The organism is Streptomyces tamarix (genome assembly GCF_032423885.1).
GTDB lineage: Bacteria > Actinomycetota > Actinomycetes > Streptomycetales > Streptomycetaceae > Streptomyces > Streptomyces tamarix.
The window spans coordinates 1-57,671 of sequence record NZ_JAWCTQ010000009.1; the positions used below are offsets into that span (position 1 = coordinate 1).

Below are 57,671 nucleotides of genomic sequence, written 5' to 3' on the forward strand. Positions count from 1 at the left end.
GAAGGTGCGCGTCGACGTCACCGCAGCCGTCGTCGCGCTCACGGCCAGCTACCGGCCCGGGCAACTGCGCCCATGGCAGCACCTGGGCGGCCGATCAGGCCCGCCACGCCGGGACGTGGGCCCAGGGCAGCACCGGCCGCCAGGCCGTCGTCATCCCGGGCCCACACCCTCACCACGCCACGCGCCAGCCGGCGCATCATGCGCGCCCCGGCCACCGACGCCCCGGTGCCCGTGCCCGTACGGGACCCGGACTGGGTCGCCCACCGCACCCGCAGCACCCGGCCAGACAAGGGAGGCACCGCCTGAGCACCGAGCAGCCGGACGCCAACGCGTACGGCCAGGAACTGGCCCGCATCAGCCACCAGTCGACGCGACACGGGGGGGGAACAGGACAGCGCGGCGCGGCAGCGGAGGCACCGCAGCAGGACGCGGAGACAGCGGAACGGCGCGGCAGCGGCGGCGTTGCGACGGGGCGGCAGCGGACGGCGCGGCGCCGCGGCCGAGGCAGCGCCACGACGGGACTGCGGCAGCAGGACCGCGAAGCGGCAGAACGCCGGCGCCGCGCCGAGCTGGCCGAGCTGGACAGCGGGGGGCGGGCGGCACGGCGGGCGGCGGCGTCGCAACGGGACCGCGAAGGCGACGGGACGGGGCGGGCGGCCGCGGGCGCGGGATGACGGCGCCGCGGGCAAGCCAGCGGCGGCGGCGGGACGGCGGCACCGCGGGCGGCACGGCGGCGCACCGGGGAATCGGACAGCGGCGGCACAGCTGCGGGCGTCCGCAGCGGCCCGGCGGTGCCACGGGCTCCAGCGGCACCGCGGCGACGACCCGGACGGGCCGAGCGACGGGGGCGGCCCGGCAGCGCGCCGGCGCCGGCGCCGCCGGGGCGGCACGTCGAGACGCCGGGCGCGGCAGGGGGCGGGGCCGCGGCGGCACAGCAGGGGCACGGGGCGGACCGAGCGGCGGACGGGGCCGGTGCCGCGCAGGCCCGGCAGCCCGAGCGGCCCGGCGGCGGGGCGGCCGCGGCGACGGGACGGCGGTGCCGCGGGCTCCAGCGGCACGGCGGCGGCAGCCCGACGGCGGACATCGCGGTGCTGCGGCCGGGGCGGCGGCGCGACGAGACAGCGGCAGCAGGGACGCCTCGGACGGCGGGACGGTGCCCCGGCGGCCCGGCGGCGCCACGGACGACTTGGGGCGGCACGCCGGGCGCGGCGGGACGCCGACCACCCGGCAGGACCGCGAAGCGGCGGCACAATGGCGCCGCACCGGCGCCGCGGGCGGCACGGGGCAGCAAGGGCGGCACGGCCACAGCGGCGGCACAACGCGGCACGGCGGCGGGCCGGGCGACACGGCCGAAGCCCGGGCGGCGGCAGGGTGCCGGCGCGGCGCCGAGCGGGCCGAACTAGAACAGCGGCGGACGGCGGCACGACGACCCGGCCAGGCGCGGCGCGCAGAACGCCGAGACGGCAAGGGCGGTGCGGCGACGGCGGCGGCCCGGCAGCGCGCCGGCGCCGCAGGGCGGCACGCCGGGACGCCAGGACGCCAGGACGCCAGGACGCCGGGACGCCAGGCGCGGCACCGCGACGCGGCCGGGGCAGCGCGGGTGGGCGGGGCGGCAGCACGGCGACCCGACGGCGGCAGGGTGTCGACGCGGCCCGGCAAGAGCAGGACAGCGGCGGCGCGGCGCCACAGCGGGGGCACCGCAGCAGGACACGGAGACAGCGGAACGGAGGCGGCGGGGACGGGACACGACGGGCGGCGGCGCCGCGGCCGGGCGGCGGCAGGCCCGCGAAGGCGGAGGCCTGGCCGTGGCCAGGACAGCGGCGGGCGCGCGGCGGCAGGACGACGGCGCCGCGGGCAGGCGGGTCCGCGGCGGCAGGACGGGACGGCCGAGGCCGGAGCGGCGGGCGCCCGCAGCGGCGGGCGCCCGCAGCGGCCCGACGGTGCCGCGGACTCCAGCGGCACTGCGGCGGCGGCCCGGGCGGGCCGAGCGGCGGCAGCCCGGCGGCGGACGGCGCGGCGCCACAATCGGGGCGGCGCCGCGACGGGACCACGGCAGCAGGACCGCGAAGCGGCAGGACGCCGACGCCGCGGGGCGAGCGACCGCGGCGACGGTCAGGCCCGCGGCGGGACGGTGGCAGGCGGCCGGACGGGCGCCAGCGGCACGACGGCCGGCGCAGCAGCACAGCGGCGCCGCCGCGGGGCAGGCGCGGCGCGCAGGACATCGAGGCTGCAGGGTGCCAACACGGCAGCAGCAGGAGCGCTACGGACAGCGGGACGACCTCAGCCGGTGAACAGCCGGAAACAGCCAGCGGGGCCGGACAGGGTGACCTTATCCGGCCCCGCAGCCGTCGGGTCAGCCGAAGTCGAGCGTCTCCTGGGCGAAGTCGGCCGAGACCGGGGCCGGGTTGGGCGGAGGCGGCGGTGCGCCGTCCTGGCGTGCGGTCTTCCAGCGTTCGGTCAGGTCGTCCTTCCACCCCTTGGGCGGTGGCCACGGGACGCCCCAAGCGGCGAGCTGGTCGCGCTTCCAGCCGCCAGCGGGCGTGCGGGCGGCTTCGATTTCTTCGGGTGACGGCAGTTCAGGCGTGCGTGGTGAACGAGCGGCACGCAATAGTTGTTCCCCAAATCCGGTACGGAAGCGCGAGAGGTCGGCTGTCTTCCCCAGTCGAGCCCAATCCTTGGGCAGCTGAGTACTCGCCGTTGTCGGGGCTTCCGTTCCGGCAGGAGCGAAGAACACCTCGCCCCTGTGTTCCCATGTGGTTGACTTCAGCGCGACCCGCTCGTCAAGAATCTCCTGCCGCAACTGTAGGACACCGTCTATGCGCAGCGCACGAATGTAGTTCAGGAGCTCGATCGTTCCGACCATGGTCCAAGCGACGAGTGGCACTGCGCCCCGGAACCTCTCGAACAGTCCGAAAGCGTCGCCTTCCTGCCGCCGTTGCACGTCGTGATGCACCACGTCTCCGTAGATCCAGGCCATAGCCAACTTGTGACGATCGAGACCATGGTCCTCACCGGTGACCGTGTTGCTGATCATGACCTGGTAACCAGCTTCCTCTGGTGTGGATGGATCCACTCGCAGCCGCCATTCAGCACGTGTGGCCTTCACCCACTCCTTATCGATCGGCAATTCTCGGCAGAAGTAACCCAGCGCTGCCAGCGCCTTCTGGTAGAAGCACGCGTCACCGTTCAGCAGAATCGGCCTGATTCGCGCAGCAGCAGACTCGACTACCTCTTCGTCCGGAAATTCCTGCCGGATCCGCGTCTCGCCATTTTCGAGCTGGACTATGCTTATTTGCATCGTGGTCAGGGCAACCAGCGCATCCCAGTCCGTCGCGAGCGAGTGCTCTTCCACTCGGCGAGCACGCAGCACAAACGCCTCAAGACAACTCTGGTGCCTCGCCTCAACGGTTTCCCGCTCGCCACTTCTCACTGTTGCTCCCCTCGCAGTCAGCCGCCAAATGTCGGCTGAGGAACAGCATGACGCGGCCCTTCTGAACCATCCACCCGGTTGATCCTACGAATCACCCGCTCCACCACGCGTCTGCGGTCGCTTGGAGAGCTCTAGGAACAGCGAAACCCATGACAGCCAGCAATCAGACCTGCTAACCGCCCCACAACAGCCGCTTGGTCACCCCATGACGGCGACCACGGCCCCGACCCGCGCCCACTATCAGGACATCTGCATCGCGATTCTGCTGACGCCCACCCACTGCCACCCCACCACCCACTCACACTGGCGGTGCCGCGAGGCGCAGCGGCGGGGGCGCCGCAGCAGGACCGCGAAGCGGCGGGATGGCGCCGTGCCCGGGGCGGCGGGACGGCGGCGGCGCCGCAGGGGGCTGCGGAAGGGCCAGAGCGCATATCCGAGAAGTGGCCGGTCTGGCGCTCGATGGCCTTGCGTACGCTTCCGCAGCAGCGCTGCGCCCGGACGCGCTGGGCGGTTCGGGCAAGAGCCTGGTATCGCGGCGCGGCGCCGGCGGCGGGAGCGGCCCGGTGGTACTGCCCCCAGAGCGCTGGGCACCGGGCCTGACCCGCACACTCCCTACCGGCACGGACTGCCCGCGATCCTAGCCCGGCGGCACACCCCGGGTATCGGGACCGGCCGGGCCGGCGCCCAGCCGGCGGCGCCCCGCGCGCGGCGGCGGCGTCGGGCGGGGCGGGACCGGTTCGGTGGTCCGCTCGGCGGCGGTCGCGCGCTCGGCGGCGGTACGGGCCCGCGGGTCACGCACCGGCGCCTCGGAAGGGGCCTCGGGGCCGGGGCCGGGCCCGAGCTCCCGGCGACCTACAGCGCTGCTCACGACGGCAGACTTCCCCGCCGCCGGCCCGTACGTCCGGTCACGGGACGTCGCCCTCCCAGTGCCACACCAGCAGCTCGGTAGGGTCCGCGGGTCCGTACAGGGCTCGCCCTCCCGGCCCGTAGGCGCCCGCTTCCGTGATCAGCGCCGCGCCCTCCGCCAACTCGGCCGGTGGGCAGCCGGTCACGTTCACCAAGAGCCCGTCCAAAGGGCCACCGTGCAAGGTGGCGTAGGTGCGGCCGGGCTTCGGCCAAGGATGCGGGTCGTCGTGATCGACCCCGTAGACCCGGGGCCGCAAGCTCTCCGTCATACCCGCCAGCATCCCGCACAACAGCCCCCGGGCAGGGGCGATTTGACAGCCCAGCCCAAGACCACTCGACCCGCCGCCCGAACGGCCGCCGCAACACCCCGCACGACCGGCCCGGAACGGGAGAAGCCGGCGCCGAGGGCAAGGAGACCCGGCGCCGGCCGTTACGCCTGGGCGTGCCGATCGTCGCGCGACCGGACGGCGACCCGGGACAGGCCGACCGGGGCGATGGCAGCCGGGCGGCGGCGGTGGCGGGGCGCCGGGCGGTGACGGCCGGGTGGGTGATTTTCCCTTCGCGTACGCGGGCGCAGTCCTAGCGGCACGCGTCCAACTTGCCCTTTTTAAGGGGGCTTGACAGCTTTTCATGTGTTCTGTCATGTTCTGTCCGCTGCTTCCGGTGAACGAGTGAGAGGTGTTCTTATGCGACGGGCTGAGTACGACGCGGGACAGGCCGCCAAGCGCCTGAAAGTGCCCGTGACGGCCTTCCGGTGGGCCCGCCACACCGGCCTCGTCCCCGAGCCGGACGCCTCGTCCTACCAGTGGTCCCGGGCCGCCGTGGAGGCACTGGACGCCGACGCCATCGGCGCCGCGATGCCCGCCGGTCCCATCTCCGGCAGTGCGGCGGCCGACCGGATCGCCGACGCGCTCGGCACCCCGAACCTGATCGGCGAGAAGGCGAACGTGACGGCGTTCGTGGTACGCCGGTTCGCCGACCGCAGCCTCCTGGCCGACCTCAGCGCCACCCCGGACGGAACGCTGCACCACCCCGACCAAGTCGACCAGGTCTGCCGACGCGAGGACCTGGCCGAGCTCGTCGCCGCCGACACCCCGCTCGGACCCGAGCAGGCCGCAACCCGCCTCCGGGTGCGCCGTGCCGACTTCGACCACATGGTCCGGCTCGGCTGGATCCGCTCCCCGCAGTCGATCGAGGTTCGCTTCGGCACCAGCCGGGCCGGAGCCGTCGACGTCGCCCTCTACACCACCGCCTCCGTCGACGCCCTTGTCCCCGCCCACCCCGAGGTCGACTGGGAGCAGCTGCGCGCGGTGGAGAAGGGCCGGCGCTCGCCGCTTGCGGCGCTGCGTCCGGAGTCGGCGCCCGTTCCGGCGTAAGCCCCGGAGGTCCTTGCGCCCGCCCGTACCCGGCGCCGTCCAGGAGGACGGCGCCGGGCGCGGGTGTTCTTCTTGCGTGTCGCTCACGTCTGCCCGGCAGCCGGCTCCCACAGGGGTCGGGCGTGCCCGGTCCCGCCGCAGTGGAAGCACCGGCCTCCCCCGGGCGTGCTGCGGGCGCCGATGGTGCCGGCGGCGTGGCGGAAGAGCCGGGTGAGGCCCACAGTGTGGGCCTCGTGGATCGGGAGTTCCTGTCGTCTGCCGAGGGTGACTTCCAGTGCGACGCCGGGGCCGGTGAAGTGGGCGTGCATGCCGCCGGTGATCGCACGGAGCGTCTCGTTCAGCTCGTGCATCGTCTCCGCGCCGGACAGCTGCACGCGGGCCGCGAGGACGGTGTCGGCGGCCGCGGCGAAGGACAGCAGTGCGACCGGGCGGGCGAGGGGTCCTGCGCGGCCCACGGGGTCGGGATGGGTGTGCTGGAGCTGGGACAGGGCGTGCCACAACTCGCCCGGCAGATCTTGGGGTGCGGTCTCTTCTCGGCTGCGTCTCATACAGCCTTGTGTAGGGCCTTGAGTGGGCTGATGCCGTTGGATGGGCCCGTCCGTCCCGCCCGGTGGCGCGGTGACTTCGAGACCGGTCCCGCCGTACGGCCTGGCGGCTGCCGACCGCACAGCGGGCTTGCCCGGGTCAGGTCCGCCGGCGGAACCAGCCGCGGCCCCGGCCCGGCTCGGGGCCGTCCTGCGGCTCCGGCGGAGCGACGGCCTCAAGGCGGGCGGCTTCGACGGCAGTTTCCTTGCGGGCGACGTCGTGGGCGTGGCAGATGCCGCACACCGACAGGTCCCCGGCCCGTACGGCGGTCCGGTGCACGGTGGTCTCCTCTCAGCGCTCGTCGGTGAACTTCCGCCCGCAGCGCTTGCACACCGGCCGCCGTGCCTCCCGCTCGGCGGCGCGGCGCCGCTGGTCCTCCGCTTCGGCGCCGGCGTACTGGCGACGGTAGAGGGCGTCGCCGTCGGGGTTGTCGAGCGCGGCCGTCAGCGTCTGCCCCCGGTCCGTCCCAGCCGCCGCCACACCGCCGCGCCGGCGCCGTGCTGTTGGAGCTGCTCCAGGGTGGTGACGACGACGGGGACCGCCTGGCGGTAGTCCCGCGCGGTGACCGCCTTCTCGTAGAGGGTGTTGTACCGGCGCGGCGCCCAGTAGCGGTGGCCGGCCTCCTCCAGTACGGCGAGTGTGTTGGCGACCTTCGTCTCGGTGGTGTCGGCGAACACGAACGCGAGGGGGACCAGTCCCTCCCGGCCGGTGGGCGGGTAGACCCGGCGCCACAGCCGCTTGTCGTGGTCGACGAGCTTGTCGATCGCGTCCGGCCTCGAGCGGACCAGGTCCACGGTGTGCTTGTCCGAGTCCCGGGGCAGCAGCCGGCCCCACTGCCAGTACCGGCGCAGCTTGGCGACCAGGTCGTGCACGTCCTCGGTGCGGCGGTCGATCTCCAACAGCAGCACCGGTACCCCGGCCGCCGGCGCCCGCACGACCAGGTCCGCCCGCTGGACGTACCCGTCCCCGCGAGCCGGTGCCCGATCTGGGTCTGGAAGCCGAGCCGGGGGCCGATCCCGGCACGGTGGAGTTCGGCGGCCGTCGAGGTGACCGCCGCGACATGGTCGTCACAGCCGGTGCCAAGCAGTTCCCCGGTGTCCGGGTCGTACTTCTCCTCGCGCAGCGCCGAAATGCGTATGCCCTTCGGCTCCAGCAGCTTCTTCGCCTCGCCATGTCCTCACCGGGTCAGCACCCATACCTGCCGCTGATCCTCCTGCACCGTCTCGATCCTCACCAGGTGGTGGTTCTGAAGATCCAGGAGGGTGTCCCGTACGAGCTTGTCGTGCCGGTTGTCCGGCCGGGTCAGCTTCCACAACTGATCGGGCGTAGTCCTCTGGAAGATCCCCAGTGCTTGCAGCAGCTCCCTCCGCCGGGGCCCTGTCGGGTTCTTCCTGTGAAGAGGACGCCTTGAGGCAAGAGGGTTGTCGGACCTACAGCGCCCCCCCTGTCCACCGGGCCTGACCTGCGGAAACTCCCGACCCTTGGCGACGGGGAGCGGAGGGGGTGATGGAGGGGGCCACGGAAGGGGCGTCTCCGGCCTGGTCAAGAGGCTGCTCGGGCTCGTCTGCGGTGCTCGCCACAGGGCGCTCCTGGAAGGTGGGGCGGGCCGATCCCGCCATTCACCTTCTACAGGTGTGGCTTTCGGCTCTCGTGTGACGCCGGTCGTGAAGAACCCCTCCACCGTGACCGCATCGTGATCAGCCGGGATGTCCTCTGAAAGAGTTACTGGATCGTTTGCCATCGAAGTTGGACCGCTGGTGCCAGGCGACGAGGGGTCGGGGGCTATGCGCGGTGCCCGGTGGCGAAGCGGACGAAGCCGGCGATGCGCGGGCTGAACGTCAGCGCGCACTGCTCGCCGAGAGCCGAGCGTACGCCCGCTACCACGTCGGCGTCCGGCGCGCCGAACACCTCGAAGCGCTCCACCTGACAGTGCTTCATCACCTCTTGGATGTACGGATCCGCCAGCTTCCAGTGGAGGCGGACCGCGTCGGAGTCCCGGTAGAGCTGGAAGCTGTGGGCGAGCATCCGCTCCTCGTCCACGAAGGTCTCCACCATCAGCTGAGGACCGTGCTGCTGTGCGAACGCGACTGCCCTGGTGATGGCGTCACGGAAGCCCTCCAGGTGACCTTCGGTGATGCGCATGGTGTTCCGGAAGATGAGACTCGTCGAATCGTGAGTGGTCATGACTCGACACTCGCCCCTCAACCATGGTTGAGGTCAAGCATGGATTTTCCCAGCACACTCCTCGACCTCATGGGCATCGCTCAGGTCAGGCGAGGTGCCAGCGGTAACACCACGGCTGTGGCCTCTCGGCTCCCGGTCCAGCTTTGCTGTCACGCACCGAGTGGCGGTCCAACTTCGATGGCAATCGGTCCAAGTTCCCTGTCACGGGACACGGGAGGAGGGAGGGTTCTCCCCCTCTCGGCCGGACTCTGTTCACAGGGTCGCACCCCGAGCATCGGGGTCGAGGCCGTCACGATCAGCGGGGCGGCCCGTACGTTCAGGAGCCGACATGCCCACCACCAGCATGCCGCTCGCCCCGATGACGCCTCACGCGGCCATCAGCGCCTTCAACCACCTCCGTGCCGTCCAGGCCGACGACATCGAAGCCGCCCGCGAGTTCGCCGGCGCCGAACCGCAGATGCCCGAGCTGCTCGTCGACGCCGCGACGCGGATCGTCGTCCCGGTCACCGCGCTGCCCGACGCCGGCGCGGGCGAGCCGTCCAAGGACACCTTCGCCCTGGAGGCCCTCGGGCGCGTCTTCATAACCTCGCTGCGGATCTGGGCGCAGACCGGGCCGAACACGGCACAGGGCATCACCCGCGCGGTCATCGACTTCGCCGCGCAGTTCCTCACCGAGGACTACGAGAACGTCACCGACACCCTGCGCCAACTGGAAGCCGTCGGCGTGGGCCAGGCCCTCGACGCGCACCCCGCATCGGCCGGCTCGCCTCCGGTGCGCCTGACCATCGCGTAGGGCGCCGCTGGAAACGCGGTGGTGCGGTGCGGCGCGCCTCGGGCCCGCGCCACTGCCGCGCGCCGCACCGCACCGCCGTCGGGCGCTCGGCGGTGCGGTCCGCCGACATCGCCGCACCGCCCCGGGGCGCGCCACGGCCGGGCGGGCTCCTCTATCACACACCCCCTTGACCGCGACCTGATCGCCAGCCGAAACAGCCGATGTCAAGGGAAAACGTCGCGGTAGCAGAGCTGGACCCTCCCCGTGCCGACCGGGGACGGGCACCACCGCTCGTGTAGGACGTCCCGTCGGTTCCCGTGGTTCTTGCCGGAATCCTGAGCCCCTGGCCTGGGGCTTCTCTCTCGTTCTCGTGATCGGCCGGTCAGTGACGTGGCTTCGGGATTCCTGAAGCTTTCTCGTCCGATCTGATCGGTCTGCAGTCTGGTCGAAGGCGGGGAGGCGCATGCTGTCGGCGTTGGCGGTGGTGAGAAAACTCGGCAGAGTTCTGGAGAATTCACGGGATGTCGCACTGAGCGCTTGAGTCTCCAGCCGCCGGAGGGTTCAGGATCTTGCTCATGGACGACGAACGCCCCGAAGTGCTCACCATTGGTCGGCTCGCGCACCGCACTGGACTTCCGGTACGTACCCTGCGCTTCTGGTCGGACGAGGGGGCGGTGCCGCCTGTGGGTCGTTCCGCGGGCGGCTACCGGTTGTACGACGCTGAGTCCGTGGCCCGCGTCGAGTTGGTCCGCACCCTACGGGAGCTGGGCCTTGGGCTCGACGACGTGTGCCGTGTCCTGAGTGGCCGCACCACGGTCGCCGGGGTCGCCGCCGTGCATGTGGCCGCGCTCGACGCGCAGATCCGCTCCCTCAAGGTGAGTCGGGCCGTCCTGTCCACCGTGGCGAAACGGGGTTCGACCGTTGAGGAGACAGCAATGATGAACCGGTTGGCGCGGCTTTCCGCCGCCGAGCGCAAGCAGGTCATCGACGAGTTCAAGGAGGAGGTGTTCGGCGGCCTCGACGACCCGCGCCTGCGCGACCGCATGCGCGCCTTCAGCATCGAATTGCCCGACGATCCCACACCTGAGCAGGTCGACGCCTGGATCGACTTGGCCGAATTGGTTGCGGACCCCGGGTTTCGCGCCCGGTTGCGCACATGGATGGAGCTCAACACGCCCGTACCGGGGCAGGGCCGTCCCCCCGGAGCGTCCATCTGGTGGGCCAGGCAGATCGTGCAGACCGTCGCGGAGATCAGAAGAGGCGGGGTCGCTCCCGAGGGACCGGCAGCGGCCGAGGTGCTGTCCGAGCTGTTCGGTGACGCCGATCGGGCCGCCGTGCTGCGCAGCCTGGAGGCCGGAATCGAGGCAGGAGCAGAGCACTACCGCAGGCTCGTCGCCCGTGTGCGCGGGCAGAATTCGTCGCCCGACGCGACCGAGGAGCTGGAATGGCTGGCGCGGGCCCTGCGCGCCGCGGATCAGACCTGAACTGGTGCTCGACCTCGGCGGCCTCGACCCGGCCGCGCGGGTCATGGTGCTCAACCTGCAGCGTCCGGGCGCGTGGTGACGGCGCGGAGCTGCTCGGCGGTGACGTCCGCGCTGCTGTTCAACCTCTTCGCGATCAAGGGGGTGTAGCGGAGCCGGACAAGGGGTCGCGCACCTCCAGCCGCACCTGACCCAGGAGTCGGTCGGCGGTGAGCGCACCGGTGCGGTGCGGAACATCGAGTGCGGCGCACCGGTGCGCGCGAGTGCCGGGCATCGGCCGGGCAGCACGGCGCACCGGGTACGGTGGCGTCCATCGTCATCCGGCGCACCAGAGTGGAGTCCACTCGATGGAGTCCATCGGGTGGAGTCCACTGAGTGGAGCCCATCCGATGTCGTGCATCGCCACTGGATGCAGAACATCGTGGGCTCCACTCAGTGGACGATGCCCGGCATCGTCACCACAGCCAGGCGGTGGAGTGCCGCACCGTGACAGGGCGCGGGCATCGCGGCGCGCGGCCGCGGGCGTTCTTCCAGGGTTTTCAGGCGACTCCTCCTGTGGTCCGGCCCGGCGTGTGCTGAGTGCCGGGCTGCGGGGTGTGCGGCGGCCGGTCCGTCGCCGGGGCGGGTTGCGTTCGGGGGCCGTAGGCAGCGGCGCGTTCTCGCGCGCCGTCCCGGAGCTTGGCGGCCACCTTCGCGGCGGCTTCGAAGGTCCGGCGGGTCTGCTCCACCGTGTCGACGTCGGCCTCCGGCTCCAGGAGGCGGCCGTCCTTCCGGCCGGAGCCGACCCGGGTGGCCAGAGTGTCAGCGGCGAGGCGGGCCCGCTCGTACGAAGTCGCGGGCCGCTTGCGGGTCAGCGGGCGCAGCACGGCCTGGTCGTCGGTGTCGCGCGGGTACAGGGCGCGCAGGTCGGCGGACATCATCCGGCCGCGCCCGACGGGACGGGTGTAGTCGTCGACGATGCTCTGGACGATCTGTTCGTCCAGGCCCGGCTGGTGGGGTCGGCCGCGCAGGACGTAGGAGAGGTCGCGGCGGGCTTCGGCGAGCAGGCGGTGGCGCGCGAAGGCGCCGCGCATCACGTACACCACGGCGACGACGGCGACGGCCGCCAGCGCGATGTCGACCACCGGCCGCATCCGCGCCCACACCGCCGCGGCCGCCGCCCGCGCCCGCTGCGCGAGCCGGTAGACGGTGCAGGCGCCGAACACCCGGATCGCGGAGGCGCGCCACCGCTTGCGCAGCTCGGTCAGCGACAGCAGCTCGGTGCGCTTGGGTGGGCGTGGCGGGCGAGGGCCTGGTCGGCGATGCAGGCGTCCAGGCCGGGAACGAAGGCGTGGCCGTCGTGCACCGACATGCTGACGCCGAGGCCGACCACCATCATGCTCTGGACGAGGAACTTGGGGCGGCCCAGCCGGACGAAGGCGCGCAGACGCTCGGCACACGGCAGGACGAGCGCGGTGGCGGTGGCCGGGGCGGCGATTCCTGTGCTGTTCACGGAACAGCTCCCTGTGCTGCGGGGCAGCGGGACGGCGGCGTGGTGTGGCTCGTCGAGCGGGACGGGCGGGTTCGGCGGCGCCGGTGGACTCGGCACGTCGCCTTCCCAGTGCCACACAAGCAGCTCGGTGGGATCGGCAGGTCCGTACAGGGCCCGCCCGCCCGTCCCCGCTGTCGTCGGTCAGCCGAAGTCGAGCGTGTCCTGTGCGAAGCCGGGCGAGGCGACGCTGGTGGTGCGCCGTCCTGGCGGGCGTCCTTCCAGCACTCGATCAGCTCGTCCTTCCCTCCTTACCCGCCCCTTCACCGACATCGAAAACAACCTCGACCTCCCACGCACAAACCCGGCATCCTCCCCCGGCGCGCCCCCCTACCTCCACCAGCGCACCGCCGGCACGCGGTACCAGGATCCGCGCGCCCAGCCGTAACGGGACGGCCGCACGCGCCGCATGGCCGCCTCAGTGCGGTACCTCGGACAGAACGCGTGGATCGCCGCCCGCGCGCCACCGCCCGGCGCGCGCCGGTGCAGCCCCTGGCGGTCGGCCAAGGGCGGTGTCTGACGGGCGGGCGCCGAAAAACACGCCGGGATACCTCTCAGCCGTCCGCAGCTTCGCAGGTCAAGGCGATCCCCTACGGCAACACGGATGAGAACTCACACGAGGGTGGAAAGGTCCGAGTGCAAAGGAGTGAAGCGGGAAGAGCGGAGTTCCTCCCGGGCACGTGCACGCTGGACCTTGCCGCTGGTGGTCCGGGGCACGCTCATCGGGCCGACGATGACGACGTGAACAGCCAGCCGCAGCTCGTGGGCCAGACGCTTCTTGATCAGGTCGGCGAGAGTCGCAGGGGTGCGGCCGTTGAGGTGCAGGGGACGGATCTCCTGCACCAGGACGATGCGTTCGGCACCGGAGGGATCGGGCAGGGCGAAGGCGACGCACGGACCGGCGGCGGGGTCGGCGGTTTCGCTGAGGCGTTCGATGTCCTGGGGGTGGATGTTGCGGCCGTTGACGATGATCAGGTCTTTGGCACGGCCGGTGACGTACAGCTCACCGTGCTGGAAGAAGCCCAGGTCACCAGTGCGTAGGAAGGGTCCGTCACCGTCGGCTGTGGTGGCGGCGAAGGTGTCGGCGGTCGCCTGCGGGTCACCGAGGTAGCCGTCGGCGACGCTGTCGCCGCCCACCCAGATCTCACCGATGTGACCGTCGTCCAGAGGGCGTGAGGTGACGGGGTCGACGATGCGGACCTCAGCGTCGACAGGACGGCCGCAACCGACGAGGTCGGTGCCGCCCGGGGCGGGCACGGCGCGGCCGGCCTCCAACGCCTCGCGGTCGAAGCTCCGCACAGTGGGGCCGCTGCCGCAGGGTGTGCCGGTGACCAGGAGGGTGGCCTCGGCCAGGCCGTAGCTGGGTGCCCAGATGCCCGGGCGGAAGCCGATGGGGGCGAGGCGGCGGGCGACTGCGGTCAGGACGTCGGGGCGTACGGGCTCGGCGCCGCTCAGCGCGAATCGCAGGGGGTGCAGATCCAGGTCGGGGTCGAGGTCGCCGAGTTGGCTGGCCTTGAGGCTTTTGAGCAGCCAGTCGTAGCCGAAGTTCGGGGCGAAGGTGCAGAAGGCCCGGTATCGGCTGATCATCTGGAGCCACAGCAGAGGGTGGGAGATGAAGGACACCGGGGAGCAGAAGACGAGGTTGCTGTAGTTCGCGAGTGGACTGAGCAGCATGCCGACCAGGCCCATATCGTGGTAGTGCGGAAGCCAGCCGGCGCTGGTCGGTGACGGGGCGTGGCGCATCTCGTCCAGGAACTCTTCGGGAAGGAGCATTTTCCTGATGGACAGCGAATTGTGCAGTAGGTTCCGGTGGCTGATGACGACACCGCGTGGTTCGCTGGTCGATCCGGAGGTGTACTGGATGTAGGCGGTCGCCGAGAGGTCTTGTGCGAGGGGGGACCAGGTGTCGGGGTCGGGCAGGGCGACGGAGTCGGTGGCGACGCACTCGGCCCGCCGTGCGTCACCCAGGCCGGTGAGCCAGGAGGCGAGAACGGGCTGGTGCGCGGTGTCGGTGAGGACCAGGCCGGCGTCGGCGTCGCGCATGATGCCCTCGGCGCGTTGGAGGGCTCGGCGGTCGGTGTCCGGCAGCGGAGCGGGGATGGCGATCCGCCCGGCGTACAGACAGCCGAGGAAGGTCGTCAGGAATTCCAGGCCCGCCGGGTACATCAGCATGACCCGTGCACCGGGTGGTGTCCGGGCGGTCAGCCAGGCTCCCACCGAGCGGGCGCGTGCATCGAGCCGGGCGTAACCGAGGCGTTCGACCTCGACGAGTTCACCGCGGACGCTGTCCACCCGCGCGTACCAGCGGGTGTCGCCGAGGAGCCACAGCTTTTCGCGCAGGAACCGGACGAACTCACTCACCGTGTGCTCCTTTCCGCCCGGCTTGCGCCTCTTCGAGGTGGTGCTCGATGTAGTTGACCACGGCACCGACCGTGTGCAGTTCCCAGGCGGCCTCGTCGGGGATACGCACCTCGAAGCGTTCCTCCGCGAGGACGGTCATGCGGATCAGGACGAGTGAGTCGAGTGCGAGGTCGGCGATGAACGCCGTCTGTTCATCGACCTGCGCGGGATCGACGTCACCGCACTCGGCGAGCAGCGCCTTCACTTCGGCGAGGATCTCGGAACGGTTCATCGGGTGGCTCCCCCGTGGGGCGCGTGCGCGGTGCGGGGTTCGTCCCAGGCGACGGGCAGGATGCTCAGACCACGCTCGAACATGCTGGGCCGCCACTGTGGTGTGCCGTCCAGCCGCAGGCCGGGCAGGCGACGCAGAACGGTGACCACAGCCGTCTCGGCGGTGATCCGGCCGATGTGGGCGCCCAGGCAGTAGTGGCTGCCGTGGCCGAAGGCGAGATGGCTCCGGGTCGGACGGCGCAGGTCGAGGCGGTCGGGGTCGGGGTAGCGTGCGGGGTCGCGGTTGGCCGCCCCCAGGCACAGGAACAGGGACTCGTCCGCGGGGACGGTCACCTCGCCGAACTCGACGGGTTCGAGGGTGCCGCGCCAGCTGGTGAACGGCAGGGGACTTTCGTAGCGCAGGAGCTCGTTGATGCCCGCCTCGATCAAGGAAAGGTCGTCGAGCAGTGCGGCGAGCTGGTCGGGGTGGGAGAGCAGGGCGTGCAGGCTGTTGCCGACGCTGTTGATGCTGGGGTCCTGGCCGGCCGCGAGCATCATCATGACCTGACCGTGCAGTTCGTCCTCGCTGAGCAGACCGTCCCGGTCGCGGGCCGTCACCAGCAGGGAGATCAGGTCGTCGCCGGGCGAGCGGCGCTTCTCGGCGACGGCTTTGCGGACGAACGCGTCGATCTCATAGGCGAGCGCCGCGACATAGGGGACCTCGTTGTTCCAGTCCGCGGTACGCCAGATCATCGCCCGCAGGTGGTCCATCTGGGGCGGGGCGGCGCCCAGGACGGAGAACAGGACGTTGCCGCCGAGCGGGTAGGCGACGGCCGCCATGAGGTCGGCGTGGCCCCGGTCGGCGATCCGGTCGATGCGGGTGTCGACGATGTGCTGCACCCGGGCACGCCACTGTTCCTGCCGGGCGGGCGTGAAGAAGGGGCGCATGATCGCGCGCAGGTCGGCGTGACGGGGGTCGTCGCTGTCCAGCAGGTGGGTGAACAGCCGCTCCCGCAGGTCGTCGGGCCAATGGCGAAGCCACGTCCGGCCGGCGGTGGTGCGGGTGCTGTCGCAGGTCACCCGCGGGTCGGTGTGGGCCTGGCGGACATCGCCGTAGCGGGTCAGCAGCCAGCCCGGACCGTCCGGGCTGACGATCCGGCTCACCGGCCGGTGCTCGCGCAGCCAGTGCAGTGTGGGGTACGGATCGTGCTGGAACGCCTCCGTGAACGGGGCCGGCAGGCCACCGGGCAGGTCCTCGGGCGGCCAGCCGGGCGGGTACGACCGCTTCGCCTCGACTCGGGGCCTCGACGCCGGGACGTAGGGGATGGTCTCCCGGGGAAGCGGTGGGGCCTGCGCGACGGACACGCCCTGGAGGCGGCTGGTGCGCAGCATCGGGTAGTTGAGCTCGCCGTGGCGGTCACCGCTCAGCCCCGGGCCGCCGTGGTTGGACAGGTACGCCACGCCCGCGAGGTGGGAGTCGTTGACGCGGAGCTGGCCGCAGGAGCGGACCTCGCGGACGAAGTGGTCGATGACCTTCGGGTCCTGTGCCAGCAGGGAGTTGCGCAGGCCGTACCGGCCGGAGGCGACGAACGACGTCATCCCGGTGAGGAGGTCGTCGTCGCGGGCGGGGTCGGGGACGACCAGGGTCAGCAGGGGGAAGAACGTCTCGTGCCGTACGGCGCGCAGTCGACGGGCGTGGGCGAGTCCGTCGGCCCGGACGAGCGCCGGTTCGACGAAGACGGCGATGTCGCTTTCCCGGCCGTTCACGTCCAGGTGGCGTCCGCCGGTCAGCACGCGGGCACCCGCTTTGCGGGCGTCGGCGAGCGTGGCGTCGTAGCCGGCCATGTGGGGTGAGGCGGCCAGCACCACCTCGGGGTCGTCGGGGAAGCCGGGCCGAAGCGTCCGGACCCGTTCGGTCAGCAGGTCGGCGAGTGCGTCGGCGATCTCCGGATGGACGAGTGCGATGTTGGGCGCGCAGCAGATCTGACCGCCGCCGTGGAAGGACTCCATCAGCAGCTCGACGGCGTGTTCCAGGGGCGCGTCCCGCCATACCAGGACCATGTCGTTGCCGCCGAGTTCCAGGACGGGTTTCTTGCCCGCCGCCAGGCATGCCTTCTCCAGTTGCTCGCCGCGGACGGAGTCCCCGAAGTACAGCACGTCGTCCACCAGGGGGCTGGCCAGCCAGGTGTCCAGTGCCTGGGCGGGGTCGGTGCACAGTGCCGACAGCACGCCGGGCGGGGCGCCGGCGTCGGCGAGCGCCGGCACGGCGATCCGCTGCAGCAGGTACATCGCGGCGATCGGTGCCTGCCGGGGCAGCCGCACCACCAGCGCGTTGCCCGCCAGGACGCACTGGAAGGCGGCGCCGACGCTGAGCGCCGGGGTGTTCAGCGGTGGCTGCACGCACACCACGCCGTCCGGTACCCGCCGCAACTCCACCGTCCGGCCCTCGAGGCTGTGGCGGGTCTCCATCTGCCGCAGACACCAGTCGGTGGTTTCCGGGCCGAAGAAGGTGAGGAGGTTTCCGACCTCCATCCGGGCCAGCCGCACCGGGTGGCCCTCCTCGACGAGGAGGCCGGTCAGCGTGGCGGCGTGTTCGTGCAGCCGGGCGCGGAACGCCTCGGCCACCCGCGCGCGTCGGGCCGGCGCGCTGCCGCCCCACTCGGCCGCCGCGCGACGGGCCACGTGGAGTGCCGTGTCCATCTGCCGGGGATCGGCGAGGGCGCAGCGGCCCAGGATCGTGTCGGGGTGGGCGTCGGGGGTCATGCGCCCGGCGTTGAGTGCGTTGCGGTAGCAGGTGGCGCCGAGGGGGTCGTCGATCAGTGCGCTCGCGCGGAGCGTGTAGACCCACTCGGGGGAGTCGCAGGCGATGGTGCCGTCGAGGAGTGAGGCGAAGCTGAGGAAGTGGTCGGCGCGGTGCGCTGCGAGGTCGTGGGTTCGCGGGCGGGTCATCGGTGGTCCTCGCTCTCAGCCGTTGGCGGTGTCGGTGGTGCGGGCACCGAGGCGTAGCAGCACGTGGCGGGAGATGTCGGTGAGGGTGACGCCGCCCTGGAGCAGTTCCAGGGGCGGGATGTCGACGTCGAGGTGCTGTTTCAGTGCGGCCAGGAGTTCGGCGCCCATCAGGGAGTCGACTCCGTAGTCCTGCAGCGGTTGCCTCGCGTCGAGGCGGGCGGCGTCGGTCTGCAGGATGTGGGCCATCAGCTCGGCGAGCGTGCCGTTGACGGTTTCCAGCGCCTCTTGCGGGGAGAGACCGGCCAGGGTGGCCAGGAGGTCTTGGCGGGTGTGTCCGTGCGGCCCGCCGTCAGCGGAAAGCAGCCCTGCGAGGCGGGGTGCGGCGACTACGGGCAGCAGGGCGCGCAGCCGGGCCCAGTCGAAGCGGCCGATTCCGGCGACGGCGGTGCCGGACGCCGTCAGCGTGGGCAGCGCCTCCAGTGCCTCGCGGGAGCCGAGCGGGGCGATGCCGAGAGCCTTCATGGCCGCCCCCAGGTCCTCGCGTGCGACGTGACCGCAGTCCTCGATCGCGCCCCAGGCGACGGCGAGCGCCGATCCCCTGCTGTGCCGCTGGCGGGCCAGCGCTTCGCTGAACAGGTTTCCGCCGGCATAGGCGGACTGCTTGATGTTGCCCACGGTCGTGGTGGCGGAGGAGTACAGCCAGAACAGGTCGAGTTCGCGTTCCCGGGTCAGGGCGTCGAGGACCGTGGGGCCGGCCACCTTGGGGGCCAGCACTGCCCGGACGCGCTCGTCGGACAGTTCGGTGAGGGGGCCGTCGTCGAGCGTCATGGCGGCGTGGACGATTCCTGCGAGCCGGTGTCCGCCGGTGTCGATGCGGCCGATCACTTCGGCCATGGCGATGGTGTCGGTGACGTCGGCGGCGTAGGGCGTGGCCGTCACTCCGCGCTCCCCCAGGTCGGAGAGGACTTCGGCCGCCTCGGGGCCGTCGGCACCCCGCCGGGAGACCAGAGCCAGGTGACGGGCCCCGTGTTCGCCGAGCCAGCGGGCGGTGGCGGCACCGAAACCGCCCAGTCCGCCGGTGACCAGGTAACTGCCGTCGGGGTCCAGGCGGAGCGTCTCGGGCCGCAGGCGTACGGGGACCGGGCCGTCCTGCGGATCGAGGCTCACGACGACCTTGCCGATGTGCCGGGAGTGCTGCAGCAGCTCGAACGCCTCTTTGACCCGAACGGCCGGGTAGACGACGTGCGGCAGCGGCCGGTAGCGTCCGTCCGCCATGCGTTCGGCGATCGCCGCCATCAGGCGGAGGCTTTTCTCCAGGCCGTCCTCGTCGATCAGCAGAGTGCTGATGTCGACGCCGAAGAAGGCGATGTTACGGGTAAAGGGCCGCATGAGAAGCGGCTTGTTTTCGTAGATGTCGCGTTTGCCGAGTTCGATGAACCGGCCGCCGGACCGCAGTACTTCCAGGCCCCGGTCGATGGCCTGCCCGGCCAGCGAGTTGACCACCACGTCGACGCCGCGTCCGCCGGTGAGCGCCAGGGCCTGCTCGGCGAAGTCCAGGGTGCGGGAGTCCAGGACGTGTTCGACGCCCAGCGCACGCAGAAGATCGCGTTTGCCCGGGCTGCCCGCGGTGGCGATCACCTTGGCGCCCACGAGGCGTGCGTACTGGAGGGCCGCCAGCCCCACTCCGCCCGCGGCCCCGTGCACCAGGACGGTCTCCCCGGCTGCCAGGCGCGCCAGGTCGTGCAGCGCGTGGTGGACCGTCAGATAGGCCACCGGCACGGTCGCGGCTTCCGCGAACCCGATACCGTCGGCGAGCTTCATCACGGCTGACGCGGGGGCCACGATGTGCGAGGCGAGACAGGCCGAGGCGGCCGCGAACACGCGGTCCCCCACGGCCAGGTCCTGTACCCCGTCTCCGACGGCCGTGACGATCCCGGCACATTCGTAACCGGGTACGTCCTCGCCGAAGACTCCGACCTTCGCCTCGGGGGGCAACAGTCCGGTCGCCAGCATGATGTCCCGGTAGTTGAGCGCCGCCGCGCGCACCGCGACGACCACCTCCCCGGCGCCCGGCGTCCGGGAAGGTGCCTGCGTCCAGACGGGCTCGTAGGACAGGCCGGGCGCACGGATCTCCAGGACGAAGGGTTCCTCGCCGCCGCACTCGATGCGCTCGTCCACGGGCAGGGCGTGTTCCCGGGGCACGAAGCGCCCGCCGGAAGTGAGCACGATCTCGTCCTCGCGCCCTCGCACGTCTTCGCCGTCCTCGGCCGTCGGGGAGGGTTCCAGCAGTTCACGGGCGAGCCGGTGCGCATCGGCCACGGGGTCACCGAGGCGTTCCAGCGACAGTCGGGTCACCCGCAGATCGGGGTGTTCATTGGCCAGGGTGCGGGCCGCGCCCCAGGCGACGGCGTCCTGCGGGTGGTCGGCCCGCTCGGGTGCGGGCAGCGCCCCGCTGGGCCGCGTCACCAGCCACAGAGCGGGCTGGACTCCGTCGGGCAGACGCCGGCAGGCAGTGGCCAGTGCGCGCAGCACGGCTGTGCGGCACACGGCCCGGTCGAGCGCTGCCTGCGGGTCGGCGGGGCTTTCCCCCAGGACGAGCACGACGGCCGGATCGCCGTCGCCGGTGAGTGCTGTCGTCCAGTTCGCGGCGTCAGCGGTGGCCGGCACCACCGGTACGTCCTGTGCTCCCTGCCCGGCCAGCAGCGCCGCCACCTGCCCGGCCAGCGGTGTCTCGGTGTCGCTCTCCGTGGCCACGATCCACCGGGTGCCGTCCTGGCACCGGGGCAGTGCGGGCCGCGGAGTCTCGTGCGCGGGCGCTGCGGCCAGCAGCACCGAGAAGGCTTCCTTGATCACCTCGCCGCTGTCGTTGAGGCAGACGACGTCGGTGAGACCGCAGGTGCGCAACGCGTCGAACCACTGCTTCCGACTCAGCAGGGGCGAGTCCGGTCGCGCCTCGTCGTCGTGGTTCCAGAAACTGTCCAGCATGCCGAAGAACGGCAGTAGATAACCGGTGTCGTGTGTCTCGGCGACCAGCAGCCGGCCGCCGGGCGCCAGCAGAGCGCGCACCCGGCGCAGGGCCGCCCGCAGATCGGCGGCGGCGTGCAAGGCGTTCACCGCCACCACCAGGTCGTAGGAGCTGCCGGTGAAACCCTGCCGGCCCGGGTCGGCGTTCAAGTCGAGGGTCCGGTAGGCGACGAAGGGATGGTCGGCGAACCGGTGGCGGGCGCGGGCGAAGAAACCCGCGGCCACGTCGGTGAAGTGGTACACGGTGCGGTCCGCCGGCAGCAGCGGCAGCAGCGCGGCACTGGCGCCGCCTGTGCCCGCGCCGACCTCCAGGATCCGCAGGGGGCGGTCCTCGGGCCACTCCCGCGTGATCTCCGCCGCCAGCGCGGCCAGCATCCTGTTGTGGAAACGGCAGGACGGCGCCACGTCGTAGAACTGTTCCAGAGCCTCTACCGCGCCCTGGCCGGTGAGCAGATGCAGTGCGTCCCGTTCGCCGCGCAGAACCTGGGCCAGGTGGGACAACTGCCGTACGACCATCTGCACCTCGGCGCTGAAGGCCGGGAAGTCCAGCGGCAGCAGCGTCAGCAGGGGGGCGGGGGTCGGCTTCCCCGTCAGCTTCCACCGGCCGTCCTCGCCTGCGACGGCCAGGCCGTACCGGGACATCACCACGAGCAGCGCCCGCGCCAGCCGGTCGTGTTGCGGGAGCATTCCCTGCCGGACCAGATCATCGCAGGTGAACCCGGTCGCGCCGCCACCCAGCAGCTCCGCGAACACAACGGCGGCCACATGAGCGCTCACCTGCTTGAGCCGGTCGATGAACTCCACGGCGCGCGTACCGCGCGCGTCGGCGTAGGACGCCTCGACGCCGGCTGTGACGGCCCCGGCGAGAACGGAGTTGCCGGGCAGCGGAGAAGGCCCGGCAGGCAGGTGCGAATGCGGCGCGGCGCGCAGCACGGTCTCGTACCGCTGCGGCGCTCGCTCGACGGGGCTGGGCACGCGCCGCAGGCGCACACCGGACAGTTCGACGCTGACGCCGCCGTCCGGATCGGTGACCACGACGTCGAAACAGAGGGCGGCGGCGTTGTGTGTGCGGTCGCGCACGTGCAGCATCCCCGCCGCGGACGGAGCACGCCACACCCGTACGGATTCGATCGAGACCGGAAGCCACGCCTGCCCGGCACCGGTCCGGGCCGCCACGAGGGGCACACACGCCTGCAGCGCGCCGTCCAGCAACGCCGGATGCACCACGTACCGCGCGGTGTCCACGGCGGTCGTGGTGTGCCGGTAGGCGGCCAGCGCCTCCCCGTCCCCGATGTGCAGCCGCACCAGTTGCCGAAACGCAGGACCGTAGTCCAGACCGCTCGCGGCCAGCTCGGGATACAGGGCGCCGGCATCACCCCGGCGGGTGCACCGGGCTTGCACCTCGGACAGGTCGATCCGCGCAGGTGGGCGGCCGATCAGGACCCGGGCCCGGCACCGGGCGTGAGCACGGGGCTGGACGTGGTCGTCCTCGATGCCGTCGACGGCCTCGGTGCTGGTGATGGAGACCATGCCGTCCTCGGGTGAGAACGCCAACTGCACACGGACGTCACCGGCCCGGTCCCACGGGATGACCAGCGGACGACTCACCTCCATCCAGGACACTTCCACCGGACCGTCCAGCAGCCGGCGGCCGGCGGCCAGGGCCATCTCGAGGTAGCCGGCCGCGGGGAACACCACCGAACCGGCCACCTTGTGGTCACTCAGCCAGGGCACCAGCGCCGGTTCGATCGCCCCCTGCCAGGCGGGCTCCGCCGTCGGCAGACGCTCACCCAGCAACGGATGGTCCAGCCGCCCCGATCCGACGCGCGGAAGCCAGTCCTGCGGGCTGCCGCACCAGTGCCGTTCCCGCTGCCAGGGGTAGGCGGGAAGCTCCACGACCCGGGGCGGACGGGGAAAGAAGCGCGCCCAGTCCCAGGTGGCCCCGGCGGCGAGCAGTGCTTCGATCGACCGGCGCACCGCCACCGGTCCGGCGGTGTCACGGTGGAGGGTGGCGACGACGGCCGTCCGGTCGCGCCCTGTAGTGATCCGCCGCAGGTAGGTGCGCAAGACCGGATGCGGGCCGATCTCCAGCAGCACGTCGACGCCCGTGTCCAGGGCCCGGCCGACGGCATCGGCGAACCGGACCGGTTCGCGCACGTTGCGCCACCAGTAGTCGGCGTCCAGGCCGGAGGCGGGCACCGGCCCGCCGGTGACGGTGGAGATCAGAGCGTCGCCGCCGGTCTGCGGGGCCAGCCCGTCAAGCGCGGTCACCAGCGGGAGCCGGACCGACTCCATGGCCGGACTGTGGAAGGCGTAGTCGAGGTCCATGAGCCGGAAGAACACCCCCCGGACCGACAGTTCGGCGCCCAGACGCTCGAGCACGGACTTCGGACCTGCGATCGTCACGTCCCTGGGACTGTTCACCGCGGCCACCACCAGTTCGGGGTACGCCTCCAAGACCTCCTGGGCCTCGGCCGCCGGCAACCCCACCGCGGCCATCCGGCCACGGCCGGCCGTCACCGCCTGGGCCCGGCCGCGCTCGGCAACCACCCACGCCGCCTCCTGGAGCGTCAGCGCGCCCACGGCGTACGCGGCCGCCACCTCCCCGACGCTGTGCCCGAGCGCGACCTTCCACTGAGCACCCCGCTCACGCAGCACCGCGACGATCCCGGCCTGTACGGCGAACAGCAGCGGCTGCGCCACCTCGGTGGCCGCCAGCCCCCACTCGACCGCCGGCCGGCGCAGCCGCTCGGCCACCGACCAGCCCAACCGCGGCGCCAGCGCGGTATCGACCGCCTCCACCTCGGCGCGGAACGCCGGGTCCCCGTCCAGCAGGTCGGCCCCCATGCCCGCCCACTGCGAGCCGTTGCCCGCGAAGACCAGAGCGACCTGGCCCCGCTGGACCGCCTCACCGGCAGCGCCCTGCTCCGACAGCAGTTGCGCCGCCTCGGACGGGGAGGAGGCCAGCGCCACCCGCCGGTGGCGGTGCAGGGCCCGCCGCACACCCGCGGTGGCCGCGATGTCGTAGAACTCTTCTGGCGCGGCGGACACCAGCCTCGCGGCCAGTCGCCGCGCCGCGTCCTCGGCTGCCTGTGCGGTGCGCCCCGAAGCGATCACCGGCAACTGGCCCGTGTGCTCGGAGTCCGGGCGCGGCACGGCGCTCGGCGACGGGCCGAGGACCACGTGCGCGTTCGCGCCGCCGAACCCGAAGGAGTTGACGCCCACGAAACACCGCCCGTCGCGGTGGACCAGTGGACGCGCCCGCCCGACCGGCTCCAGCCCCAGAGCCGCGAAGTCGATGCCCGGGTTGAGCGGTTCCAGGTGCAACGAGGCCGGGATCACGCCGTAGCGCAGCACCGCAAGGGCCTTGAACAACCCCGCCATACCCGAGGCGGGCTCCAGGTGCCCCATGTTGGACTTCACCGATCCCACGGGCAGCGGCCCCCTCGTCCGCGCCGCGCCCAGCACCCGGCCCAGCGCGGTGCACTCGGCCGGATCCCCCGCCGGCGTACCCGTGCCGTGCGCCTCCACGTACGCGACCTCATCAGGAGCGATACCGGCTCGGCCGTACACCTGCCGCAGCAGGCTCTCCTGGGCCTGTGCGCTGGGCATCGCCAGACCAGGGGTACGCCCGTCGCAGTTGCTGCCGGACCCTGCGATCACGGCATGGATGCGGTCACCGTCGGCCACGGCGTCAGCCAGCGGCTTCAGCACCACCATGCCTGCGCCTTCGGCCCTGACGAAGCCGTCGGCGTCCGCCGAGAACGCCGCACAGCGCCCGCGCCTGGAGAGCATCGAAGCCTGACTGAACTCGATGAACACGCCCGGGTTCAGCAGGACGTTGACCCCGCCCGCCAGCGCCACCCGGCTGCCGCCCGATGCCAGCTCCCGGCAGGCCCGGTCCACCGCGACCAACGACGAGGAACAGGCTGTGTCGACCGCCATGCTCGGCCCGCGCAGGTCGAAGAAGTGCGAGAGCCTGTTCGCCGCGATCGAGTGGGCAGCGCCTGGCGCGGAATACGCGTTCGTCTGCCGGGGCCTGGCCATCTGCAGCCCGCCGTAGGAGAAATCCGAGATGCCGACGAACACGGAGGTGTCGGAGCCCGCCAACGTCCCGGGGTCGATTCCCGCATCGTCCAACGCCTCGGCGGTCGTCTCCAACAGCAGGCGGTGCTGCGGGTCCATCTGGGCCGCCTCGCGCGGCGACACGCCGAAGTAATCCGCGTCGAACTCCGCGATCCCGGGGAGGAAACCGCCGCGGGCGGTGTAGGACTTTCCCGGCCGCGCCATCGCCGTGTCGACGAACCTCGCGGCCTCGAACCGATCTTCCGGCACTTCCGTGACCAAGTCCCGCTCGGCCACCAACGCCTCCCACAACCCGACCAGATCCGTGATCCCGCCGGGCAACCGGCACCCCAGCCCCACGATGGCGAACCCGTCCGTCCCGAGCGGAGCCTCCGTCATACCGACACCCCAGTTCGTCACTATCCGCACTGACGCAAACACATCAAGTAACAGTGGAGGTGGTGACCGGACGGGTCAAGAGGGCAGTGCATCAATCGGATAGCGCCGGATTCCTGACCGCGCACCCCATGAAAAAACGTAACGCGACACCACGCGGCCATTGGTCATCGAAATTACTCAAGAGGCGTCCCACTACACGCCTTTCACCAGCTCCATGCACCCGCAGCCGTAGTCTCGACGACCACGGGAGATGCCGTTCGACCCATCCGTGCCGCGATTACCCGCGACAGAAGTGCGCTTATCTGATAGGAATTTCACTGGGCCGTGTCAATGTTGCGCGGAAACGCCAGGGTGAAAGCCGCGGCGCGCCTTTGACGTCACCCTGTGGAGAACAGTCCCGCCCGCCACCCCTCGTCTTGTCCTCACGACCGGTTGCAGCCGGTGATCCCCCCCACCCGCTTGCAGGCGGTAGACGCACACAGCTGCGGGTTCGCGGCTCGACCTCTGGAAGATGCGACGAACCCGCCGATTTCGGCTGCCGTCGGCGCCGATCATGGTGTGCGCCGGTCCAGGCGAGGGTGCGCGGCCCGATCAGCTGGGCGAGGCTCTCGGGATCACGTTGAAACGTTTCCCCGCGCCGCTGACGTCGGTGAGCGCGGCGTCGGGCCCTCACCAGGGCCGCCCACTACGTGGAGCCGGTCTGGCGGGAACAGGGCAGCAAGGACGACGAGGCCAAGCTCGCCCAGTTCCACGCGGACGGGCCGGAGCCGGCGCGGCCGGTCGGTGAGTTCGGCGCGCTGCTGCTGGCCGACCACCTCACCGCCGCGCCCGACGAGCACTCCGACTGCGAGTCCGCGCACGCCCTCCGGCAATCGGTGACGGTGACCAGCCGCTACCTCAAGCGCTGGTGCCTGGCGGGCGGCGGCGAGGCGGACCTCGCCAGCATCCGCTCACACGTGGCCTCCCTGGTCGCCAAGGCAAAGGAGCAGGCCACCAGGGCGGCCACCGCGGCGCGGACCGCCGCGACGGCGCAGCAGGAGGCGTGGGCCGTCGCCGACACCACCCACGTGCCTCGTGGCCGTGGCCTGATGTACGCCCAGCACGTGGTGCCGACCGCCGCGAGGGCGTCGATGATGCCGTGCTCCCGGGCGGCCCGGACGTCGTGGACGGCACGGGCAGAGCCGGCGACGCCCCGCACCAAGGCCGACATCACGTGCTAGGCCGGCAAGGGCTACCGGGGCAGCGACGGCACGGTCCTCACCCCGTGCCGAGACGTTGGGGGACCCTGTCCACCGGTCAGCAGGCCGTGAACCGGTCCCACGCGAAGATCCGCGCCCTCGTGCAGGCCATGGCCACCCTCACGTCCTGGCGGCCCCTTCGCAAACACCGGTGCTCGCCCACCCGAATCACCTGCCCCACCCAAACCGTCCTCACCTTGTATTTGGCCAGCTCAAACCGATGTCGGAAAAGCCTCACCACCTCAACTCAAGAGGTTTGCCTTGGGAGCGCTGGTGGCAGCAAGGCAAATGCGCCCGAGCCTCAAGGTCGCCGACAGAGTCGCTCACCGGGCGGCGCGGTGAGGATTGCCCTGGCTGTCGCAGGGCAGGCGGTTCTCGCCGTAGGCAGCGGTGAAGTTCTCGGTCAAGTCATCTTCGACCGCTGTCATGACACCGGAGCTGATCCGGATCACGCCGCTGAAGGGACGTTCTACGTCACGGATGACGAGCAGGACGCTGGTAAGCAGGGCGGTCGTCACGATCAGGGTGGCAGTGACAGTCCCGCCGGCCACGTCGTACATGTGGCCCAGAGCTTTGGCTTCCTTGCGTACTGCTTCCTCGGCCCGGCCGTTGGAATTCGATGCCGCCACCAGGACGAAGGCGAGTACGAAGACGGTCAGAGCCTGCAAGGGCAGGACGAAGTCCCGTACAGTCAGGGTCGGCGTTTTCAGGGACTCCAGTTGGCGTCGCAAGAGGCGGCGACCGAATACTCCGGACAATACAGCACCGACGGCCACGACGATCGTGACGATCACAGTTTCCCTCTTCAAGAGCGGCCTTCGACAGCCCGCCGGAAAGGACTCGGCAAGGCGAACCTGCGGCGCTGCAAACAATGGTTTCGAAGGCCCGCCACCTCGGCACGGCAGAGGCGGCCATTCGGGGGGCATACGCATAGCCCGTTGCTGGTCCGCGCGGTTATCGCCCTGCGAAGCGCCCGGCGCACGAAAGTCGCTATACGGCAACCTGAGCGGTTTACAAGGGGCGCCCCACCCGAGGAGACCCGAGCGGGGCTGCTTGGGTGGTCACTCCACGAAGCCGGTACGGAAGGCGGCCGGGGTGGCAGGGTCGACGCGGCAGGCGGCTCAGCGTGGCCCGGCAGGCCTGCAGCCGAGGGATGGGCGGCGCCGAGGGATGGGCGGCGCCGAGCGGGTAGGGACGGCCGAAACGGCGCAGCGTTGAGCCGCGACGGTTGGCTCAGCCGGGAAAGTTAGCCGAGTCCGCTGATGCAGGCGTTCGCCGAGCCGATGTCCGTCTGAAAGGCCAGCGGGTGTCCGATCCCGGTGCGGCGGAGTTCGGCGGCCGTCGGGGTGACCGCCGCGGCGTGGTCGTCTCAGCCGGTGCCAAGCAGCTCACCGGCGACCGGGTCGTACTCCTCCTTGCGCAGCGCCGAGACCCGTATGCCCTTTGGCTGCAGCAGCTTCTTCGTCTCACGCTGCCCTCGGGTGGTGAGCACCCACACCTGCCGCTGGTCGTCCGGACGGTCCCGATCCTGGCGAGGTGGTCCTGGAGATCCAGAGGTTGTCCCGCGGGAGCTTGTCGTGCCGGTCGTTCGGGCGGGTCGGCTTCCACAACTGATCGGGCGTCGCCCTCTGAAAAGTCCCCAGCGCTCGCAGCGATCCCCTCCACCGAGGCTCCGACGATTTCTTCCTGCGAACAGGACACTTTCGGACATGTGCTGATGGACCTGCGCCGGCCCCCGAACGCCTGGCCTGACCTGTGAAAACGCCTGATTCCTGGCGATGGGGCGCGGAAAGGGTGATGGAGGGGGCTGCGGAGGGGGTTTGTTCCGGCTCGTCGGCGGTGCTCACCACGAGGTGCTCCTGGAGGTGGGGTGGGCTGATCCCACCGCGCACCTTCTGCGGGTTGGGCTTTCGGCCCGCGTGTGACGGCGACCCTGGAAAAGCTGCCGGCCGTGCCCTCATCGTGTTCGACAAAGGTGACCTCTCGCAGCGGAGACTGAGCGATCTCACCGAAGGTTGGTCGGGATGTTGTCCCTCAAAAGTTGAGCAAGACGGCCAAAGCCGGGTCGTGGGATCTGTCTGCGAAGATGGGCCACATGGATGCGCGAAGCATGAACCATGTGACGGTGGCCGGACGGCCCGGCGGACCGATGGTGATGCTGGCACACGGGTCCGGGTGGGATCAGAACATGTGGCGGCCGGTGGCGCCGGCACTGGAACGCGACCTCACCGTGGTCCTCTCCGATCACGTGGGCTCGGGAAACCCCGATCTGTCGGCGTGGAGCCGGGACCGCTATTCGATGCTGGGCGGGTAAGCTGTCGATATGCTTGAGCTGTGCCGGGAGCCGGCGCTGGGCCCGTCACGTTCGTGGGGCATTTGGTGGGCGCCACAATGAGTGAACCGGCCGCCGTGCGGGAGCCCGAGGCATTCGCCGGGCTGATACTGCTCACCCCTCCGTCGTATTTCACCCACGATCTGGAGGTCGGTTACCAGGGCAGGTCCAGTGTCACGGACATCGAGGAGCTGCTGGGGTCGCTGGAGGCGAATTATCTGGGCTGGTCGGGTGCGATGGCCCCGGTCAACATGGGAAACCCACAGCAGCCAGAGCTGGGTGAGGAGCTGACCAACAGCTTCTGTTGCACCGATCCGGAGATTGCCCGGGTGACATTTCTGTCCGACAACCACACCGACCTCGCCAACGTGGCGATGCCCACGCTGGTCGCCCAGTGCCCCAGCGATGCGATCACCCCGCCGGAGGTGGGTGCGTTCATCCATGCGCAGGTCCCGGGGAGCCGGCTGGTCACGCTGGATGCCACGGGACACCGTCCTCAGCTCGCCGCCCCCGAGGAGACCGCCGCCACCTTCGCAGGAATCCTCCAGTGATGTGCAAGACCAACGGCGAAGAGGACGGCGGCCCGAAGGGAGACGAGAGGCCGGCGGAGGAGCAGGGGCAGTTCTCCGCGCTACTGGAGGACAGCGCCGAGGACCTGTACGAGCACGCGCCCTGCGGCTACCTGTCCACCCAGCTGGACGGCCGGATCGTGAAGATCAACGCCACCCTGCTGAACTGGCTCGGCTACCGGCGCGACGACCTGGTCGGCCGCAAGCACTTCTCCGACCTGCTCACGGTCGGCGGCCAGCTCTACCACGAGACCCACTTCGCCCCGCTGCTGCGGATGCAGGGCGAGATCAGCGGCATCGCCCTGGAACTGAAGGCCGCCGACGGCACCCGACTGCCCGTCCTGGTCACCTCGACGGTGAAATCCGGCGGTGACGGGCAGCCACTGCTCATCCGCACCACCGTCTTCGACGCCCGCGACCGCCGCGCCTACGAAACCGAGCTGCTGCGCGCCCGCCAGGAAGCCGACCGGGAACGCGACCGCCTCCAGATCCTGGCCACCACCCTGCAGAAGACCCTCCTGCCGCCCGCGCTGCCGGACGTCCCCGGCCTAGAGGTAGCCGCGTACTACCACATCGCTTCCGTCGACGAGGTCGGCGGCGACTTCTACGACCTCTTCCCCCTGACAGCCGGCAGCTGGGGCCTCTTCCTGGGTGACGTGTGCGGCAAGGGCGCTCCCGCCGCAGCCATCACCTCACTGGCCCGCTACACCCTGCGCGCCGCCGCCGTCTACGACCCCGACCCCGCCGCCGTCCTCGGCAACCTCAACACGGTCCTGAACCACGAGTACAGCGGCACCGACCCCCGCTTCTGCACCGTCATCTTCGGCCTGCTCACCCCCGACCCCGACCGGGGCGGCTTCCACATCACCCTGGCCAGCGGCGGACACCCACCAGCCCTACTGATGCGCGCCGACGACACCGCCGACTTTCTTCCCACCCCCGGCGGACAGCTCATCGGCGTCCTGCCCGACGCCCACATCGCCACCACCACCGTCCACCTCGCCCCAGGTGACACCCTGCTCCTGCACACCGACGGCCTCACCGAAGCTCACACCAACGCCACCGCAGGCGGCGGAGAACGCTACGGCGACGACGCCCTCCTCGACTTCGGCCGCACCCTCGCCCCCACCACCGCATCAGACACCATCAGCGCGGTCCGCGACCTGCTCGACACCTTCGGCACCGGCGTGGACGACGACACCGCTGTCCTCGCCATCCACGTGCCCCGACCCTCCAGCGAAGAGCATCAGTGACCAAGCACCTGACCCTCCAGACCCACACCACCCCCAGAGGAGCGGTCATCGAACTAATGGGGGAATTGGACCACCGCACCGCGCCGGAGGTCCGCGCCGCGCTACCCGGCGTCGACCTGCGCCCAGGCCAGCAGCTCGTTCTCGACCTTGGCGGCCTCACCTTCTGCGACTCCAGCGGCATCACCGTACTGATCGCCGCCCGCAACCACGCCCTGGCAGCCGGCGCGTTCATCGCCCTGACCGCGGTACCCGACCGCGTCGGCCGGATCTTCCGCATCGTCGGCCTGGAGCAGGTCTTCCCCACCCATCCCACCGCCCAGGACGCCGAAGCCGCCTGGCGCCCCGTGGCCGGCTGACCCGGTGAAGGCCGGCACGCGGTAGCACCCGAAGGGCTGCGGCACCGCCCGTCGACACTCGCCCCGGCAACGACTTCCCATGCCACACCCCGCTCGCGGTCGCCGACCCGGATGAGAGGTACTCAGGCTTCGCTGCCGTCACACCTGAGCAGGACGAACCGCGTCGGCGGGGCCGAGGGAAAGGGCTGCCCCTCCCCCGCCGTTATGGCTGAGTGTGCCGGTCGTCGTGGGGCCGGGCGGCGGTGCGGCGGCGGTGGTACGCCTTCTGTCGGCACGGCGCCCCCAGTTACACGTGTCCGCGAGCCCCGTCGTGACCGGTCGACCGCAAGGCCCCGCAGCGTCATCCCGACCCCCGCATCGCCGTTACCGGTACGCGTGAGGAACATCCGGCAGACCCGCGAGCACGTCACCCCTTGCAGCAGCTTCTCCGCGCCCCGGACCACCAGCAGTCCGCAGGCGACGCACGGCTCCGGCGGCAGGGAGCGCCGCGACCGGCCAGCCCGGACCACCACACCGTACGGGTCCGCCGGGCCGACGCCGGGACGCCGAACGGGAGACGGCCCGAGGGCGGACGGCGAGGGCGTCGGCCACCGGACGCTCAGAACGTGCTGACCTGCGGAGAGGGACTGCCCGCCAGTAGTGCCGTCAGCTGTGCGCCCGAACAATTCGCGCTCACAGACGGGACAGGTCTTCGTCACCTTCCTGACGCGCTGCACATCCGTCTTGGCGTGTCGGACGGTTCGTCCTCCATGAGCCCCCAGTCGTCGGCGCCTCTAATCTCGGCGGAAACGCGCCTCTGTGTCGAACACGAGCCGAGAGGGGCGATCGGGTGCCGGGGCGGAGGTGAGGCGGGTCCAGCCGGCAGGTGGGGCCAGGAGCGTGCGGACGTGGGGCTTGCGGGTACGCAACCGCACGTGTCCCCGGTAACCGTGAAGGATGAGGTGGCCGAGGTGTTCGAGGGCCTTGACGGCGAAGCCGTTCGCCGGGCACATGCCCTCGCCTTTGCCGAAGGGGAGGTAGGAGCGCCGCTGGTCGTCGGTCAGTCGCTCCCATCGCGAGGGACGGAAGTCCAGGGGCCTGTCCCACACGGCCTCCGACCGGTGGATCGCGTGCGTGCCGATCAGGACGTGCTCGCCCTCACGGACCCGGGAGCCGGCTACATCGTGGTCGGTGGCGGCCACCCTGATCAGGCGCCAGGCGGTCGGATACAGGCGCAGCGCCTCCCTGACCAGCCGATGGACCTGCTCCTGCCGCACCACCGGGGTATCGTAGCCGTGTTGGATGCCGAGCATCACCACCCATTCGAGGGTCACGCCGGTGAAGCCCACCGTGGACAAGACGAGGCGTTGCAGCAACTGCGCGCGATCGGCCGGGGACAGCTCTCCGGGCAGGCCCAGCACCAGGTCGACCAGGTCCTGCGCGCCGCTTTCCCGCGCCGGCAGCCGGTCGAGCTGTTCGGCGAGCCCGGCCCGGATGGCGGGTACCGTACGGTGCGAGCGCCTCAACACATGGCCGACGATGTCGTCGGCGACGACGCTCGACGTCACGTAGGCGTCGACGAGGGCGTTGATTTCGGTGTGACGCCGGTGCGCGATGACCGGGGCGAAGTACCGCCGGACCAGTTCGACGCCCCAACGGTGGTGCCGCAGGCGGCCGCGGCCGTCGCTCACCTCACCGAGGGCGGAGTCGAGGTCGAACGACGACGCGAGGTCGTGCCGGGCCAGGACCCCGAGCAGTTCGCGGGAGGCTTCCCTCCGTACCGCCTCGGGTAGGGACTGCGGCCCGAGGCGGAAGAACCCTGACTGGGACAGGTAGTCGTCGGCCGAGTCGACCAGGACGCCTCGGGCCGCGTCGGCGTCGGCCACGAAGAGGGTGCCGAAGCGGAGCCTGAACGGACCGTCGCGGTCCGCGGCCTGCTCCTCCCACCGCCGCAGATGCGGCCACAGACTCTTCCTGTCAAGGAACATGGGGCGTCCGCCCATCTGACGGAGGACGGGACACCCGGCGGTCCAGCCGCTCGTCCCATTCCTTTGCGGAGGGGATGTCAGGCGTTGTGCCCGTACCTGTCGCCGTACTGGTTGCGGCGCGCACGCGCCTCACCGCTGAGCGCCCGAAGACTCCTGATGATCCATGACATCGCGGCTGACCTCCTTGTCGGTCGGGGTTGCGCCCGGTCCGGCTGCCCAGGGTTAGTCCCGCTGTCCGTAACCGACGAAGTACCCGTGCCACCGTGCACGCATCTCACCGCTGAGCGCCCGAAGGCTGCTGGTCACCCACGACATCGTGGTCCTCCTTGTCGGTCGGTGCTCTTGGGCCGTGCCGCGTGGTACACCACCCCGGCGGCCCGCCACAGGGGCGCCCTAACGGTACTTCCACGGCAGAACCGGGTGAGCTGCCAGAACCAGCCAAAAGCGGAGGAACCTCAGGCCGTGGAATGCCGGCCCCGCTCGCGCACCGACGTCGGCCCCGGTGCGCGGGCAGGTCTACGGTCGATCATCGGTGCCGGTGCCGGACAGGGTCAGTGCCTTGTATTCGACGCTGCTGAAGCCGCGCAGCCCAGGCCATGTGCGGCGCAGGGTGTTCCTGCGGTGTTTCCAGGCCAGTCTCTCCAGAGAGTCTCGTCGACCGAACCAGCACGTGGCCAGCAGGAGTAGGTGAAGGCTCGCGGTGCCACCGAAGACGACCGCCGCGAACGTGGCTCCGCGGGCGGTCGCCGGGTACTTGTCGAGCACGGAATGCTGGCCTGGTTCGTCCAGGTCACCGACGATGAAACCCATCATCACCGGGCCCACGAGGTGGGCAATCACCAAGAGCACCGAGGAGACCAGCGTCCAGGCCAACTCCCACCCCTCCCGCCAGTTGACGCAGATCAGCTTGAGCGCGCGCCATGTCTCCCTGCTCGCGTAGGAGGAGAGCGCCAACAGGACCAGGACGAGGATCAGCAGTACGGGCTGTGGCAGCTGGACGTCGCGGAAGGGCAGCCCCGCGAACAGCACCGCCTCGATGGCCAGGCACGCCAGCAGGGGCAGGGGCCCCCGGACAGAGACGTGGCGGCAGGCGCATCGGTCACACAGGAACGCGGACTCCGTGCCGAGGACTTCATACCTGATCATCGTGTTCTGATAGGGGTTACCCATCATGTTCGTCATCGCCTTCGGCACGCCGATGCGGAACTCGTAACGGCGGCCGTATCGGTGTTCCCCGCATCGCGCGCATACAGGATGGTGCACGTGAGTCATGGAGGGACCCCTTCACTGCGGCGGCTTCACGGTGCGGCGGGGCGAGCGACGACCCGCGCCTGCGTCACCGCGGCGATCCGGCCCGCACACCGCACGCCACTTTGAGACTGCCGGGACCGTACCTGCCCTCGCCTCGCCCGATGGAGCGCTTCGATGCTCGCACAGCGAGGCTTGAAGTGCTGCCGAAACCCACAGACGTCACCCGACGACAAACCAGGTGTTCTCGGCGCGGAGCAGGGGAGCATCCGGCAGGCGATGGAGCGAAGGATCACCGGCTTGTCGCCGCCGGTACCGGCAGTGACCAGGACGTGCGGGGAATCGACGGAGACCTCCTTCTTTCCCGCGCCGAAGCCGATCAGTGGCGCGGACTCGGGCATCTTCGCCAGGTTCTCGCGCGCCGGGACGGCGCGGCTCTGAGCCGCCGGGGGCTCGGGCGGCGACGTGACGGTCACCTGTGCAGCGCTGGAACATCTCCTCCTCGTCGTCGGACCTGCGCTGCGTGTTCACGTGCTGGCCGGTCTTCGCCGCCCCATCCGGGTCTGTCGTTAGCGTGATCAGGACAGCGACCGGGTTTTCCCGGCAATGGAGGAACGGCAGGGAAGGGAGCAGACGGCATGACGTTCACGCGCTGGAAGGACCGGTCCGTCATCGTGACCGGAGGTACACGGGGGATCGGACTCGGTATCGCCGAACTCTTCGCCCGGCAGGGCGCCGCCGTGTTGCTCACGGGCCGGAGCGAGGAGAGGGCCCGCGAGGTGGCGGACGGTCTCGCCCAGGTCACCGGCGGGCGGGTCGCGGGCATGGGCGTGGATGTGCGACGGCCCGAAGACATCGAGGAGATGGCGGCCGAAGCCGAACGGCAGTACGGCGGGATCGATGTGCTGTGCGTCAACGCCGGGATCTTCCCGGAGCGTCCGCTGCGCGAGCTGACCGCCGAGGACGTGGACGAGGTCTTGGACGTCAACCTCCGGGGCTCCATCCTGTCAGTGCGGGCCTGTCTGCCCGCGATGGAACGGGCCGGACGCGGCCGGATCGTTCTGACCTCCTCGATCACCGGCCCGACAACCGGCTACGCAGGGTGGTCCCACTACGGAGCCAGCAAGGCAGGACAGTTGGGTTTCCTCCGCAGTGCGGCTCTGGAGCTGGCGCCATACGGCATCACGGTCAATGCCGTCCTGCCCGGAAACGTGTACACCGAAGGGCTGACCGGTCTCGGGCCGGACTACCTGCGCCGGATGACCGACTCCATCCCACTGGGGCGGCTCGGTGGGACCGCCGACGTCGCACACGCCGTGCTCTTCCTCGCCTCCGACGAAGCCTCCTTCGTCACCGGCCAGTCCCTCACCGTCGACGGCGGCCAAACCCTCCCCGAGTCCCTGGACGCCTTCGCTGTCCCCACCGGCCCCTGACCTCGGACAGAGAACCGCCCGGCCCTCGGACCCGCCTCATTTCGGCCAGGTACGCGCGACCCGACTCCTGCATACGTCCAAAACCGCACCCTCACTGCGGACACAGAGCCTCGTGAAGGGCAATCCCCCAATCGGTCGAAGCCGGATCCACGCCCATGACACAACCGCACGGCGCCGTGCGGGGCAGCCCAGGAGGGGACCGGTCAACGACAGCAGACGGTGACTCCGGGCGGACTCGCACCGTTACGGCGGAACGTGACGATCGTGGCTGGTGCGGGTGACGGCGCGGCCGGGGTGGGCATGACCGGACACCGGGCGCGGCGGCGGGGTGGCCGGCGGCCGGCTCAGTCGTCACGGCTACGGCCGGGCCAGCCGGTGACGGCACGGACGAGACCTGCGCAAAGATCCCGAAGCGGCAGGGCAGCGGACGGCACCGAAGCAGCCAGCCCGGCGACGCGGACGGCGCCAACTCGGGGCGGGGCGGCGACCGGACGCGGGCCCGACGGCGCGAGCAGCGACACGATGGCGGCCAGGCGGAACGCGGCGGCAAATCCGGGTGTGGCGGGGCCGCCGAACAGGTCGACGAGCACGGCCAAGCCGACGGTGTCGGGCGTCAAGCGCGACGGTGAGGCGGCCGGCGGGGCAGGTCGGCGACGCGGCCTGCGCTGCCATGGCCCGGGGGTACGGACCGTCTCCCGGCCAGGACGGCCCGATGACGGCCGGCGGTGCCCGGCCGGAACGAGGTGCAGAGCAGGCCCGCGCCAAAACGATCAGCGGCGCCGACCGTGACCAGAGCGGGTGCTGCTGGACCTGATGACGAGCGGAGACGCCCCCCCCGCGTCGTCACGGTCACGTCGACCGACCACCGTCAGGCGCACCTCTTCTTCGACGACCTGACCGCAGCGCGCGTGTGCGCCGATGCGTCGCCGGCAGCCGGCCGGGCCGTTGTCGGAGGAACTGGCCGGCGCGCCTTTCCCGCTCCCGTCTCTGACCTGAGCCCGGGACGGCGGGCATCCGCGCCCGGGCACCGTCCGCAGGATCGGCGTGTCGCAGGGGCCGTGCGCGGCCGCAATGGCGAAGCGGGACGGACGCCTCGGTGCCCATGCCGGTGCTTCCGCCCGGTGCCCCGGCTGTCGAACGCGGGCGCGGGGACGGTCAGGGCCTGCGGTGCACGGAAACGGCGTACGCGCCGCCGGTGTAGGGGTCGCGGGACCAGGTCGCGTACCTGGCTTCGAGGGTGAGGCCCGACGCGCGGCAGTGAGAGTCGTAGTCGTCCAGCGTGTATCCGCGGTCCAGGGAGAACCCGGCGACGAGGCGCCCGGCCGGCCGGACGTGGCCCGCCACCCCGGCCACCAGGGCCGGTTGCGTTCCCGGCGCGGTGAACAACGGGACGTTGCCCGCCATCACCACGACGTCGAACCACTGCCCGAGATCGAGCCCCACCAGGTCGCGCCGGTACCAGGGGATCTCCGGCGCCCGGCGCCGGGCGGTGGCGAGCATCGACTCGTCGATGTCGACGCCCACCACGGCAAGCCCGTGGCGGGCCAGTTCGATGGCCACCCGCCCGGTGCCGCAGCCCGCGTCCAGGACCGTGGCCGGCCCGAAGGAGCGGACCAGCGTGGCCTCGCCGTGGACGTCCTTCCCCTCGGCAGCGATGCGGTCGAACCGCTCCTGGTACTCCTCACCGTTCCACGTCATGCCCTCACCATGGCACACCCGGCGCCGGCCCCCGGCCCACGGGGCGTCGGACGTCTCCATCGCACGTCCAGCGAACGGACCACCCAGGAAACAGACGACCACAGCGATACCTCCCCCGGCGGTGCTCTCCCCCCTCACCCCTTGGCGGGGAGCCCGCCCGCCGAAGGACAGCATCGGAATGCCGACGTTCCCCGTCCCGGTCCCGCCGCCAGGCTGACAGCGACACGGACGCGGCGGCCCCGGGCCGAAGCGGCCACGGGAACACCCGGCGACAAACGGACCAACCGGGGCAGCAAGCAGTGCAGTCGGGGCAACGAGACGGCGCGGACGGCGGGTAGGTCGTTGCGGCTGAACGTGCCGATCCTCGTCCGACCGGAGCGGCGGCGCGGCACCGACCGGTCCGGAGCCCGATATCCGCCGCCCCGCGCACAGCGGCGGTGCCGGACACGGTAGGGCCGGCTCGGCCTCGGCGGTCCGCTCGGCGGCGCTGCGGACCCACGAGCCGCGAACGGGCGTCTCGAGAAGGAGTGTCGGACCCGGAGGCCACCTACCCCCGCATCCTCGGCATCGAAGGCGTCGGCGTGGTCGACCGGGCCGACGAGGGCAGCGGGCTGCGCCCGGGCCGGCAAGTGGTGACCATGACGGGCGCGGCGTGGGCCGCTCGTTGGACGGCGCCTACGCCCCGTACGTGACCGTCCCCGCGGCGCGGGCCACCCCGTTCGGGACCAGCCTGCCGTGGGACGTCGTCGGCGCGCTGCCGAAGACGTCCAGATCGCGTACGGCTCCCTCGCCACCGGCCTCGGCCTGGAACAGGTCCGTGACGCCCAAGCCGACGTCGAGTCCGGCGCCACACCGGGCAAGCACGTCGTCGTCCTGAACGACTGAGAGCCGGGGACTCAGGGCACCGCACTCCGCTCACGGACCGGTCGTGTCCTCCCCGGCGGCGAAGGCGGCCGGTGGTGCCGGTGCGGTCGCGGAAGAAGCGACCGAAGTTCGCGGGATCGGTGAAGCCGAGGTGGGCGGCCACGACCCGGGTGTCCCACCGGGCGTGTCCCAGCAGGCGCCGGGCTTCGAGGCGGCGCCGCTCGTCGATGAGCTCACGCGCCCCTTTACCCGTGGCGTCCCGGGCGGCGCGGTTCAGGATGCGCACCGAGCAGCCGAGCAGCTCGGCGTAGTCCGCAGCCCGGTGCAGTTCGCGGAAAAGTGCAGCTCCAGGGCGTCCACGAACCGCTTGTGGGTGTCACCACGGCCCGTGTCGGCCGTCGTGCCGGTGAGGGCGGTTCCGGGGGCGTCGGCGAGGCGCAGCAGCAGCGATTCGAGCAGGCTGCGACGCAGTGCGTGGTGGAATGTCGAGGGGGCGGCGCCCGAGGGCCCGGTGCTCCTCCAGGAGCTGCGGTGCCGTCTGGTGGAGCCAGGTGGAGTCGTCGGGGGGCGGGCTCAGCACGGCAGGGGCCCCGTGCACGGTGAGCGGGGCCAGCAGGCGGGCGGTGCCGGGTGTCAGCACGTCCGGCTCGAACAGGACGAACGGCCCGCGGGCGGCGCCGGGCGGATGCCAGCACTGTGCGTGTCCGGGGCGCACCCACAGCCACTGGCCGGGGACGACGGTCCGCGTGACGTGGTCGACGTCGTGCCGCAGTACGCCCTCGGTGACCACGATGAGGTAGTGGAAGGTGGCCCGGCCCGGCCGGGGCGGGTTCCACGGCCAGTCGTCGTGCCCGGTGAAGAAGCCCTCGACGGTGCTCACCTCCAGCCCGCAGGGAGTGCCGACCGGGGGCTGGAAACCACCGTACGAGGGGACCGCGGCCGGTCCGGCCCGGCCATTCGGGGCTGGATGTCGCTCGTCGACCATCAGGTGTCCGCAGCCTACCGCTCCTTTTCGGTTGTTTCCAGGCAAAGATGGACTGTGCTGCTGCGGTTGGCGGCGCGCCCCCCGTGCCTTTCGACGCCGCGGACCGTCACTTCCGAGGAGGCCCACCGCCCATGAACGAATCGACCCTGCAGAAGACCGCCGCCGACTGCGCGCAAGAGCTTCCCGGAGCCCGTCTGGAGCATCCCTTCGGCGACGACTGGGAGGTCTTCAAGGTGCGCGGCAAGGTGTTCATGCTGATAACCGAGGTGCCCGGGCGCCCCATCGTGATCCTCAAGGCGGACCCCGGCGAGGCCCTCGCCCTGCGGGAACACCACAGCCACATCACCCCCGGCTACCACATGAACAAGAAGCACTGGATCACGCTGGAGGACGGAGAGGGCATCGACGAGAAGCTGGTCAGGGAGCTCGTCACCGAGTCCTACCGGCTCGTCGTCGCCCACCTGCCCAAGGCCGAACGGCCCGTCGACCCGCACACCTACGCCGGCGGCACGCGGGCGCCCCGGTGAGCGCGGCCGGCGACCGGCTCCAGGTACCGCCCGCCGGGTGGCCCTTGCCCTGCCCGACGTCAGCCACTCACGCCCCTTCACCTCCCGGCTCGACGTGTACAAGGTCGCGGGCAAGGTGTTCCTGATCGTCACCGACGATCAGGACGAGCAGATCATCACGGTCAAGTGTGAACCCGAACACGCCCGCGCGCGGGTGCACGACTACGCCTCGATCGCCCCGGGGCGCTACCTCGACAAGCGGCACTGGATCTTACTCGGGCCGGGACCCGGCATCACCAAGCGCCTCGTCACCGACGCGGTCGAGGACTCCTACGACCTGGTCGTCGCGCGGCTGCCGCAACGCGACCGCCCCCGTGCCCGATGAGTACCGCGAGCTCCCCCACCAGCGGCTGAGCCCTCGCACGTCAGCGCCCCGTACCAGGTGCGCCACGCCCGCACCCGTCCGCCTCCCAGCAGCCCAGAGACCGATGGAACCGGTCCTGCCGCTCTTCGACGGGGAACCCGCCCGGCCACTCGCCGACCGCCTGCGCCCCACCCGGCTGGAAGACGTCGCCGGACAGGACCACCCCCTGGTCCCGGACGCCCCGCCGGGCTGCACGGCCACCCAGCAGCACCTCGGCTCCGCCACCCTGTGGGGGCCACCCCGGCATCGACCGGCACGGCCGGGCCAGCGGCGCCAGGGTCGACCGGACGGCGGCCGGGGCCACGGGCCAGGCCGCGGCCGATCTACAAGGCGGCGAGCAGCGGCGGCTCCCCGGTGGTGCGCGGCGCGACGACGGGTGAGCGGGTGGGACGACGCAGTAGAGCCGGGCGTCCGCCGGCGCGGATGTGGGGCCGGGACGCTGGACGCCGGGGCCCAGTGGACTGGGCGGACCGCAGTCGGACGAGACCGGTGACCGCGGCGAAGCAGCCGGGCGGGAGCGCACCCAGGCGGCCCGCGACCGGCCCCTGCGGGCGCGCGCGGACGGTCCAGGAGAGCCCCGGTGGCCATCCGGCACCGGCCCGCGCGGCGTACCGCGCCGCCGCCCCACCCGGGCGGGCGTACGGACGAACCCCGGCCCGGCGCCATGGCGAGCCGGACGTCCGCGAAGGGCCCGCCGAGGCGCGGCCGGGACCCGACGGCGGGATCAGGCCGTCGCCTCACAGTCCCGTTGCAACAGATGGCGGGCGAAGAAGGTCCCCACCCGGCGCCGTGTCTCAGCGAGTGTCAGCGCGGGGTCGCCGGTGCCGACGAGCGCGGCCCGTGCTGTCGCTGTCACGAGTCCGGCGGTCTGGAGCCGAGGGACGAGCGAGCCGTAGTCGGTGAACGCCCAGTGGTTCGCGTCGGAAAGCAGCACGCGGCGGCCGGGAAGGGCCGCCCAGGACGACTCGATACGGGCGGCACCGTCGAATCCGTCGGTGCGGAACAGCAGCAGCGGCCGGGTGAAGCCGACTGGCGTCGGGTACAGGTCGAGGTAGCCCTCCAGGTTCGCCACCGCGCCGACCCGGCGGTCGTCATGGGCCGCGTACACCGCCGCGGTGCCGCCTGCGGAGTGCCCGTACAACCCGATCCGGCAGGAGTCCATGACCCGGGCGAGCGGCAGGTCACCGAGCCGGTCCAGGACCAGGCGGAGGTCCGCGATCCGGGTGTCCACCATCGTGCGGAAGGTCGCCGGGTCCGGCGGCCCGAGCAGGACGGTCGTCCGCAGCCCGGTCGGCAGTTCCACCTGGGAAGCGTCACCGGGGTGATCGACGAGGACGACCACACGACCGTGGCTCGCCAGGTCCTCGGCGAGGGTCGTGCCGAGCGTGCGGGAGTCACCGCCGCCGGGTGAGTACACCAGTACCGGCCGTCGCCCGGGCAGCGGTGGCGCGCCCACATACCCGTGGGTGAGGACCGCACCCCAGTCCACGGTCCCCGGCCCCGGCAGTCCGGGATGCACGTGGGGCGCGAGGCCGGCGAACTCCCGGGCCTCGGCCGGGGTGAGCTGCGGGGCCCGGGAGGAGCCGCGTACCGATCGGGCCGGGTACAGGACGGTCAGCATCAACTCCCGCACGCCGCCCACCCACGGGTCGGTACGGGCCGGGTCCGTCAGGTGGACCGTCCGTACGCCTACGGGGTACGGGCCGGTGGGCGCGGGCAGCCGGAGGACCGGGCCGCCACCGGAGGCGGACGCGGCCGTGGGCAGCAGGGCGGCGGCACTCCCGAACAGGGTGCCTTTCAGAAGAGTGCGTCGAGAAGTCATGCGAACATCCTTGGGGCGGGGCCGTCACGACGCGAAGGTTCAGGCTCCGACCGAAAGGCCGGCCCACGACGGGGAGCTGTGAGGGTGCTACGAGTCCACTTCACCGCAAAGGACTTCGCCCGTACCCGGTTCGCGCCCCGCCCGGCGCCGCTCCAGGAACTGCACGCCGCCCTGACCACGGCCGTGACCCAAAGTGGCGGGCCGCTGTTCGCGCCGTGGCGCGGCCGCGTCCTGCGTTCCCTCCCGGCCGGAACCGGCCCGCTCGCCGACCTGGTTCCGGCGGGTCGCCCGCCTTCCTTCCTCGACGTCCTCGGCGACACCGTCGCCGACGGCTTCGAACAGATCCGCGCCACCAGCCCCGGTCTGGTCCGATCCGAGCTGGAGCGGGTCTACGGGGCGGTGCCCGCCCGTGGCTGGATCCGCGGCCTGCACGCGGGCGACGAGACGGCCTGGCGCACCCTGCACCGCGCCCAGCGGGCCGCGTACGAGACGGTCCTCGCCCCGGTCTGGTCCGTCGTGCAGGATCTGCACCGTGCGGAATTCACCCGCTACGCCCTGGCGGTCGCCGAGCACGGCGTGGCCGCCACCCTGACCGGCCTGGCCCCGGGCAGCCGGCTCCACGAGGGCGTGTGGGAATGGCCCGCCGCGGCGCCGGCCCGCGACGTCTGCCTCGACGGGCGCGGCCTGGTTGTGCTGCCCACCTTCCACCACCCGGCGGGCCCCCTTCTCCAGGACGCCCCGGGCCATCCCGTGGTCCTGACGTACCCGGCCGGTCCCGGAATCCCGCCCACCGCGGAGGGCCCGGTCGCCTCCACCGAGGCCCTGGCCGCCGTCCTGGGCCGCACCCGGCTCGCCGCCCTGCGCCTCCTCGCCGACCCGCACACCACGACGTCCCTGGCCCGCGCCCTCCACGTCAGCAACGCGACGGCCTCGTCCCACGCGGCCGCGCTCAGATCGGCGGGCCTGACGACGACGACCCGCGCGGGCCGCTCGGTCACCCACCAGCGCACGGCCCTCGGCACGCTGGTCGCGGGCGCCTGGCCGCCGTAGTGCGCCACACGACGCGGCCAGCCACGCCACACGGGTTGCGACATCCCGGCCTCGTGCCCCTGGCCCACCAAGGGACGTACCGCGCCGTGACAGTGAGACGCGTTGCCCGTGACACCCCCGTGTCAGCACGGGGCGCCGGAGACAGATACACCAGCAGCGCCAGGACCGCAGCGACCACCGGGCCGGTCGTCGTCTTTCGTCGCGTGCCCGGCCAACCGGCCACGCCGCCGATACGGCCCGGACCCGACGCCTCCCCGGTCGAGCACCTCCCAGGACGAGAGGCGCTTGCCTGTCTGGGCGTCGACGGCGGTGCCGGTCGGGGTCGGGCGGATCGTCCGCAGGGTCCCCGTGAACCCTTCCACGTCGTGCCGCCGATCGTGAGGCGCGCGGTGATGTCGGTCGACGGGTAGCCGACCGGTTCGGCGGCCGTCACCAGCAGCTCCGACTGGCGCGGGTCGGTGGCCGCCTCCCGCCCGACGGCGAAGGCGAGCAAGGGGGACGGCGCGCTGGAGCGCGGCGCGCAGGTCGGCGATGTGCTGGTCACGGATGTCGCCTGCGGGAGCGGGCGGGGTGTCCGTAGGGTGCTCCTTGGCGGCCCGGTCAGGTGATGCGGGCGATCAGAGCGGTGGCGTCCGCGTACGGTCCGGTAGCGCGTGGGCGCGCCGGACGGCGTCGTCGACCAGGCGCTCGGCGGCGGTGCGCAGGTCACCGCTCAGGTAGGGGGCCAGGTCGTGACCGGTGTCCCCGTGGGACTCGTGAGCGACGTCGGGGCCCAGCAGCAACCACCCCGGCCGGACCGGGACGCGCAGGTGCTCGGGGGCTGGGGGCCCCACCACCGTTCGGTTTCCCCGTCGTTGCGGGATTCCCCGAGGCAGGCGGTGGTTCAGGTCCCGGTCCCCGTAGCCGTCGCAGGCGCGGCGGGCGTCGTGGTCCTCAGTGAGCATCCGTGGGGCCGTCGAGCCCGTCGTGGAGGAGGTAGGCGCGGGCGTCACCGGACCAGGCGAGTGAGAACTGGCCGCCGGGGGCGTGGACGGCGACGACGGCTGCGGCCGCGGGCAGGTCGTGGCCGAGGCACCGGGCGGGGTTGGTGGCGTAGCGGTCGTGCTCAGTCCGCAGGCCGGCCTCCGCCTCACCGCACGCGGCGGACGGAGCGGCTGTGGTCGACGTTGGTCTCGCGCTTGCGGGACGGGCCGGTGCGGGGATGGGCGGAGGCGGGGGTCACCTGGGCTTGAGCTGCTCCTTGAACGGGGCGAGGTCGGCGGGCAGGGGGGCGGGTAGCCGGGAGAGGACGTACTCGAAGTCGACCCAGGACTGTTCCCACTGCGGGTCGCCCAGCGCCGCCTGGGCGTCGGAGAGCAGGAGGATGGCGCGGGCGTAATGGGCGTGGGCGCCGACCCCCTGGTTGAGCAGTTCCTCAAGGCGGTCCATCGCCTCTTGGGCGGCGTCCCGCTGGTCGGTGTGCGCGCCGTTGGCCGCGTAGCCGTAAGCCAGGCGCAGGGCGCCGTCCGCGCACAGCCGCAGGCTGTTCCCGGTGAGCGGGCCGAGGGACTGGTACTCGCGCACGCAGGCCGCGTAGGCGGCCACGGACGCGGGCGAGCCCTCGCCCTCCAGGACGCGCAGCACCTCGGCGTGCAGGTAGTGCACGCGGGCCAGGTCCGGGCGCAGGGCCGGGGTGTCCGCCACGAGTCGCTCGTAGGTCGCCACGGCCTGCGCCGCGTGGTCGCGGGCAGATCCCATGTTCGTGTTGGCCAGGTCGGCGTTGGCGAGCATCCAGGCCAGGCGGGCCCTGGCGTCCGTGCAGGTGGGCAGGTGTTGCGGTGACTTCACGGCCAGGGGCTCGTAAAGGGTCAAGGAGCGCCACGCGTCGGCGGCACCCGCCGCGTAGTCGTTGAGCTCGCTGTGCAGGGAGGCGCGGTTGTACAACTGTCCGGCCAGCACCCAGCGGGCCTGTGCGTCGGCCGGGTCCTGCGCGACGATGGCCTCCGCAGCGGCGATGGCGCAGTCCGCGAACTCCTGGGCCTCCCGCACACGCCCCTGCGCGCGCAGCTCCTCCGCCCTGGCGACGTTCTCGTTCACTTGGCGTTCGCGGTCCCACCGACTCGTCCACACGCGCGACAGGCTACTGACGCACGCGGGGAAGCTGAAGGTGTCGAAGCGGTCAGATCCGCGGCCGTACGTGGCCCGGGGGCAGACGGGCGGGGTGGCGGCCGCCCTCGGGCGATCCAGGCGCTCGTAGAGGGCGCGGACGAGGCGGGCGTGGTTTCGGACGCGGCGCACGGTGCCTTCGATCGTCGCGGACAGCCGGCCTCCCGCCTCGCGCAGGACGACGTCGGAGAGCGCCCGGGGGCCGCTGTCCTTGGACAACTGGTCGGCGCGGCGGCGGACGTCGGCGGCGGCGCGGGCGTGGCCCGTGAGCTGAAGGGCGATCTGCTCCAAGTCGCTGGTGGTGGGTGTGTCCACGCTGGTCCACGCGAGGACGGCCGTGACGAGGCCTCGTACGGTTCGCAATCGAGCGGGAACCCGGCTTCCATCAGGCCGTCGGAGTCGTACAGGACCGTGTGCGCGTCGGTGCCGTCGACGCTACGCATCCACGGGACGCGCCCTCGACGAAGTTGCGGAGAATCGCGGAACTTCACTCCAGGGCGTCGATCGCGGCCTGGATGAGGGCGCGGGCTGCGTCGCCGTGCACGGCCATCTCTACGAGGCCGGCGAACGCCCTGGCGTAGTCGGCGACCTCGCGCGGCTGGGTCACCTTGGTCTCCGCCGTCAGCGTCTCCACCACGGCCATGGTGTCGTCGTGGACGTAGAACGCCTCCAGCGGCCACACGGTGCGCTGCGCGGTGAACGGGATGATCCCCAGCGACACCGAGGCGAGCGGCATCACGGCCAGGAGGTGGCGCAGCTGCCCGCGGGCCGGCTGTCCACCTCACGTGGCGTCGGGCTTCGTGATGCCGCGTGAGCGGAGCATGCGGCGTGTGACGTCGGTGTGTTCGGTCAGTGTCTTGCGCACGACCGGGGGCGCCGCCTCGGCCGCTTCCAGTACCTGGTCGAGGAAGCCGCCGTCGATCGCGAACCGCGGCAGGAGCCGGCCCGTGTAGACCATGGCGGGGATCATGCCGCCGCGGTCGAGGCCGGGTACGAGATCGAGGTAGCGGCGGGTGAACGGTCTGAGCACCGCGTCCTGTCCGGGGCGCCAGAACGCGGTGGCCACCCGGCCCACCCACGAGACGGGCACGGCCCGTTCGTCCGCCAGCACGTGCCAGACCGCCTCCTTCGTCCCGGCGTCCGGCGCGCCGGCGCGCACGCAGAGCTCCTGGACCCAGGCGTCCGGGTCGGGATCGGCCGCCAGCAGGCGGGCCGCGTCCGCCACGGCGGCCTCGCCCAGCTCGACGGCGCGGGCCAGGGCGCGCCACCGCAGGTCGTGGTCGTCTCCCGCTTCGGCCTCGGCCCGCAGGCGCTCCAGCTCGCCGCCGGCCGCGGCCCGGGCCAGGAAGCGCAGCGCGACGCGGCGCCGCGCGGGGTGCCGGGCCCGGTCGGCGAGCCGGCGGCAGGTGGCGGCGAACGCCGCGGTCAGTTCGGCCCGCTCGTCCTGCGGCGCCCACAGCTCGGCGATGTCCCCGGCGAGCGTGAGGTACGGCTCGACGGCCGCGTCGCAGGTCTCGGTCTCCAGGACGGCGCCGATGGCGCGGGCGGCTTCCGCCGCGGTGGCCTCCCCGGTGACCAGCATGTCCCACACGGTGGCCACGGCGACGCCCCGCGACAGCGCGCCGGGCAGGTCGGCGGCGTGTCGTAGCAGGGCGTCGCGGGAGGCCGGGTCCGGCCGGACGGTGGCGAAGGTCAGGTCGTCGTCGTTCACCAGGTACAGGTCCGCCCCGGCGGGCAGATCGACCGGCGTGCGGGGGCCGCGGACCTCGACGGTGACGCGGGCGGCGCGTTCCAGGCCGGTGGCCGTACGGCGGTAGGCACCCACGGCCAGGACGTGCGGACGGGGCGCGGAACCGGACGGCCCAACCGCGTGCAACACCACGCCACCGGACTCATGGCGGAGGGTCAGCCGGTCAGGACCCGCGGCGTCCAGCCATCCGGCCCGCCAGGCGTCGAGATCCCGCCCCGAGGCCCGGCCGAGCGCGTCGACGAGGTCCTGCAGGGTGGTGTTCCCCCAGGCGTGCCGGGCGAAGTAGTCGCTCATGCCCGCGCTGAAGGTCTCCTCTCCCACGTAGGTCATGAGCTGCTGGAGGACGGAGGCGCCCTTGGGGTAGGTGATGTCGTCGAAGACGGCGGCGGCCTCCGCGACGTCGTGCACGGGCTGGCGGATCGGGTGCGAGGCCGGCCCCTGGTCGGCCAAGTACGCTTTGAGCTTGCCGCCGGCGAGGTGTCCGGCCCAGGCGTCCGTGTAGGCGGTGGCGCGGGTGGCCGCCCAGTGGCAGGCGAACTCCGCGAACGCCTCGTTGAGCCACAGGTCGTCCCACCAGCGCATGGTGACGATGTTGCCGAACCACATGTGCGCCATCTCGTGCAGCAGCACCTTGGCGAGCAGTTCCCGCTCGGCCGGTGTCGGGTCGGAGCGGCGCAGGAAGGTGTCGGACCAGGTGACGCAGCCGTAGTTCTCCATGGCCCCGCCGAATTCCGGCACGAAGACCTGGTCGTAACGGCGCTGCGGGAAGGGCATGGCGAAGGCGCGTGCGTAGAAGGCCAGGCCCTGGGCGGTGAGGGTGAGGATCTCCTGCGCGTCGCGCTCCAGCACGCCGGCGAGGGACCGGCGGACGTACAGGCCGAGGTCGTGCCCGTCGACCTCCTGGCGGACCTCGTGGAAGGGGCCCGCGTTGACGACCGTGTTGTACGGGGACAGCGGCGGGGTGTCGGGGAAGACCCACCGGCGTGCGCCGTCGCACGCCTCGACGCGGGCGGTCCCCGCGTTGCTGGTGACGGTCCACCCGGCCGGGGCCGTGACGGTGAAGGCGTGCGGGGCCTTGAGGTCGGGCTGGTCGAAGCAGGCCCATACGAAACGCGCCTCGTCCGGCTCGAACGACGTCCAGACGTACACCTCGCCGTCAAAGGGGTCGACGGCCTTGTGCACGCCCGGCCCGTGGGTCGTGTCCGACTGGACGGTCTGCACGCGCAGCGTGTTGTGCGCGGCCAGGTCGTGCAGCGCGATGCGCCCCTCGACGGCAGGGGGCAGGTCGGTGCCGTTGAGCGTGGCGCAGACCACCGTCGCCGCGCAGTCGACGAACGTCCCGGCGCCCGGCTCGGTGCAGGAGAACGTGCTGGTGGACACGCACCGCACGTCGGGGCCGTCCGGCAATCCCGTGAAGTCGACGGCCACGTCGTAGCGTTCGACCCTCAACAGCGCGGCTCGCTCCTGCGCCTCGGCCTGGGTCAAACTGCGGACACCCATCACTCCTCCTGCATTCTTGGTACGCCCGGCATGCCGAGGGACGAAAGACCACAGCGTAGGGGGGTGCGAGCGGGACGGCCTCCGATTTTCCGGGCAGTCGCGGCGCGGGGACCCGGCCGAGACCGGGGCACAGGGCGGCGGACAGGCGGCGCCCGGCCCAAGAGCGGCCGCGACACGGCGGCCGAGGCACAGGGGGACGGCGCAGACCGGACGACGAAACAGCAACACGAGGGGACGACGGGACGACAGAAGCCGGGCAGCGGGACCCGGGGCGACGCGGCGCGCCGTACGGCGAGTGCCCGCGCCGACGGCGGTACGGCGCGGGGGCCGGGCACCGCGCGGTGGCAGGACACGGCGGCGCCGTACGGGGGCCGACGGCAGGGTCTAGCGCTGGCGGCCGGGACGGGACCGGACAACAGGGTGGCGGGGCCGGTGGCCCGGCGGGCGGCAAGCGGCGAGGCACCCACTGCGGGAAGCCACTGGGAGCCGGACCGCGACCGGACCGTGACCGTGACGCCGGCTCGGGACGCCGGCTCGGGACGCGGCGATGCCGTACGGCGGTCGGCCGGGACCCGGCCAGCGCGGCGGAGCTGGACGGCGCGGCTCCGGGGGCCGGGACGGCGCCGTACGGAGCGGTCGACGGGACGACGACAGTGATCGCGGGGCGGCGCCGTACGGCGGTCGGCCGGGACCCGGCCAGCGCGGCGGAGCTGGACGGCGCGGCGAGACGGCAGCGGCAGTCGACGGCGGGCCGACTCCTCAGAAACCGGGCGCCCTACTTCCTGATCCACACCCCGAGCACACCAACCACCCACTGGCCAGCGGATCAGAACTCACGAAACTGAGACAGCGTCACCCTGCACGCGATAACGCCCCACGACAGCGATACCCCACGGACCGTTCCTGCCCGAGACAGCGGCACCACACCCCGAAACCATCACCCACCAGCATCAACACACCCAGACCCCCGCCGACTCTCACCCCCACTGTCCCGAAACCGAGAGATCGCACCTGAGGCCCCGCAGAAGAGGATTCTGACGAGAATTCAACATGGCAGGTACATGACGGACACGGATGGAAGGGCATACCATCGCTACACCCCGGAGGGGCGGTCGAGGGTGCGTCCGGCCCTCACCGGACCACCCGTGCCACTCCTTCGCGTACTCCCCCGGCCCCGCCGAGGCCGGATCCCCCCACACACAGATGAAGGATCAGCAAATGCCCCTCGGTATTTGGCTCAAGGCAGGCACTTCCGCCACAGCGCTCGTCCTCGCCATGGCGGGCGCCGCGACCGCCGCCCCCGCTCCTGCGAGCGAATCATCCACCGCGCAGGCGGCAGCGGTGACCCTTCGCTACGACGACAGCCGCGCCGCAGGCTGGGAGGCCGCGATCGCGGCCGGAGTCGCCTCGTGGAACGCGAACGTGAGCAACGTCCGTCTGGTGGAAGCAGCACCCGGCACCACGGCCGAGATCGTGATCGTCGCCACCACGGGCTGGCCGCAGGCCACGCTCGGCCCTGTCCGTCCGGGCCGTCAGGTCCGCGTCGAGCTCGGCAGCCAGGCCGTGAACCAGGGCTACAACAAGACGCGGATCGCCGCTCACGAGCTGGGGCACAGCCTCGGCCTGCCGGACACCAAGCCCGGCCCCTGCTCACAGCTGATGTCGGGGTCGAGCGCCGGCACGGCCTGCACCAACGCCACGCCGAACACCACGGAACGCTCCCGCGTACAGTCCACCTACGCGAGCGGAACCGCCGCGCTCGCGCCCACCAACCGGACCCTCGTCGACGCGCCCTGACCACACGGCCGTCGAACGGACGGACTTCCCGGGGGCCTCGGCGAGACCCCCGGGACGCAGTGAGCCGCCCGTGGACGACTGCGGTGCCGGAGGGAAAGATCCCCCCACTCCCCTCGTTGTAGTGCTCAGGACCGCCGCTTCGCATCCTCGTTTCGCTGCCCGGAGTCGATGCACGACGACGCCACGGAGATCGGGCATGCCCAGGTGGACGGTGGTGCGCCGGGACACGAGGTCGCGCATGGCGGCGAGCTTCTGCCCGGCGGCGGCGAGGCCGACCTCGATCGCGGCGACCTCGCCGAGGCAGCCCTGTTTTCCTTGACCTCCTGGAAGCGGTCGAGCGGATTCGCGTGGATCTCCTCCAGGCGGGCATCTGCCCGGGACCGGGCCGCAGGACGGGGCAGCGGATGCAGGCGTGTTCATGGACGCAGGGGTGCCGAAGTCGCGTGCACAGACGCCCAGGGCGACCTTCCGCAACAGCGACCTCGACACCAGGACGACGGGGCGGCCGGGGCGGTGGGGCGCGGCGGGGCGGCCGGGGCGGCCGGGGCGGCGGGGCGGCGGGGCGGCGGGGCCGAACGGCAGGGCGCCGCCCTCTGCGGTCGAAGCAACGGCACCGACGACCGGGGCCCGGCGACGCCCTGCCGCACCGACGGCCGACCAGGACGGCCGGACACCGAGCACGACGGTCGACGCCGGCCGGTCGACGGTGATGGCGGGCCGGGGCGAGGCGGCGGGCCCGGCCGCACGACGCGACCGGGCTCACGTCCTACCCGTCTGGGACGGGTAGGTCCTCACGCCTGTCGGTGAGGCGCCGTTGTCGTCGGATCAGCCGAAGCCGAGGTTCTCCTGCGCGAAGTCGGCCGACGCCGGGGCCGGACGGGACGGGGACGGCGGTGTGCCGTCCTGGTGGGCGGCCTTCCAGCGCTTGGCCAGCTCGTCCTTCCAGCCCCTGGGCGGGGGCCAGGGACGTCCCGGGCGGCGAGCCGGGCGCGCTTCCAGCCGCCGGCGGGCGTGCGGGCGGCTTCGATCTCCTGCGGTGAAGGTGGTTCATCAGGCATGTGCGGGGGACGAACGGCAGCCGGTGATCGTCCCCGGCCCCGGAACAGGTCCGGTAGCGGTGTCCGCCTCCTGCCGCCTGACTGCTGCAGCGTCCAAGACACCGGTCGCACGACGTCTTGGGACACCGCCCGGACGCCGTCCCGGACAGGCGCGTCATCCGGGACGGCGTCCTGGACGGCCGGACGCTGGAAGCGCCACACGCGGCGTCCCTAGGCTCCGGGGTGGGCGTCGTGAAGCGACTGCGCGGCAGTACGAAGTCGTTCACGCGTCGGGCACCAGGCACGCGCCCGTCTCGCGGCTTCACGGCGTCCTCCCGACCGCCTTCCGGAAGGAGGACTTCATGTCCAAGGCACTGGAATCCCTCAGCAGCAGGCTTCTCGGCCTGTTCGTCCCCGAGGTGGAGGCCGCGGCCTCCGCCCAGGCCTGTCAGTGCTTCAACGAGTGCTGGCAGTGCGCGCGCAGCGCGTGCTGCGTCAACACCTACTGCGGCTCCATCAACTGCTGGCGCAGCTGCCCGGGCTGCTGACGCGGTGACGTGACCTGAAGTGCGACCGGGGACACCGGTGTCGCGGGTGGCGCAACGGCCGCACGCCTCGACCGTTCGGTGACCGTCCGGTGTTCCCGGTCCCTTTCTCCGCCCTTCGGCCCGTCCCGCAGGAGGTGTCACCCGTGCCCTACGCGGAGTCCGCCGTGCGCGTGCTCATCGCCACCGTCTTCCTGGTCGCTGCCGCCGGCAAGGTGAGCAGCAGACGATCGTTCACCGCCTTCACCGCGTCGTTGGGCCAGTTGAACGTCCTGCCCGGCACCGTGATCCGGGCGGTGGCCGTCGCCGTGGTGGCGACGGAGTGGCTGGTGTGTTCGCTGGTCCTGATGCCGTGGGCCTCCCTCGCCGGCGTCGGACTGGCCCTCGCCGCCGTGCTGCTCGTCGTTTTCGCCGCCGTCATCGCCCGTGTCGTCGCCCGGGGCACTCGCGCGGTCTGCCGGTGCTTCGGCAGCGGATCGAGGGAGCCGCTCGGTGTCCGGCACGTCGTGCGCAACCTGCTGCTCGCCGGGTTCGCCGCATCCGCGGCGGGGACGACGCTGCTGCGGGAGGCCGCCCCCGCCGAGCCGTGGGCGCTCGCGCTGTCCGCGCTGGCGGGGCTGCTCGTCGGTGGCTGTGTGGCCGCGTTCGACGTGGTCGCGGAGTTGTTCCGTCCCGTCGGGCCGGCGCACTCGCCCCCTTCCGGCAGTCCCCTGCAACCGGGCCGCTGAGGCCGCTCGTAGCGCGCACCACCCGTCAGCCCGCCCTCCCGTCCCGCCCTGCTCCGTCCTTCCCCGCCCTGTCCCGCCCCGTCTGAAGGGAGACGTCCGTGCCCGTCCTCGTTGCCGCCGTCGTTCTCGTCGGCCTGCTGTGCACCCTCGACCTGATTCTCACCGTCGGCGTCGTCAAACGCCTGCGGGAGCACACCGAGTTGCTCTCCGAGCGGGGCGGCGGCCGGATGTCGCTCGGCCCCGGCGACGAGGTCGGGGACTTCTCCGCCGTCTCCGTGGACGGTGAGCCCGTACACGACACGATGATCTCGAGCGAGACGGTGGTCGCGTTCTTCTCCCCGACCTGCGGGCCGTGCAAGGAGAAGCTGCCGAAGTTCGTGGAGTACGCGCGCGGTGTCCCGCGGGGCCGCGAGCAGGTGCTCGCCGTGGTGACGGCCGACGACCCGCGCGACGCGGAGGCCGCCACCCCCATGGTGACGGCGCTGACGCCCGTGGCCCGGGTGCTGACCGGGCACGACGCCGAGGCCGTCGCGGAAGCGTGCAAGGTCCGGGCGTTCCCCGTGGTGCTCAAGGTCAACCGCAGCACGGACGGTCGTCTCCTCGTCATGACCGACGACGTCGACGTGGAGCGTCCGGCCGTCGCCTCGTACTGACGCCGAACCGCTCCTCGCCCCCGCCTCCTGCCGGTCCTGCGTACGGGGAAGGAAACGCATGCCGTCCGAGTCGAGCTCGAGCCGGTGTCCGGGCGGTGGCTCGCATCGGGCGTCCTCCGCACCGGCGCAGGAGCAGCCCGGCGACCGCTCCCACCGCTGCGGAGTGCCGGACGCCCTGCGGCTGGTCGCCCGTGCGGCCACCGGAATCCTCTTGCTCTACACCGCGCCCGCCCTGGTAACCGGGTTCTTCCCGGTCGTCACCGCCTGGTCCGTGAAGCTCATCGTCGACCGGCTCGCCGCCGGGGCGACCGTGCGGGAACTCCTCGTCCCGGCACTGGTGCTGGTGGCCACCGGCATCGCCACCGGGGCCGTGCCGCACCTGGCACGGTACCTGCGAACCGAGCTCGACCGCCGTGTGGGGCTGTTCGCGCAGGACCGGCTGTTCGCCTCCGTGGAGGGCTTCCCCGGACTGGAGCGGTTCGAGAATCCGGACTTCCTGGACCGGTTGCGCCTCGCCCAGCAGACCGTCGTCGGCCCGCCTGTCGCCGTGCAGGCCCTCGACGGCGTCCTCGGAGCCGTACGGGCCGCGGTCACGGTCGTCGGATTCCTCGGCTCCCTCCTGGTCATCAGCCCACCGACCATGGCACTGGTGCTGCTCGCCGCCGTGCCGACCCTGGTCGCCGAAATGCTGCTGTCCCGTCGGCGTGCCGCAACAGCGTGGTCCATCGGGCCCGACGAACGGCGCCAGTTCTTCTACATGGGACTGCTCGCCAACGTCGAGGCCGCGAAGGAGATACGCCTCTTCGGCACCGGCGCCTTCCTGCGCAGCCGCATGATCGACAGCAGGCGCAGCGCGGACGCGGCCCGCCGGGCCGTCGACCGCCGGGAGGCCGGCCTGCGCTGCGGGCTCGGCCTGCTCGCGGCCGGAGTGGCGGGCGCCGGCCTGCTGTGGACGGTCGGCACGGCCCAGGGCGGCAGTCTGACCCCGGGTGACGTGGCGGTGTTCCTGGCGGCCGTGGCCGGGGTCCAGGCGGCCCTGACCGCGCTCACCGGGGACCTCGCCGGAACCCACCACGCCCTGCTGCTCCTCGATCACTACCAGGCGGTCGTCCGGGCCGGGCCGGACCTGCCGCGGGCCGTCGAGCCGCGCGAGCTCCCACCGCTGCGCGGCGGCGTGGAGCTGCGTGACGTGTGGTTCCGCTACTCCCCCGATCACCCCTGGGCACTGCGGGGGGTCAACCTCCGTCTGCCGGCAGGGGCGACGATCGCTCTCGTGGGTCTCAACGGCTCCGGAAAGTCCACGCTGGTCAAGCTGCTGTGCCGGTTCTACGACCCGACGCACGGCCGTATCCTGTGGGACGGCGTCGACCTGCGGGACGTCTGCCCCTCCGAGCTCCGCAACCGTATCAGCGCCGTGTTCCAGGACTACATGGAGTACGACATGACGGCCGCGGAGAGCATCGCGCAGGGCGACCTCGGCGCGCTCGGCGCACCCGACCGCATCAAGGACGCGGCGACGCGCGCCGGAGTGCACGCCACACTGAGCGCGCTGCCGCACGGTTACGACACGCTGCTGTCCCGCATGTTCTTCACCGAGTCGGACAAGAAGGACCCGGCGACCGGTGTCGTGCTGTCCGGGGGCCAAAGCCAACGACTGGCCCTGGCACGGGCGTTCGTCCGGGACCGGCGGGACCTGATGATCCTCGACGAACCGTCGGCGGGACTCGACGCGGCAGCCGAGCACGAGATCCACACCTCGCTGCGTGCCCATCGCAAGGGCGGCACCAGCCTGCTCATCTCCCACCGCCTGGGGGCCGTGCGCGACGCCGACATGATCGTCGTACTGGAGCGGGGACGGGTGGTCGAACAGGGCACGCACGACGAACTCCTGGCGCAACACGCCCAGTACGCCCGTATGTACGCCCTTCAAGCCGCGGGCTACCGCTCGTCCACGGCCCCGCCCGCCACCGTCCCGTCCCAGGCCCCCAGCCCCACCAGTGGAGGAAAAGGCACATGAGCGAAGTCGACCGCCCCGGCGCCCCGTCCTCCACCGGGCAACGCGCCCGGGCCGAGGCGGCAGTCGCCCGGGCACGCTCCCGCGCACTTCGGGCGCAGGCCCTCCGCATCGCCCTGTACGCGGCCGCCGCCCTGCTCTGGGTGAACGCCGTCGCGCTGGCCGCGGCGGCCGGCAGCCCGGTCTGGGCGGCGGTGAGCGGCCTGACCGCCCTCCTGGTCTCCACCGGACTGGCGCTCTCCCGGGCCGCCGAACTGCGGTGGGTGGCGGTGAGCGTGTCCGGGAGGAGCATGGAACCGACCTACCGGGAGGGAGACCGCGTCGTGGCGTGGCGCCGGTCGGCTCCCGTGCGGGGCGCGGTGGTCATCGTGGAACGGCCGCCCTACCGGGCGCCTTGGCCAGATGCCCCCGTGGCCCGCAACGCGCCCGCTCACGTGATCTACGCGCGGCACTGGTTCATCAAACGGGTGGCGGCGATCGCCGGCGACCCGGTGCCGCGTGCCCAGGTCCCCGCCCTGGCCGAGGTCACGGAGGAGACCGTACCGGAGGGCATGCTCGTACTGCTCGGTGACAACCAGGACGACAGCTATGATTCGCGCTTCGTCGGATACTTCCCGGCCGCGCGGGTGCTGGGCTCGGTCCAGACGGCCGGCCGGCCCGCACCCACGCCCCCGTCCACGGCGCGGATGAGGAACACCTGACGGCTCTCGCCGTCGCAGCGCTGCATGACGGCCTCCGTCCCCGCGGCGCCCCCCGGACGCGCGATGCCCACACAGCCCTCCCCCTGGACGCGCAGCACGAACGTGCCCCGACCGAGCCGCCGTGAGGGCTCGATGGAAAACGCACTGCCCTGCGCGCAGTCGTCCATGGGCTCCAGCAGGCCCTTGCCGCTGCCACCGGCCAGCGCCCTGAGGCAGCCCTTCCCGTAATCGGGATGGTGCCACTGGATACGGTAGAGCCCTTGGCCGAGAGGCTCCAGCAAAGTGCCCTGCGGCGAGACTTCCTCACAAGGCCGCTGCACAGCGACCAGAGGTGTGTAGCGCCAGCCCGGTACGCGCCCGTCGGTCAGGCAGAGGTCGGGGCTGTCGGCGACACGGATGGTCACCCACCCGTGGGGCGGGGCGGCGCCCGCGGCGGGCGAGCCGCTCACAGCGGCAAAACCCGCCCGACCCTCCCCTCCGCCGAACGAGGTCCGCACCGCTGCCGCGACGACGAGCACCGCCACAGCCATCGCCGCCGCCGCCACGGCGGCCGGCCGCACACGCCGCCACCGGGAGGCGTGCGCTGTGCTCGACGCGGCCCGCTCCAGCGAGGGTCCCTTCCCGTACGCGCCGGCGACCCGCTCCCAGGCCCCGGCCCACTCCGCGGCCCGGTCCCCTTCGCCACACGCCTTCACGAACGCCATCAAAAGATCGAGCCGAGGCGGCATGTCCCTGCTCAGCATGCTGGAAACGGAACTGCGCGGCAGGACGTCCCCTACGGCCGCCGCTCGCTCCTCGAGTTGCCGGTACGACAGTCCCGAGCACCTCTTGAGGTCACGCAGCCCCTCCATGAAGGTGGACAGGTCCCGGATCTTCCCAGGCGGACAGCTTCCCGGATAGCCCATACGCCACATCCTGAAGGTCCCTCCGGCCTGGCGGCAACAGCGCCTATTTGCCATTCACAGCAAACCCGACAGCACCGCGGCAGACCACGGGCGCGAGTCCGCCCGGCGGCCCGCGCGGGCGGCCCGCGTGAAGGGGCCGTTCGCGCACGCGTCCGTACCGGTGGGCTCCCCGGAGCACACCCCCGTCCGCACCCCGCCGATCTTCTCGCGCAGGGCGGCGTTCTCCGCCCCCAGCGGCGTAGGTGGCTCGGCGGACGTCTCCGCGCGGCGTCCCCGGGGTCGGCCTGCCCCGGCTGCCCGGACCCAGTTCCGCAGGGCTTCCGGGTTGACGCCCAGATCTGCGGCGACCTGCCGGATCGTCACCTCGGGCCGCGACTGGTACGGCGCAACCGCGTCCACCTCGAACTGTGGCGGGTAGTGCTTCATGACCACGAGACGTCCGTTCTCAGATCCCCAGGATCCAGCGTCCCGCGTGTCCAAGACCAGGGGTCAAGGCCCGCCGGGCGACTCCGTGCGGCTACACGACCGAGTCGACGTCGGCCTCTTCGCGCATACGGCAAGCCTTCCAGAACACGGACCTGGGCAGGGCGCTTCGTGTGGAACGCCCGGGCGGAGCGGGTACCCGCCAAGGCTTGCCGCGAGAGTGCCACCCGGTCGTCTGGACGTGCCGGTCATCTTCCTGCAGGGGCGGGCCGTCCCGGCACCGCGACCCCCGACGGGGCGGCTTCGTCACGGCTGGGCGTGCCGACCGTCATGCGGCCGGACGGCGACCCGGGACGGGGCGGTGGGACGTCGGGGCCGCACCGTTGCGACGTGGTGTGGCGGTGCTGGTCGGCTCGGGG

The 57,671-nt window shown here is 72.1% G+C and carries 43 protein-coding genes and 5 pseudogenes; 20 read left to right on the plus strand and 28 right to left on the minus strand.

Annotated elements, in window-relative coordinates:
* Positions 1-2,353: 2,353 nt before the first annotated feature.
* Both RND61_RS09605 and RND61_RS09610 read right to left on the minus strand, forming a co-directional pair.
* Complete coding sequence (locus tag RND61_RS09605) at positions 2,354-3,352, minus strand: hypothetical protein (RefSeq protein WP_315877417.1); 999 nt, start codon at positions 3,350-3,352, stop codon at positions 2,354-2,356.
* Positions 3,353-4,335: 983 nt separating this feature from the next.
* Positions 4,336-4,605: a hypothetical protein gene (locus RND61_RS09610; protein ID WP_315877418.1), complete on the minus strand. Its 270-nt coding sequence runs from the start codon at positions 4,603-4,605 to the stop codon at positions 4,336-4,338.
* Positions 4,606-5,022: 417 nt separating this feature from the next.
* Here RND61_RS09610 and RND61_RS09615 point away from each other — a divergent pair, with 417 nt between their 5' ends.
* Positions 5,023-5,712, plus strand: a complete 690-nt coding sequence (locus RND61_RS09615) for a hypothetical protein (RefSeq protein ID WP_315877419.1) — start codon at positions 5,023-5,025, stop codon at positions 5,710-5,712.
* An 83-nt stretch (positions 5,713-5,795) separates the two neighbouring features.
* Here the strand turns inward: RND61_RS09615 and RND61_RS09620 are convergent, their stop codons facing one another.
* From RND61_RS09620 to RND61_RS09645, 6 genes are all read right to left on the minus strand, one after another.
* Entirely contained in the window at positions 5,796-6,260 is a 465-nt protein-coding gene (locus RND61_RS09620) for a hypothetical protein (protein ID WP_315877420.1), read from the minus strand.
* 136 nt (positions 6,261-6,396) lie between these two features.
* Positions 6,397-6,576: a hypothetical protein gene (locus tag RND61_RS09625; RefSeq protein ID WP_315877421.1), complete on the minus strand. Its 180-nt coding sequence runs from the start codon at positions 6,574-6,576 to the stop codon at positions 6,397-6,399.
* A 12-nt stretch (positions 6,577-6,588) separates the two neighbouring features.
* Positions 6,589-6,777 (minus strand): hypothetical protein, encoded by a 189-nt coding sequence (locus RND61_RS09630; protein WP_315877422.1) that lies wholly within the window; start codon positions 6,775-6,777, stop codon positions 6,589-6,591.
* Entirely contained in the window at positions 6,741-7,232 is a 492-nt protein-coding gene (locus RND61_RS09635) for a hypothetical protein (RefSeq protein WP_315877423.1), read from the minus strand. The genes RND61_RS09630 and RND61_RS09635 overlap by 37 nt, the downstream gene beginning before the upstream one ends.
* Before the next feature lie 242 nt (positions 7,233-7,474).
* The gene (locus RND61_RS09640; RefSeq protein ID WP_315877424.1) at positions 7,475-7,612 is read right to left on the minus strand and encodes a hypothetical protein; all 138 of its coding nucleotides are present in this window, start codon (positions 7,610-7,612) and stop codon (positions 7,475-7,477) included.
* A 467-nt stretch (positions 7,613-8,079) separates the two neighbouring features.
* A complete protein-coding gene (locus RND61_RS09645; RefSeq protein ID WP_315877425.1) occupies positions 8,080-8,481 on the minus strand; it encodes a hypothetical protein in 402 nt (133 codons plus the stop codon).
* 328 nt (positions 8,482-8,809) lie between these two features.
* Between RND61_RS09645 and RND61_RS09650 the strand changes: the two genes are divergently transcribed.
* Together RND61_RS09650 and RND61_RS09655 are read left to right on the plus strand one after the other, a co-directional pair.
* A complete protein-coding gene (locus tag RND61_RS09650; RefSeq protein ID WP_315877426.1) occupies positions 8,810-9,274 on the plus strand; it encodes a hypothetical protein in 465 nt (154 codons plus the stop codon).
* Between the two features lie 554 nt (positions 9,275-9,828).
* Complete coding sequence (locus RND61_RS09655; RefSeq protein ID WP_315877427.1) at positions 9,829-10,737, plus strand: helix-turn-helix domain-containing protein; 909 nt, start codon at positions 9,829-9,831, stop codon at positions 10,735-10,737.
* A gap of 536 nt (positions 10,738-11,273) precedes the next feature.
* On the opposite strand, the gene RND61_RS09660 is transcribed toward RND61_RS09655, so the two are convergent.
* The 6 genes from RND61_RS09660 to RND61_RS09685 all read right to left on the minus strand — a co-directional run bounded on the left by RND61_RS09660 (position 11,274) and on the right by RND61_RS09685 (position 25,309).
* Positions 11,274-11,939 (minus strand): hypothetical protein, encoded by a 666-nt coding sequence (locus RND61_RS09660; RefSeq protein ID WP_391653174.1) that lies wholly within the window; start codon positions 11,937-11,939, stop codon positions 11,274-11,276.
* Positions 11,940-11,977: 38 nt separating this feature from the next.
* Entirely contained in the window at positions 11,978-12,226 is a 249-nt protein-coding gene (locus RND61_RS09665; protein ID WP_315877568.1) for a hypothetical protein, read from the minus strand.
* A gap of 648 nt (positions 12,227-12,874) precedes the next feature.
* A complete protein-coding gene (locus RND61_RS09670) occupies positions 12,875-14,623 on the minus strand; it encodes a fatty acyl-AMP ligase (RefSeq protein WP_315877428.1) in 1,749 nt (582 codons plus the stop codon).
* Positions 14,616-14,894: an acyl carrier protein gene (locus RND61_RS09675; protein WP_315877429.1), complete on the minus strand. Its 279-nt coding sequence runs from the start codon at positions 14,892-14,894 to the stop codon at positions 14,616-14,618. The genes RND61_RS09670 and RND61_RS09675 overlap by 8 nt, the downstream gene beginning before the upstream one ends.
* On the minus strand, positions 14,891-17,821 hold the full coding sequence (locus tag RND61_RS09680; RefSeq protein WP_315877430.1) for an aldehyde dehydrogenase family protein: 2,931 nt from the start codon (positions 17,819-17,821) through the stop codon (positions 14,891-14,893). Before RND61_RS09680 ends, RND61_RS09675 begins: the two co-directional genes overlap by 4 nt.
* A 15-nt stretch (positions 17,822-17,836) precedes the next feature.
* Positions 17,837-25,309, minus strand: coding sequence for an SDR family NAD(P)-dependent oxidoreductase (locus RND61_RS09685; RefSeq protein WP_315877431.1), 7,473 nt, complete (start codon positions 25,307-25,309; stop codon positions 17,837-17,839).
* A 689-nt stretch (positions 25,310-25,998) separates the two neighbouring features.
* On the opposite strand from RND61_RS09685, the gene RND61_RS32670 reads away from it, so the two are divergent.
* Positions 25,999-26,529 (plus strand): hypothetical protein, encoded by a 531-nt coding sequence (locus RND61_RS32670; RefSeq protein WP_391653177.1) that lies wholly within the window; start codon positions 25,999-26,001, stop codon positions 26,527-26,529.
* A pseudogene (locus RND61_RS09695) lies at positions 26,530-26,765 on the plus strand (IS5/IS1182 family transposase); the annotation flags it as partial.
* A gap of 105 nt (positions 26,766-26,870) precedes the next feature.
* Here RND61_RS09695 and RND61_RS09700 read toward each other — a convergent pair.
* Together RND61_RS09700 and RND61_RS09705 are read right to left on the minus strand one after the other, a co-directional pair.
* The gene (locus RND61_RS09700; RefSeq protein WP_315877569.1) at positions 26,871-27,341 is read right to left on the minus strand and encodes a hypothetical protein; all 471 of its coding nucleotides are present in this window, start codon (positions 27,339-27,341) and stop codon (positions 26,871-26,873) included.
* A gap of 575 nt (positions 27,342-27,916) precedes the next feature.
* Entirely contained in the window at positions 27,917-28,039 is a 123-nt protein-coding gene (locus tag RND61_RS09705; protein WP_315877432.1) for a hypothetical protein, read from the minus strand.
* A 603-nt stretch (positions 28,040-28,642) separates the two neighbouring features.
* On the opposite strand from RND61_RS09705, the pseudogene RND61_RS09710 reads away from it, so the two are divergent.
* The 3 genes and pseudogenes from RND61_RS09710 (at position 28,643) to RND61_RS09720 (ending at position 31,057) form a co-directional block, all read left to right on the plus strand.
* Positions 28,643-29,430: pseudogene (locus tag RND61_RS09710) on the plus strand (alpha/beta fold hydrolase).
* Positions 29,430-30,701 carry a PP2C family protein-serine/threonine phosphatase gene (locus RND61_RS09715; protein ID WP_315877433.1) on the plus strand — a complete coding sequence of 424 codons (1,272 nt, stop codon included), beginning with the start codon at positions 29,430-29,432 and terminating at the stop codon, positions 30,699-30,701. The pseudogene RND61_RS09710 and the gene RND61_RS09715 overlap by 1 nt, the downstream one beginning before the upstream one ends.
* Entirely contained in the window at positions 30,698-31,057 is a 360-nt protein-coding gene (locus RND61_RS09720; RefSeq protein WP_315877434.1) for an STAS domain-containing protein, read from the plus strand. The genes RND61_RS09715 and RND61_RS09720 overlap by 4 nt, the downstream gene beginning before the upstream one ends.
* A 773-nt stretch (positions 31,058-31,830) precedes the next feature.
* On the opposite strand, the gene RND61_RS09725 is transcribed toward RND61_RS09720, so the two are convergent.
* Positions 31,831-33,024 carry a cytochrome P450 gene (locus tag RND61_RS09725; protein ID WP_315877435.1) on the minus strand — a complete coding sequence of 398 codons (1,194 nt, stop codon included), beginning with the start codon at positions 33,022-33,024 and terminating at the stop codon, positions 31,831-31,833.
* Positions 33,025-33,540: 516 nt separating this feature from the next.
* Complete coding sequence (locus RND61_RS09730) at positions 33,541-34,296, minus strand: hypothetical protein (RefSeq protein ID WP_315877436.1); 756 nt, start codon at positions 34,294-34,296, stop codon at positions 33,541-33,543.
* A 614-nt stretch (positions 34,297-34,910) separates the two neighbouring features.
* On the opposite strand from RND61_RS09730, the gene fabG reads away from it, so the two are divergent.
* A complete protein-coding gene (gene fabG / locus RND61_RS09735) occupies positions 34,911-35,705 on the plus strand; it encodes a 3-oxoacyl-ACP reductase FabG (RefSeq protein WP_315877437.1) in 795 nt (264 codons plus the stop codon).
* Positions 35,706-36,049: 344 nt separating this feature from the next.
* Here fabG and RND61_RS09740 read toward each other — a convergent pair whose 3' ends face one another.
* Both RND61_RS09740 and RND61_RS09745 read right to left on the minus strand, forming a co-directional pair.
* Positions 36,050-36,295 carry a hypothetical protein gene (locus tag RND61_RS09740; protein WP_315877438.1) on the minus strand — a complete coding sequence of 82 codons (246 nt, stop codon included), beginning with the start codon at positions 36,293-36,295 and terminating at the stop codon, positions 36,050-36,052.
* 565 nt (positions 36,296-36,860) lie between these two features.
* Positions 36,861-37,403, minus strand: a complete 543-nt coding sequence (locus tag RND61_RS09745; RefSeq protein WP_315877439.1) for a class I SAM-dependent DNA methyltransferase — start codon at positions 37,401-37,403, stop codon at positions 36,861-36,863.
* A 527-nt stretch (positions 37,404-37,930) separates the two neighbouring features.
* Between RND61_RS09745 and RND61_RS09750 the strand changes: the two genes are divergently transcribed.
* Positions 37,931-38,095 carry a hypothetical protein gene (locus RND61_RS09750; protein WP_315877440.1) on the plus strand — a complete coding sequence of 55 codons (165 nt, stop codon included), beginning with the start codon at positions 37,931-37,933 and terminating at the stop codon, positions 38,093-38,095.
* A 43-nt stretch (positions 38,096-38,138) separates the two neighbouring features.
* Positions 38,139-38,288, plus strand: a complete 150-nt coding sequence (locus tag RND61_RS09755) for a hypothetical protein (protein ID WP_315877441.1) — start codon at positions 38,139-38,141, stop codon at positions 38,286-38,288.
* A gap of 30 nt (positions 38,289-38,318) precedes the next feature.
* Here RND61_RS09755 and RND61_RS09760 read toward each other — a convergent pair.
* Positions 38,319-39,255, minus strand: a pseudogene (locus RND61_RS09760) (helix-turn-helix domain-containing protein).
* 128 nt (positions 39,256-39,383) lie between these two features.
* Here RND61_RS09760 and RND61_RS09765 point away from each other — a divergent pair.
* Together RND61_RS09765 and RND61_RS09770 are read left to right on the plus strand one after the other, a co-directional pair.
* Positions 39,384-39,779, plus strand: coding sequence for an MmcQ/YjbR family DNA-binding protein (locus tag RND61_RS09765; protein WP_315877442.1), 396 nt, complete (start codon positions 39,384-39,386; stop codon positions 39,777-39,779).
* A 37-nt stretch (positions 39,780-39,816) separates the two neighbouring features.
* Positions 39,817-40,143, plus strand: coding sequence for an MmcQ/YjbR family DNA-binding protein (locus RND61_RS09770; protein WP_315877443.1), 327 nt, complete (start codon positions 39,817-39,819; stop codon positions 40,141-40,143).
* Positions 40,144-40,906: 763 nt separating this feature from the next.
* On the opposite strand, the gene RND61_RS09775 is transcribed toward RND61_RS09770, so the two are convergent.
* A complete protein-coding gene (locus RND61_RS09775) occupies positions 40,907-42,004 on the minus strand; it encodes an alpha/beta hydrolase family protein (RefSeq protein WP_315877444.1) in 1,098 nt (365 codons plus the stop codon).
* Between the two features lie 84 nt (positions 42,005-42,088).
* Between RND61_RS09775 and RND61_RS09780 the strand changes: the two genes are divergently transcribed.
* Positions 42,089-43,054: an ArsR/SmtB family transcription factor gene (locus RND61_RS09780; protein ID WP_315877564.1), complete on the plus strand. Its 966-nt coding sequence runs from the start codon at positions 42,089-42,091 to the stop codon at positions 43,052-43,054.
* 617 nt (positions 43,055-43,671) lie between these two features.
* Here the strand turns inward: RND61_RS09780 and RND61_RS09785 are convergent.
* From RND61_RS09785 to pepN, 4 genes and pseudogenes are all read right to left on the minus strand, one after another.
* Entirely contained in the window at positions 43,672-43,890 is a 219-nt protein-coding gene (locus RND61_RS09785) for a hypothetical protein (protein WP_315877445.1), read from the minus strand.
* 1,372 nt (positions 43,891-45,262) lie between these two features.
* Positions 45,263-45,642, minus strand: a pseudogene (locus RND61_RS09790) (DUF6415 family natural product biosynthesis protein); the annotation flags it as partial.
* A gap of 44 nt (positions 45,643-45,686) precedes the next feature.
* Positions 45,687-45,965 (minus strand): annotated as a pseudogene (locus RND61_RS09795) (Scr1 family TA system antitoxin-like transcriptional regulator); the annotation flags it as partial.
* A 15-nt stretch (positions 45,966-45,980) separates the two neighbouring features.
* Positions 45,981-48,449 carry an aminopeptidase N gene (gene pepN / locus RND61_RS09800; protein WP_315877446.1) on the minus strand — a complete coding sequence of 823 codons (2,469 nt, stop codon included), beginning with the start codon at positions 48,447-48,449 and terminating at the stop codon, positions 45,981-45,983.
* A 1,218-nt stretch (positions 48,450-49,667) separates the two neighbouring features.
* Here pepN and RND61_RS09805 point away from each other — a divergent pair.
* The 6 genes from RND61_RS09805 (at position 49,668) to RND61_RS09830 (ending at position 55,924) form a co-directional block, all read left to right on the plus strand.
* Complete coding sequence (locus RND61_RS09805) at positions 49,668-50,246, plus strand: snapalysin family zinc-dependent metalloprotease (RefSeq protein WP_315877447.1); 579 nt, start codon at positions 49,668-49,670, stop codon at positions 50,244-50,246.
* Between the two features lie 1,399 nt (positions 50,247-51,645).
* Positions 51,646-51,831 (plus strand): hypothetical protein, encoded by a 186-nt coding sequence (locus RND61_RS09810; protein ID WP_315877448.1) that lies wholly within the window; start codon positions 51,646-51,648, stop codon positions 51,829-51,831.
* Between the two features lie 143 nt (positions 51,832-51,974).
* Positions 51,975-52,556, plus strand: coding sequence for a MauE/DoxX family redox-associated membrane protein (locus RND61_RS09815; RefSeq protein ID WP_315877449.1), 582 nt, complete (start codon positions 51,975-51,977; stop codon positions 52,554-52,556).
* Between the two features lie 98 nt (positions 52,557-52,654).
* Positions 52,655-53,209, plus strand: a complete 555-nt coding sequence (locus tag RND61_RS09820) for a hypothetical protein (RefSeq protein WP_315877450.1) — start codon at positions 52,655-52,657, stop codon at positions 53,207-53,209.
* 58 nt (positions 53,210-53,267) lie between these two features.
* The gene (locus tag RND61_RS09825; RefSeq protein ID WP_315877451.1) at positions 53,268-55,226 is read left to right on the plus strand and encodes an ABC transporter ATP-binding protein; all 1,959 of its coding nucleotides are present in this window, start codon (positions 53,268-53,270) and stop codon (positions 55,224-55,226) included.
* A complete protein-coding gene (locus RND61_RS09830; RefSeq protein ID WP_315877452.1) occupies positions 55,223-55,924 on the plus strand; it encodes a S26 family signal peptidase in 702 nt (233 codons plus the stop codon). Before RND61_RS09825 ends, RND61_RS09830 begins: the two co-directional genes overlap by 4 nt.
* Here RND61_RS09830 and RND61_RS09835 read toward each other — a convergent pair.
* Together RND61_RS09835 and RND61_RS09840 are read right to left on the minus strand one after the other, a co-directional pair.
* Complete coding sequence (locus RND61_RS09835) at positions 55,810-56,829, minus strand: RICIN domain-containing protein (protein WP_315877453.1); 1,020 nt, start codon at positions 56,827-56,829, stop codon at positions 55,810-55,812. The two genes, RND61_RS09830 and RND61_RS09835, sit on opposite strands and share 115 nt — an antisense overlap.
* A 54-nt stretch (positions 56,830-56,883) precedes the next feature.
* Positions 56,884-57,255, minus strand: coding sequence for a transposase (locus RND61_RS09840; protein WP_315877454.1), 372 nt, complete (start codon positions 57,253-57,255; stop codon positions 56,884-56,886).
* Between the last annotated feature and the right edge of the window lie 416 nt (positions 57,256-57,671).

Coding starts and splice junctions, on each gene's coding strand:
- RND61_RS09805 (WP_315877447.1), top strand. CDS start 49,668: ATGCCCCTCGGTATTTGGCTCAAGGCAGGCACTTCCGCCACAGCGCTC.
- RND61_RS09840 (WP_315877454.1), bottom strand. CDS start 57,255: ATGAAGCACTACCCGCCACAGTTCGAGGTGGACGCGGTTGCGCCGTAC.
- RND61_RS09715 (WP_315877433.1), top strand. CDS start 29,430: ATGTGCAAGACCAACGGCGAAGAGGACGGCGGCCCGAAGGGAGACGAG.
- RND61_RS09825 (WP_315877451.1), top strand. CDS start 53,268: ATGCCGTCCGAGTCGAGCTCGAGCCGGTGTCCGGGCGGTGGCTCGCAT.
- RND61_RS09730 (WP_315877436.1), bottom strand. CDS start 34,296: ATGACTCACGTGCACCATCCTGTATGCGCGCGATGCGGGGAACACCGA.
- RND61_RS09775 (WP_315877444.1), bottom strand. CDS start 42,004: ATGACTTCTCGACGCACTCTTCTGAAAGGCACCCTGTTCGGGAGTGCC.
- RND61_RS09745 (WP_315877439.1), bottom strand. CDS start 37,403: ATGACGTGGAACGGTGAGGAGTACCAGGAGCGGTTCGACCGCATCGCT.
- RND61_RS09680 (WP_315877430.1), bottom strand. CDS start 17,821: ATGACCCGCCCGCGAACCCACGACCTCGCAGCGCACCGCGCCGACCAC.
- RND61_RS09765 (WP_315877442.1), top strand. CDS start 39,384: ATGAACGAATCGACCCTGCAGAAGACCGCCGCCGACTGCGCGCAAGAG.
- RND61_RS09655 (WP_315877427.1), top strand. CDS start 9,829: ATGGACGACGAACGCCCCGAAGTGCTCACCATTGGTCGGCTCGCGCAC.
- RND61_RS09675 (WP_315877429.1), bottom strand. CDS start 14,894: ATGAACCGTTCCGAGATCCTCGCCGAAGTGAAGGCGCTGCTCGCCGAG.
- pepN (WP_315877446.1), bottom strand. CDS start 48,449: ATGGGTGTCCGCAGTTTGACCCAGGCCGAGGCGCAGGAGCGAGCCGCG.
- RND61_RS09615 (WP_315877419.1), top strand. CDS start 5,023: ATGCGACGGGCTGAGTACGACGCGGGACAGGCCGCCAAGCGCCTGAAA.
- RND61_RS09620 (WP_315877420.1), bottom strand. CDS start 6,260: ATGAGACGCAGCCGAGAAGAGACCGCACCCCAAGATCTGCCGGGCGAG.
- RND61_RS09610 (WP_315877418.1), bottom strand. CDS start 4,605: ATGACGGAGAGCTTGCGGCCCCGGGTCTACGGGGTCGATCACGACGAC.
- RND61_RS09685 (WP_315877431.1), bottom strand. CDS start 25,309: ATGACGGAGGCTCCGCTCGGGACGGACGGGTTCGCCATCGTGGGGCTG.
- RND61_RS09830 (WP_315877452.1), top strand. CDS start 55,223: ATGAGCGAAGTCGACCGCCCCGGCGCCCCGTCCTCCACCGGGCAACGC.
- RND61_RS09650 (WP_315877426.1), top strand. CDS start 8,810: ATGCCCACCACCAGCATGCCGCTCGCCCCGATGACGCCTCACGCGGCC.
- RND61_RS09810 (WP_315877448.1), top strand. CDS start 51,646: ATGTCCAAGGCACTGGAATCCCTCAGCAGCAGGCTTCTCGGCCTGTTC.
- RND61_RS09645 (WP_315877425.1), bottom strand. CDS start 8,481: ATGACCACTCACGATTCGACGAGTCTCATCTTCCGGAACACCATGCGC.
- fabG (WP_315877437.1), top strand. CDS start 34,911: ATGACGTTCACGCGCTGGAAGGACCGGTCCGTCATCGTGACCGGAGGT.
- RND61_RS09835 (WP_315877453.1), bottom strand. CDS start 56,829: ATGGGCTATCCGGGAAGCTGTCCGCCTGGGAAGATCCGGGACCTGTCC.
- RND61_RS09725 (WP_315877435.1), bottom strand. CDS start 33,024: ATGTTCCTTGACAGGAAGAGTCTGTGGCCGCATCTGCGGCGGTGGGAG.